This is a genomic window from Thermodesulfobium sp. 4217-1 (assembly GCF_039822205.1).
Lineage (GTDB): Bacteria > Thermodesulfobiota > Thermodesulfobiia > Thermodesulfobiales > Thermodesulfobiaceae > Thermodesulfobium.
In genome coordinates, this window is the sequence record NZ_JBAGBW010000012.1 from 1 (window position 1) to 57,671 (window position 57,671).

Sequence of the window (57,671 nt, forward strand, 5' to 3'; positions counted from 1 at the left end):
TTGCCTCCTTTCTAAGATATTATAAATTTTGATAAAGAACTAATTAGCAACTTCTCCCTTTCTAAATACTATTAATGGACAATTTTTACAAACATCTGAACCAGGAAATTCATCTCCGGGCTTTACTATAGAAAGGCTCCCATACTTTTCAACTCTTTCCTTGAACCAGGAAACCAAATCTGCTATATCCTCGCCAGGAATTACTACGTTAGTCTCGCCTCTCTCAGTCTTACCAGAGTTATAACTACCACTGCAAGCGGGATGTGTTGAAGCAAGTTTCGTATTATAAACATAAACATTACCAGCACAAGCTGCAGAGTTCATCGTAACATTCGGTTTCATTGGATGAATATCTCTTAGTGCCATCCAACCCACGCTAAGTTGATAAGCTTGCATATTATCACAATAGAAATGAACGACATCTGGGTCAAAATAGGTTTTTCCAAGAGGAGAAACTACAATCGCCTTTAATTTTCCTTCTTCTAATCGTGGCTTAGAAAGAAGAAATTTTTCAGCCTGTTTCATATCTCTTACATACTTTAAATGACTCTTTACCTCTGCCTCATCAAAACCCTTCCACCCAAATACATACGCTGCATTAGAACAACCCAAAGCTTCTTTTTCCTGCAGAACTGTAATCCCTTTCATTCTTGGCCCAATTTCTGCCTGACAAAAGGTAAGAGGCTTATTTGGCACGTAATAATCCTTTACATTTTTCTTGAAATCTTGTAATTCTTCATCTTTAAAAATAAATTTTACTGCAATTGGCAGGTGCATAAATCTAAACTCTTTCATTAGAAAATCCTGAATCTCAGAATAATTTTGCATAATTCCTCCTTATTTATTAATATATTTGATATATAAATTATTATTTCTTATAAGCACTTTGTCAGTCATATCTGTTACTAAAAAATGTCAGCTATGTTACACTATACTTATTAAATAAAATATATTTATAAAATTATTAAGAGGTGGATTTGGATAGCATCTTGCTTTTAGATAAAAAGCTTAAAGAATTTACAGAAGAAGAATGGTCTAAACTTTTTGAAAAGGCAGTTAAGATGAAACTGCCAAAGGGATCTACCGTATTTTCTGCAGCAGAGAGCTCACAGGGGGTATTCATTATCGAATCTGGGTGGGTAAAAATATCAAGAATTTCCAATGAAGGAAGAGAATCTGTGGTTGGCTGCATAAGAAATCCAAAAGAGATTATAGGATTAGCTGAGGTTCTTTTAGATAAAAACAGAACCTGCAATGCAGTTGCTATAACCGATATAGAAATAGGCTTTTTAAGGCGAGAAGACTTTTATAATCTGATAAAAGAAGACTTTAATATTTCTCTAAAAATAATGAGGCTCTTGGCTGAACGCATGAGAGAAGCAGAAGAAAACGTACACAATCTAAGCTCCAAATATGTTTCAAAGAGGCTTGCATCTTTCTTGTACAAAGCTTCTTTTAAATGGGGGATAGACGATTTTGATGGCATAAAAATTCCTTTAAATTTAACGCATGAAGAGATAGCTCAGGTAGTAGGAACAAGCAGACAGACAACTACAAAAGCGCTAAATATGTTACAACAAAGGGGAATTATAAAATTAGAAAAAAAGCAAATAAAGATTCTGGATATAAAAAAGCTTATAAGTAGCTACAAATGAAAAGACCCGGGTTTCCCCGGATCTTTATAAAGAAAGTTTAAGCTTTTTTCGGCTCTAAACCCTTTTTAATTTTAAACATAAAAAATAGGTAATCAATGCCGAATTTTAAAAGCTCTTCATCGCTTTCCTTCATAGTACTAATTCTCTCATCGCTCAAATCAAAATAGTCTAAAAGCTTCGTATCAAAAACAAATTTTCTAAATTTATCCAAATCATAAAGGGCCATAAAGTATAAAGAGGCTTCCTTTTCGTTAAATGGCTCAACTCCCATTACATTTCTTCTAAGGATAAGTTCAAGCCAATCCTTGTTCTTTTCAATTAAGTCATCAGCCCCTTGATCCTTCAGCCATTCCCCCACAGTAAATTCTTGGTTCTGTGAAAATCCTTTGCAAAATTTCTCCCTTATAAAAAAGAAAAATTCGTCTTCTGGATTTGCCTCACCTTTTTTCCTGAGTGCAGCCATCCCAATAGGATAGGTTCTGCAAAGGAGAGGCCTATTTTTATACATGCCGCAACCTTCATCCGAACTAAAGACACATAATCGCTCATCAGGTTTGAGCATAATTTGAACCATTGGAATGGCAGTTTTTGGATCAATAATAACTTTGGTATTTTTTTCTAAAAACTCCCCTGAGGACTGCCCAAGCGCAGTCCTCATTTCTAAAACATCGTACGGGGTCAAAAGTATATCTACGTCTCTGCAGCAAAGGTTCCAACAACTTATACCTTTATTACAGCTAAATCTAAATTTAGAACTTCTATCAAGAGCAACTTTATCAACAGCATCCATATTAGGCATTGAAAAACCTCATTCCTAGACTATCCCTTAAGGGCATTAGGCTCTCCGCGATTAGCTAAGTTGGTATAAGCCAGAGCAAGGGTTCTGTAGGCAAGGTGTGCAATCTTGAAAAAAGGTGCATATATAAACAAAAACATTACAAATGTAAGATGTATAAAATATGTCCAGTATGCAACGCTTGCAAGATTCATGAGTCTAAATATCTCTGCACCCATTCCTGTAAGACCAAGACCAGCTATAATAATTAGAAGAAGCCAATCAAAACCAGAGTTCGCCCCAACCTTTAGGGTAGATCTTGTATTTATCATCCAAATCGATCCTATAACCAGCGCTATACCTGAAACGTTACCAAGTATTTTTACAGGATCGTACAAAGGATATGGAGAAGGGTATCTTAAAACCCACTCGTATACCGAAGCAGTAGCAGTTGTAAGAGCTAATCCGACAAAAGACCAAAAAACAAGCAAGTGAGTGGTAGACCTGACACTCATTGTGTTACAAAGCTTAAATCTTACAGAAGTAAGTGCCTCCCAAATAACTCCAACAAACAAACCTATAATACTGCCTTTAAACGTAACTGGATAAGATCTTTCTGAATTCAAAGCCTTCCAGTAACTCGACAAGCCTATCCAAAAACAAACCACAGCAAATATTGCCGCCGTCATAAAGAAAATATCTATACCAGTGACAGTAGGAAACAATTTTGCAAAAACAATCTTTCCTGCACTTTCAGGCTCACCATTAATAGACATGTTAACCAAAGCCTGAGGATCTGCAAGGTATTGTAACTTGCCATTGAACATTAAGTCTATCAAGAGTATAACAACTGGCAAGAGAAAAGCGAACGGCCACATTGCAGGTTTGCTTACAAGTTTAGCCAAAAACTTTACAGGAGCATATTCTTCTATTGTAATTTTTCTCAGTGCGCCCAAAACGTCACCCGGTTTTGCACCCCTTGGGCAATAAGCAGTACAATCTGCACATTGGTGACAAAGCCAAATATCAGCATCTTTTAGCAGCGCATCCTTCATCCCCCACTGTGCCATCATCATCTCTTTACGCGGAAACGGTGAATTATCAGGAGAAAGATTACAGACAACTGAACATGTAGCACATTGATAGCATTTGTTTACGCTATCTCCGCCATTAGCCATAATTTCCTTAATAAAATCTAAATCTGCTTTAACAATCCTTTTCGCCATATTCATCCTCCCCTAAAAACCCTTGAATGGGTTAGGACCAATTTCCTTAACCCTATCGGCATAGTCTTTAAGAGTATCAGCTATATTTACATAGTCGGAGATTTGAACCTGCATCATCTCTACTCTTTCTGATTCCAAACCTAGCCTATCAAGCGTTTCGCCAATTTTACCGAACCTATAGTTGCAAAGCTCTGAACCCTTAATATAGTGGCATTGATAATTTTCACCAAACTTACAACCTAAGACCAAGGCTCCATCAAGGCCATTGCCAAGTCCATCAGCAATCCATACCAGGTTCATATTTCCTGCACATCTAAGAGAAATAAATCTAATACCTGGCGGGAATCTGTGTTTTAAGAACGCAGCAGCATCAAGAGCAGGATAGGCATCATTTTCGCAAATAAAAGCCAGATAACGAAGCTTCTCATCGTCATCTTCTGGAACTTCTATTTCCTTTATCATAGAGTTAACCATATCAATTGAGAAATCATGGAAAGAGATAATCCTTTCAGGACATGCTCCCATACACGTACCACATCTTCTACAACGGTTGAACTTATAAAATGGCGTTCCCTTCTCGTCTTCGTCTATCGCGCCAAAAGGACACTCTTCAGTACAACGCTTGCAAGAAGTACATCTTTGCATAAACACCTGAGGATAAGATTTCTCCCATCCTCTTGGATGAACAGCCATTCCTCTTTCGTAGTGCCACATACACTGAATCGCCTTTAAGGCAGCTCCTATAGAGTCCTGTATGCTCCCGTATGTCTCCATCGGAGCCCTTATGGTCCCACATGGATATATTCCAGTTCTTCTGCTCTCATAAGGGAAACAAACATAGTTGGAATCAGGATAATAACCAGTATCGAGCAATGGAAGTTCAAGCCCTTGTCTGTATTGCAGATTTAAAATATCAGGCTTTTCTTGGTTTGCGTTTGATACCATGCCGACCACAAGAACAACCAAATCTGCTTCGATAGCTAACTCATCGCCAAGTAACGTGTCAGTTACGTCAACGTTTAAGGAAGAATCTTCACCTAAAGAGACTTCTTTAATCTCGCACTTTGTTAAGAGAATTCCAGGGTCGTTTTGAAGCTCTTTATAAAACAGTTCAAATTGAGAAGGCGTTCTCATATCCTTATAAAGCACATAAGCAACTCCATCGTTGATATCTCTGACGTATTTCGCCTGCTTCAATGAAGCAGCACAACAATATCCAGAACAATATGGAAGATGCTCTGGGTCCCTTGAACCAGCACACAGCACGAAGGCAACTCTTTTAGCAGTCTTACCATCAGATGGCCTCGTTATCTTTCCAGTTTCTCTTACCATTCTCTCAAAATCTACATTAGAAATTACGTCAGGCGAAACACCAAAACCCAATTTATCAAGTTTTGACGCATCATAAGGAGTAAAGCCAGCAGCAGCTATTATAGTCCCAAATCTTTTTACCTGTTCTTGGCCTGATACGTTCAATGTTATATCGAAAAGACCAGGCATACCCTCAGTTTTAACAATAGTAGTATTCAATAAAACTGTAATATTGGGATCTGCTTCGACGGTCTTCATCATTTGGAACACGGCAGGTTCTTCTACTGCAGTAAAGGGATATTTTGTAGGAGTAGTCTTATACCACTTTGCAGCCCAACCTCCAAGCTTGTCCTCTTTTTCAATGACGGTTACTTTAAAACCTGCTTTTGATGATTCGATTGCAGAAGAGAGTCCAGAGGTGCCGCCACCTATGACCAGGATTTCTTCTGATAGGTCTTCACCAATCCATGGCTCGGGCAGATTGGTCTTCTCCGCTTTAACAATGCCCATTCGCAGGTAGTCTTGTGCAGCAAGCTGAGCATCGTCACTTTTTGGCTCCATAACCCAGGCAACAAATTCTCGGATGTTTACACGCTCTACTATGCAGCCAGGGAAGTTAAATACATCAGTCTTCACTCTTGGGCTGCAAGCAGCGATTACAACAGTATTTACGCCTTCATTTGCAATATCACTCTTTATTTCCTCTACAAAGGCAGGACTGCAAACGCTTGCACTTGTTTTAACTAAAGATACGCCTTTTTCCTTAGCAATTTCTACCAGCTTATCAAGGTCAACTGCGTCTCCAATTTCACATCCAGAACAAATATAAACACCAATTTTTTTATCCATTATTAATTCCCCCTTCCTGATATGCTTTGAAGGGCTTTAAGCACCGAACCTGTTGCCGAGTGCAAAGAGCGTATTACGTCAAAAGGCATAACCGCAGAACCTGCAAGATGAATGCCATCTGGCAAACTATCAGGATCTATAAATCCTTCAGGAGTCTTTTTGGCGCTAAATGGCAAATCCCAGTTGACACTAGTTGGTTGCATGCCGGTAGCCAAAACCACCATATCAAACCTTTCTTTACTCTTCGAACCAGCCAATATATCCTCTGCTTCAACCCACACATCGCCAGAAGAATCCGCTTCAATGTTCGCAACCTTCCCTTTTACGAAGGATATATTTGGATTTTCCTTGACATTCCAGTAAAATTGCTCATACCTGCCAGGAGTTCTAATATCTATATAAAATACTGTAGCTTTTACTTCTGGATCTTGATCTGCCAAATAGGTACACTGTTTTAGAGATGCCATACAGCATATATAGGAGCAGTATGGAAGATGGTTCTCGTCCCTTGAGCCTGCACACTGGACAAAAGCGACGTTTTTAACAGGTTTGCCATCAGATGGCCTTAAGATCTTTCCACCTGTAGGTCCTGTTGATGATGCAAGTCTCTCCATCATCATATTTGTAATAACATTTGGGACTATTCCAAATTTCAGATTGTCAATCTTTTCAGCATCGTAAGGCTGCCATCCAGTAGTTACTATAATTGAGCCAACTGTTATGTCTACAATCTCTTCCTTCATGTTTAAATCAATTGCGCTGTATTTGCAAACATCAAGACATTTTGAACACTTTTCACCCAAACAAACGCTTGGATCGATAACAGCATAAGGGGGATTGGCAAATTCAAATACGCTGTATATAGCTTTTGACTTATTCATATTAAAATTAAAGTCATTATCTCTCTCTACCGGACACACGTTAAAGCATTCTCCACAAAGAGTACAATTCTCATTAACAAAGCGAGGCTTCTTCTTAAGAGTAACTTTAAAGTTGCCTTTTGAGCCCTCAACTTTTAGAACCTCGGTCTGCGTCATAACTTCAACACCCTTGTTTTCCCTCATACGCCTGAAATTAAGCTCCAGACCACATGTTGGAGGACAAAGTTTTGGAAAATATTTGGTTAATTGAGCTACCCTACCACCCAAATAAGGATTTTTATCGACAAGGTAAACTTCAACACCTGTTTCAGCGGCCTCTATAGCTGCAGTAATACCACTAATACCGCCGCCGATAACCAGTACCTTTCCTTGAAATTCTATCATCTACCCTACCTCCAAAGAATTTAAAAAATAAGTGCTGTGAGGTTTTTACCCCCACAGCACTTAAATATTAATTTATTTATCTATTAATCAATTAGTCTGGAATGAGCTGGACGTAATTTCTCTTGAACTCTTTGATCTCACCAGTTTTTGGATCCATCTTAGAGTTGACAAAACATCTCCAGTTAGCATCATCAATCAGATTAAAGTCTTCACGATAGTAGTACCCAGGATAACGTGTTTCTTGACGGAACATAATATGCCTAAGGTGCATACGAGCAGTCAAGAATCTATGATAGTTTTCCCAAACTCTCATAAGCTGGTGAAGATCCCATGCTGCCATCCTGTAGCTATCCTCTTCAAGCATTTCCATATAATAGAGTCCCTTTGTGAGAAGAGTCTCGGATGTGGAATACCAGCCAATGGTTCCAGCAACGTATTCGTCCATAATCTTGTTCAAACGGAAAAGAAACTGCTTAGGGGTAATATACTGTGGGTTGATTGAATATGGAGTAGTTGAAACTGTCTTATATTTTTCAAAGAGTTCCATTGGAGCATATATCTCTGCTGCCAATTCCTCTGCAGTCCTATCAACTGATGGTGTATAGTCTTTGTTGTTAAGAATAAATCTTACTGCCTGTTTTCCAACTATACGTCCCTCTGTGTGTGACCCAGAAGAGAATTTGTGGCCAGAAGCTCCAACGCCGTCTGCACATGTAAACAAGCCGTTTACAGTCGTCATACGGTTGTAAGATTTGCCCTTATATTCCCAAATGTAGCCTGCTTCTCTTGTTGCATCGTTCTGTAGATCCTCTGGTCCACATGCCCAAAGTCCGCAGCAACCAGCGTGTGATCCGAGAAGATATGGTTCAGCTGGCATAATTTCGGATGGGATCTTGTCAGGTTCAATGTTGTTTCCAAGCCATACGCCAACCTGACCAACAGTCATGTCAAGGAAGTCTTCCCATGCCTCTGACTCAAGCTCTTTTGCGTGCTTTGCGTCAATTGTCTTTGCAAGTTCAGCAAGAGCTTTGTCGGTATTCATATACATAGGGCCAAGACCTTTTTTGTAGTCTTCGATCATCATATGGTTTCTGATGCAAGTACCAAGGTTTTTGTTATATGGAGCATATTTTTCGATATATTCTGTCTTTGCGCAATAGTCTTCGCCTCTTGCGTTTGTAGCAGTAGCTTTGAAGAGCAAGAACCATGTGCCGACAGGTCCGTAACCATCTTTAAATCTGGCAGGCACGAATCTGTTCTCCATCATTGTCGCCTCTGCGCCAACCTGGAAAGGCATTGCATAAGTAGAGCCAGCATTCCATACTGGATACCATGCACGTCCGTAACCCTCCAAGACTGAACGTGGACGATATATGTGGACCGCTCCACCACAAGCTATGATAATTGCCTTTGCTTTTATGAAATAAACTTTGTTCTCACGAACGCTGAAGCCTGCTGCTGCTGCAATTCTGTTCTCTTCTTTAGAGTCTAACAAAAGTTTAACAATAAATACTCTTTCAACATATTCTGCTTTGTCATAAGATGCCATAGCTGACTTTGCGGCCTCTGCAACGATACACTTGTATGACTCGCCAGATATTGCAACCTGCCAACGACCTGTCCTACGTGGCTTGGCGCCCTGCTCTAAGGTCTTACCCTTATCTTCTCCAAAGGCTTTCCAAATTGGAAGTCCCCATTTCTCGAAAAGGTGAACAGAGTCATCAACAAGACGACCAAGATCGTATACTAAATCTTCACGAATGATGCCCATAAGGTCGGTACGAACCATTCTGACATAGTCAGCTGGATCGTTATCAGTTCCAATGTAGGTGTTAATTGCAGAAAGGCCCTGAGCTACAGCGCCAGATCTCTCAAGTGCTGCTTTATCTGCTAAAAATATAGACAAGCCATTTGGTTTTGCCCATTTTACAGCTTCGTATGCTGCGCCGCATGCACCCATTCCACCGCCAATGATTAGAAGATCTACGTTCTTCTCTTCAATGACTGGTTTATCACAATATGAGAATGTACAAGCTTCTCTTTCCATTATTTAACCTCCGCTAAAATTTTTAAATTACTAAAACTTTCTGAGAGAATCTCCACGCATATTGTGCGTAAAGAAACCTGGTTTTTCGAGATCGGCCATATCTGGATCGGCCTCAAAGCCTTCATATGGCTTAATCGAACCTTCTGCAACCGTGCGGATTGGGAACTTAAATCTTTTTACTTTTCCGTTACGATACTTACAGGTCCACATAATGTTGTCAGAGCCACGTAGTGGGATTGCGTTTCCACCAAGTGGTACGAAGTCTGCATATCCTCTTACCTCAATTGCCTGCTGTGGACAAATTTTTACACAGCTATAGCACTCCCAACAATACTCTGGCTCCTGGTTATAAGCCTTCATAATCTCTCTGTTCAGTGCCATAAGATCGTTTGGACAAATATACTGGCAAGCTGTCTTATCTTGCGCCTTACAACCATCACATTTTTCGGGATTTACCCAACTTGGCATACTCTTTTCCTCCTTGTTAAATTTCTTAAATTATTGAAAATTTTTGTTGCAAAAAAACGCTTGAGGCTTCCCACCTCCTCAAATCAGTCTAAAAAGTATTTCGATAGATTACTTTCCTAAAGACTTAAGTAAATCTGGTATTACTGCTACATTCTTTTTCTCAATTACCATAGCGAATATCTTGTCAAGACACTCTTTTGGAAGTAGTTCTACTGTTTGAGTAGAAGAAGTATCTATCTTTGCAGCTGGATAAACTTCTTTAAGATTCTGAGCCTGTTCATAAGAGATAGGCACTCTTAATCTCTTTAGACCAGCAAATGCCTCTTGAAGTTCGGGAATTTCAAGCATATTGGCCTTTTTTAAAGCTTCTTCTCTTTCTGGACCAACCCAAAGCGATATTGTAAGTTTTACATCACCGTTACTCATTGTGATTACACCTCCATTGGGGGAATCGTGAATACAGGATTACGATTCTCAAGATAATTGTCATTTACGAAAGGTGAACCAAAACCATATTTCTCAGCACACATCATAACGGTGTCAAATACCTCTGGCCTAAATATAAGTCTTGTTGGTTTAACGCCTTGTTGAATGATGGAACGAATTACTGTGCCAGAAAACTTTTGCTTTTGCTTTTTGTGACCGTCAAACCCTTCATAAACAATTCCTGCGCACACAGGACAATAATACCATTCCTTTGTCAAAACTGACTTGATACCAAGATTTGGAAGTCCATCAAATATCTCATGAGCACCATAAGTTGGATAATAGTCACCAACACCTGCGTGATCGCGACCAAACATGTGGTGAGTACATCCAAGGTTTTTACGAACTATTGCGTGGAATACTGCCTCTCTTGGACCAGCATATCTCATATCCCAGAGTATCATTGAAGTCATATGAACATCTTCTCTGAAATACCCATTTTCTCTGAGTGCAGCCTGACCGAGAACTATACACTCATCAATATAATCGCCTTTTCTCTTTTCGCCGACAACACAAGAAACCAGAACTGCATCTGCATTGGCAGCAAACCATGCGCCCTTCATAAGCCATTCATGGCCTGTGTGAGGTACGTTTCTGGTTTGATGAGCAACTACTTTAGTCCAGCCATTCTTCATAAATTGCATTCTTGACTCTGCTGGTGGAAACCAGAAGCGATCAAAAGGTTCATTAAATACTGGTGGATTTATAAGTGTAATCTTGCCACCTAAAAACTTAGCTTTGTAATCGTAGGTACGCTTTACGCCAGGATGCTTTTCATCATCTGTGCCATATACGTTCTTGGCCATAGTAATCTTGTCATAAACAAACATCTCTTCAATGTCAAAGACTGCCAATGGCTGATCTTTGTAGGTAAAAAGAACGCTATCACCGTTAGCTATGCCATATTTTTCGATCTCATCTTCTGACATATCGAAGACGATTGGTATAGACCAAACGTATCCATTTGCTAATGTCATATTGTGAACTACACTGTCCACGTCCTTTGCACCCATAAAGCCTTCAAGAGGAGAGAAAAATCCATAAGCTAAGCTTATACACTCTCTCGCGATCTGCCCACGAACTGGGATTCTTACCTTAGTCTTCTTTACAAGTTCCTTCGCTTTTTCCTTATCTTCGACAACCCTATATACGAGTTTGCCGCCATGAGGAGAAAGCGTGTTATCCACTGCTACATGTTGACTCAATGCCTTTTACCCCCTTTAGAGTAATTTATATAAATTTTTAAACAGCTGGATTAAGTTGAACAAGAATTTTCCTATAGATTGCATCAATATCGCCAGTACCCTGAACAACCTTTAATATGCCCTTGTTCTTGTAATAGTCAATCAATGGTTCGGTTGAGCTCTGATACACATCAAGCCTTTTCTTTATAGTCTCTTCGTTGTCATCTGCACGCTGATATAGCTCCCCGCCACAAACATCACACTTGCCCTCAACTTTGGGTGGAGAAAAATACACGTTATACATCTGACCGCATGCTTTACACGTTCGTCTTCCTGTCAAACGCTTCATAAGATCGTCAAGCGGAACATCTAATACGAGAGCCACGTCAAGAGGCTTGCCTAAATCGCCAAGAAGAGAGTCCAATTCCTTTGCCTGAGAAACGTTCCTCGGGAAACCGTCTAAGATAAAACCGTTTTCTGTGTCTCCCTCTTGAATTCTTTCCTTGATAAGTCCAATTACTACGCTGTCTGGAACGAGCTCACCCTTATCCATATAGCTTTTTGCTTCCTTGCCGAGCGAAGTGCCATCTGATACTGCTTTTCTCAACATATCTCCTGTAGAAATCTGAGGTATCTTAAGCTGATCTACCAATCTCTTTGCCTGTGTTCCTTTTCCTGCCCCTGGTGCACCTAAAAATACCAATCTCATTAAAAGACCCCACTCCTTTCGAGTATTGTAAACCCAAGATTTTTGTTAAACTCTATCTTGTTACCTATAGATTTTTCTAATAGATTCATACACATCATTTATATCTTACTTTATAAAATTATTTTTTACAATACCATTAATTATTTTTTTATATAAGTTTTATTTATATAATCATAAGTAAAATTTATATCAATTGTACTTTTTTCAACTCCCACCTTCATTTCCTCACAAATAAATTATATATTCAAAATAGTGAAAAAGTTCAAAATTATCAGATAACTCTTTAAAAATATTAAATCAGACTATTTTATTTATTTAAATAAATTGTAAAGTTATAAAAAAAATTTATATGTTTTATGCACTATACATTATGAGTCATTAAGCCTCATTTCTGAAGTCAAAGACCCTTTTTGTCTTTTTTTCGCTTCTTGGAAGGCCCCCAATTGCCAATAATTCAACTTCGAACGTAGCCCCAACCCTATCTTTGATCCTTCTTGATATTCTTTTTGACAGGTCTATATTATCCGGCTCTTTTGACTCAACCTTCAAAACTGCTCTATCTTTGCCATTGATCCTATCTAATACTATCTGGTATTCAGAAAATAACTCATTATATTCTTTTAAAACTCTATCTACCTGAGCGGGGAAACAATTTACCCCCTTGATCTTAAACATATCGTCAGACCTGCCCATAAGTCTCTCTATTCTGGGGTATTGTAAACCACACTCACATATTTTATGGTTTATAGAAGTAATATCCCTTGTTCTAAACCTTAGAAGGGGAGCGCCTTCTTTTTTAAAGGTGGTAATTACCAGCTCTCCTCTCACTCCATCTGGCAAAACCTCTAAGGTATCGGGATCTACTATCTCGAAGTACATAAAATCATCAAAAAGATGTATTCCATTGTGATATTTACAATCAAGCCCGATACCAGGACCATAAATCTCGGTAAGACCATATATGTCAAAGGCTTCAATATTCAATAGATCTTCGATTCTCTTTCTCATACGGTCTCCCCATCTCTCAGAACCAATTATTCCAATCTTAAGAGATATATCATTTTGCAATCCCCTTTTCTCAATCTCCTCACCAAGTAGCAGAGCATAAGATGATGTAGATGTGAGAACGGTAGACTTTAAGTTCAGCAGCATTTCTATCTGTCTATCGGTATTTCCTGGCCCTGTGGGAATTGTCATAGCACCCAACAACTCTGCACCAAGCTGGAATCCAATACCAGCAGTCCAAAGACCATATCCAGGTGTAATCTGGACTCTATCAGAAGGCTTTATTCCTGCAATTTCATAACATCTTTTCATCATAAATTTCCAATCGTCAATGTCTTTCTGAGTATATGGCATTATGACAGGCTTTCCAGTAGTGCCAGATGAAGAATGTATTCTGACTACATTTTCCTCTGGACAAGCAAGCATGCCCATTGGATATGAATCCCTAAGATCGTCTTTGGTAGTAAATGGCAGTTTAGAAAAGTCATCCATCGACCTAAAGTCATTTATATCAAAATCCAATTCCCTAAATCTTTTTCTGTAAAAAGGGCTATTCTTAGAAATGTTCTGCAGAAAACCTCTAATACGCAGATAGTTTACGTCTTCAATACTCTTCTCTTTTTCTTCTGTCCTCATGTTGCCTCCTCTTTCTAATCTAAGGTTAATGATAGAATTTAAAGATATTTATAAAGATATGTCAATAGAATAAAATCTCAAGGAGGTAACAGGTTTGAAGAATAAAACAATTGAAATACTGGAAAGAAACAAGATTGATAAAGAATTTAAATGGTCTATCGAAGACCTTTATCATTCAAGTGAAGCGCTTGACTTAGATTTTGAAATAGCAAAAAAACAAATTCAAGAATTTAGAAGTTTTCAGGGAGCTCTAAAGGATAAAGAAACAATCTTACAGTGCCTAAAACTCAGAGATAAAACCTCTAAGATTATAGATAGAATATATACCTATTCACATATGAAATTCGATGAAGACTCGTCCTTAGAGGAATCTCAAATATTAATCTCTAATGCCCAATGGCTCTTTCAAAGCTTTGATGAATCAATTTCTTTTATTGATCCAGAATTAGTATCTCTTGGCAAAGAATTTTTAAATGAGATTTCCTTAGATCCAAAATTTGAAGATTATAGCTTTGAAATAAATGATTTAATTAGACAATTCCCCCACATTTTAACTCAGGACGAAGAAAGATTGATTTCCAAAACGTCCCTTCTCTCATTTTCCCCTTCAAATATCTATCATCACTTGACTATCAGCGATTTCGAATTTCCTGACGCCCTTGATTCAAAAAGCAGATCCCATCCTGTCACCCAAAGCACATATTCAATCTATGCTCACAACAAAGACAGAATATTAAGAGAAAATGCATATAAATCTCTTTTTGGAACATATAAAAAGCATCAAAATATGCTCTCTTCCAACCTTGATATGGCTTTTAAATTTATCAATTTCTACTCTTCTGTGAGAAAGTACTCTTCATCGATAGAGTACTCTCTCTTTTCTGACAATGTAAGCAAAGATTTTTATAAAAACCTAATAAACACAGTAAAATCAGATTTAAATCCGCTCCACTCTTATATAAAATTTAAGTCAAAAATTCTTGATCAAAAGAGCATAAAACTATTCGACCTAAATGCCCCATTGTTTAACTCAGAAAAAGAAATTAGTTACCAGGATTCAAAAGACATTGTCTTAAAATCTCTTTCGCCGCTTGGTGAAAAATATATAAGTCTTGTTCTAAAAGCCTTTGATGAAAGATGGATAGACGTCTATGAAAACAAAAATAAAACCTCAGGGGCATATTCTACCTCATGTTACGATGTACACCCATATATACTCCTCAATTATCAGGGAAGGCTGGAAGATGTGTTCACTCTTGCCCATGAAATGGGTCACGCAATTCACAGCGCACTATCAAATAGTGCTCAACCATACCCAAAGTCATCATATAGCATTATTTCTGCAGAGATAGCATCCATCACTAATGAGATGTTGCTTTTAGAATATCTATTAAAAAATGCTGTAGATACTGTTGACAAAAACTCTCTGATAAATAAATTCCTGGAGAACGCAAGAACGACTCTATACAGGCAAATACAGTTTGCAGAATTTGAAATGAAGTTATCTGAAATTATAGATAACTTTCAGCCCCTAACGTCACAAAACCTTAACAATATCTATGACAATCTAAATAAAGAGTACTATGGAGAATATTTTGAAACTGATGAATATTCTGGAGTTGAGTGGGCAAGGATACCGCATTTTTATAGCCCATTTTATGTGTATAAATATTCGACAGGTTTTTCTTGTGCAAACTACTTTGCGCAGAGAATATTAAGTGGAGATACAGAAAGTTACATAAAATTTTTGAAATCTGGAGGGGCAAATTTCCCATTTTATCTCTTGAGAACTGCAGGTTTAAATTTAGAAAACTTAGAGCCAGTACAACTTACAATAAAGAAATTTTCAGAAAAGCTAAAAGAAATAGATAAAACTAAAGATTGAGTGAGCTAGCATATTTATAAAAAAAAGAAAGTAGTTAGATAGATATCTCTTCCCAATAATATAAATGGCGGCTACATCGCCGCCATTTATATTTAGCTTAAATATACGTTTGAACTCTCTACGCAATCCTATATTTCTTTATACCCTCTTCATAGAGATTGTTGCCAAAGGTATCTATTACTACAATAGCTGGAAAATTCTTAACCTCAAGCCTTCTTATAGCCTCAGGGCCTAATTCCTCAAATGCTATAACCTCTGACTTTACGATACACTTCGAGATAAGGGCTCCGACGCCACCCGTCGCAGCAAAGTATACCGCTTTATTCTTTACAATAGAATTTATAACATCATCAGATCTATTTCCCTTGCCTATCATCCCCTTAAGCCCTAAATCCAATAATCTTGGAGCATATTTGTCCATCCTATAGCTTGTAGTTGGACCAGCAGACCCTATGACTTTTCCTGGTCTGGCAGGGGTAGGACCGACATAATATATGACGCTTCCAGCAATCTCAAAGGGCATATCCCTGCCCTCATCAAGAGCATCTATCAATCTCTTATGAGCTGAGTCTCTTGCCGTATAGATGACGCCGTTTAAATAAACTCTATCGCCAATATTTAATTTCTCCAAAGAGTTGTCTTTTATTGGGGCATTTAAATTAAATTCCATATTAATGAGCCTTATCTTTCAAAAATGCTCCAGCTTTTTTATCAATCTTCATTATATGATTCACCAGCCATTCGACAAGGTTTTTGCTTAATTTCATAGTAAGTGAAATGGAGGGTCCATTTTTATCAAATTCGTTCTTCAATTCTCCCACATAACCAACAAAGTATTTATGCTGTTCAATTTGTTCATTTAAACCTGGATAATTATACTGCTTCATATATTTTTCTTCAGAGTTAAAGTGTTCTACGACGTAATCAGCCAAGAAATTTAAGGTATCCCCAATTTCTTGTCTTCCCTTACCAGAATTACATGCGTCCAAAAGTTTGTTAACTCTGTTTATAAGCTCTTTGTGTTGATCGTCAATCTCTTTAAACCCAGAGCTTAGATCCTCACTCCACTGAACTGCTGACATACTATCACCCCTAAGATAAAAAAATAATAATCAATCTATTATACACCTTTTCTAAAGCTAAGATCAAACAAAAAAATAGAGCTTATGATGTAAAACATTCACAAGCTCTAAGTCATAAAAACTAATAAATTTACTAAATTTATCCCATACCAAACTGATTCGGATTTTCCATCTTTGTAAGCTTGCCATCTAAAAATAAATTTAAAGCTAATTTTACGTCTTTTTCATCGGTAGAATAAGTTTTTACATTTTGCGATATCAAGAGAGTAAATGCCTTGGGTCCTATATTTTTTGAAATGAGCACGTCTACGTTGGCATTTATGACTGTTTGGGCTGCCTGCAAGCCTGCGCCTTGAGAAGCCTTAATGTTTTGGGAGTTTTCATATTGCTCCCATTTGTCCTTCTCGGTGTCATAGACCAGAAATAGCTTGGCTCTCCCAAAGCTCTCATCTATAATCATCTTTTCTTTATCAAGAACAGTAAATGCTATTCTCATTATCGGCTAATGTTTACAAACGTGATCGCTGCCATGTTCGTGATCACATGAATTATTGCCGGTGACTAATTCATTTTTTAAATAGGCGTTAATTACACTACTTAAACTTCCACCAGAAACGCCAGTAATTACCTCGATGCCATTCTGCCTCATCAAATTTTGAGCCATTGGGCCCATTCCGCCAGTAAGAACAACATTTACCTTTTGCTCAGCAAGCCAGTTTGGTATTACACCTGGAGCATGAGGTGGAGGCGTGAGAAATTCTTCTTTTACGACTTTTCCACCCTCTACGTCTACTACTCCAAAAACCTCGCAGTGACCGAAATGTGAGCAAAGCTCTCCTTGTGCCATAGGAACTGCAATCTTCATAATTTTTATTTCCTCCTTATTTATACTCAGTTTGTTAACAATCTTATCGACTATTTCGTTTATAATGTCTTTTATCTCTCCATCGTACTTGTCTAACAAGTTACCATCATCGCTTTCTTCTACTATCTTTGGATCAATAGGAATCTTGCCAAGGAAGTCAATCTGGTACTGCTTCGCAAGCTCACTTCCTCCGCCAGATTTAAATATATTGTGAACAGCACCACAATTAGGGCATACAAAACCACTCATGTTTTCAATAATGCCAAGAACATCAATGTTTACCTCTTTACAAAATGTAAGAGATTTTCTCACATCTGCAAGAGATACGCCCTGAGGAGTGGTTACAATCAAGGCCTTGCAATCTGGTATAGTTTGGGCAATAGTCAAAGGTTCATCGCCAGTGCCAGGAGGGCTATCGATTATCAAAAAGTCTAATTCTCCCCAATCTACATCAGACAAAAATTGCTTTATTATTCCCATTTTTACAGGACCTCTCCATATAATCGCATCATCTGGATTTTCAAGTAAGAATTGAACAGATACTATCTTAAGGTTTCTGCTCCAAAGAACTGGTTTTAGCATCTCTCCTGAGGGATAAATTTTTTGCCAGACTATGCCCATTATTGTACCTATACTTGGTCCATGTACGTCCACATCCAGAAGTCCAACCTTGTAACCCCTATTGGAGAGGAAAACTGCCAAATTAGCAGCTACTGTACTCTTTCCTACTCCACCTTTTCCACTCATTACCATAATTTTATAGGGAACCTTTTTTAAAAAGTCCTCCATTCTCTCAAGTTTTTCATCATTTTTGTCTTTATCTGCCAAAGCTCAATCATCCCTTTCATTGTTTTTATGCTTAATGCAGTTTTTGATTTCTTTTTTCCAACACATCTTGCATCTTTTTTCACAAACTTCTCCTGGATCAGCTGTTTTATAATTACCGCCAGATATAACGAATGGCTTGCCAAACCATATAGATTGGGAGATCTTAAATCTCGCAGACTTCAATATCCTGCAAAAAGTGGACGCTGATATCTGCATGCTTTCAGAAGCTTCTTGAAAATCGCAATTTTCTAAGTCTACCAATCTCAGAGCTTCTATCTCTTCAAAACTTAATACATTCGCACCCTCAACACAAGATAAAACGCAATCTACAGGCTTGAAACATTTTATGGCAGGCAAACAAAATAGCCTTCTCTCTTTCAATGGTCTTGCTATTTTTGCTCCTCCTATTATTATGAAATATATTTCATAATAATACAAAAAAAAATTATGTCAAGTATTTAGAAAAGAAGAATCGATATAGGATTGTTACAGGGTCATGAGTTGAGATGACCAGTTAACAGCCTCCAAATACGCTTTGATAACGTCATCAAATTTTAAATTCAATTTTTCCAACAATTTATAGAACTTATCAACTTCTGTCTTTTCATAAGAGACAATAAATTCACAAACGTCAAAATAAATATTTTCTATCCCCAAAAGCGCATCTTTAACATAAGAATTTATAGGCAATTCACTAATTGCTTCTTCCCTGGGCCTATCAAGGAGCGCATCAATAGAAGAAAAAAGACCTGTCAAGAAAAAATTAGACAAATCTTCCTGTTTCTTGCCTAAAATTTGACCAATATTTTCGCACATCTTCGCTCTGAGAATCGACAAGGTAACCAACTCTTCAGGCTTATCGTCAGCAAGCTCTCCCAAGGCTATCAAACTTAGCCATTTTAGAAATTCGTTTTTTCCAAGTAAGACTATAGCTTGCTTTATAGAATTTATCTTATTTCTAAAACCAAAATATACGCTATTCATAAATTTCAAAAGTCTTAGAGACAGAGAAAGGTCTTTTTTTATCATATCTTCTAATACAGCTGGTCTCCAATCTTCTTTGTAAGCTTCATCCAATAGATTGAGAATAAACTGCTTTCTAATAGAGAAGCTCTTTCTTGACACAGAAGAGGGCTTGCTAAAAAAATAGCCCTGAAAGAGTGAATATCCGCTTTCTTTTGCAAGCAAAAAGTCATCATTTGTCTCAACCTTCTCTGCCAAATAAATTAAATTGCTTTTTATAGAGCTAATTATCTTCGGATATTCTCTTTTTTCATCATCGTTTAGCTGAAGGAAATCAACCTTTATATAATCAGCGCTTTCAATTAGATTGTCATATTCGGTTTTGTATAAAAAGTCATCAAGGGCAATTTTATATCCTTTTTTCTTCAAGTCTTTAACTATATCTGATATACCCTCATCATCATAGGAAGTCTCAAGCACTTCTATTACAACCTTATCTGGAGGCAATAAGTTAGGGACTTCATCTCTCAAAAGTTTTCCCGTAAAATTTATAAATGCAGGCAAATGGTTTGTCAGGATATCTAAGCCTATTACAGAGAGGCTTGACTTTAAAAGCTCAATTGTTGAGCTCTCGCCATCAAATGCATCGTATGAAGTCGAGTTCATGCTCCTTCTAAAAAGGAGCTCGTATGCCTTAACTTTTTCAGACCTATTGAATATTGGCTGCCTTGCTACAACTACATCCATTTTTCCCTCTCCTATTGGATTGCATTTTATACATTATATACCTTAAAAAGTATGATAATTATTTTGAAATTTTAACTTTAAAAAGGTGGTATTAATATAGGTGGAAAAAGCCAAACAAAAGAAAGGAGCCAAAAATAGCAGCTAAAATAAGCAAAACAATATTTACCTTTTTGTGTAATCCTACAAGGAAAACCAATAGAAAGAGAAACGAAAGTGGATCTTTGACTGCCATTGGAAAATAGTTAACTGACATGGATGCCAAAAGTCCAGTAAGTGCTACTAAGAGACCAAATATCCCACCTCTAATCCACGAGAGATGAGATATCCTATCATAGAAGGGCGACACCACAATTGTAAATACTATTGAAGGCATAAACGTAAACAAAAAAGAAAACATTGCAGCAACAAATGAGCCAATAAAAAAGCCAATAAATGATGTAACACACAGTATTGGGCCAGGAGTCACCTGACTCAGAACTATCGCGTCCAAAAAGTTTTCCTGGCTAATTATCTTCATAGAATCAACAAAAGCGTGTTGGTAGAGAGGCAGGGCAACTTGAGCGCCGCCAAAAGCAAGGAAGCTTATCTGCGTAATCTTGAAATAAAAAGAAGTAAGGTTTGGTGTAATAAAATATGCAGAAGCTATAAGTATAGAAACAGCAACAAAGCCTATGATAAATTCAACTTTCGGGATATAGAGTTTTTTTTCAGAAATAGCATCGCTAAGAACGCTTCTCTTTGGAAGGAAACCTTTACAAAATATAGAAATAAAAAAAGAAAGCAAGAAAACTAAAAAGATATTTATGCCAATCATATAGCACACAAAGCATAACAGCAACAATATCCTTCCAAAATTAACATTTATATACCTTTTATAAAAATTTAAAAAAGCTGAAATAAAAAATGCTACGACAAACGGCTTCAACCCATGGAATAAGACGTCTATAGTAGCGATATTAATTGATTTATAAAAGTAAGCAAGAATAGATATAAGGATTGTTGAGGGAAAAACAAGGGCAAGAGCACCTATTAAACCTGTCAAAAACCCAAACCTTCTATACCCAACATAACCTACCAAATTTATCATAATAGGACCTGGCAAAAGCTGTGTTAATGCAATTCCTTTAAGGAAATCATCTTCAGTAGTATAACCTTTTTTCGATACAAATTCTTCTTTTAAATAGGAAATCATAGCAAGACCGCCAAATACCGTCGAGCCAATAATAAGGCAACGAAAAATAAAATCAAGATTAAAAGAGAGATTTTTTGACAGATTAGACATTAAAAAGCAATTTTTTATTGCGCCAGTTGTTCAGAAGCGTCAAGAAAATCTATAACTTTTGGGTAAAGATATTGAACTTGTTCCAGAGTAGGCTCAGGCACCAATTCACAGCTTGAGTCGTCATCGCACTTGTGCCTAAAGGTCTTGGCAAATTTTAGGGCATCAAAAAGTTCTTCTGGAAACTTCTTCTTCTTTACAAGCTTTTCATCAAAGAGCTCAAAAATCTTATCATGCGTGTAGCCCGAAAAGTCATCTATGTCTAAAACTGCCAATACCGAATTAAACATAGAGTAATAGAGAGCATTCATTATATAATGACTCTCTGCGCCAAAGGAAATCAGCTCCTTTGCTTCTTTTGCATAGTCTTGTGAGGCTTTCAATCTCTCATGTTTGTTCATAAGTAATTATTTTATCATAATTCAAAATATCTAACATAAAAATATAAAACTCAATTAAGTGCATATTCCAATTTTATTTAAATAAAAAAGCTTTGATATAATAAACTAAAATAAACTTTTTAGGAGGAAAATATGTTTGAACTCGATTGCAGGGGAATGGTGTGCCCAAAACCAGTAGTACTAACAAGACAGGCATTAAAAGATCATCAAGAAATAATTGTAATAGTTGATAATAAAACTTCAAGAGATAATCTTAACAACCTTGCTAAAGACAAAAATATGTATTTTGAAGTAGAAGAAAAAGATAATTTATATTACTGCAAAATCAACAAGAGAGAAACTGAGAATATAGCCGAGACAAAATTAGAATATCTTCCCGAAAATGCCCCCTGGAGCATCTTTGTAAAGACAAACACATTAGGACACGGGAGTGATGAGCTTGGTAAGAATCTTATGAATGCCTTTTTTGACGCGCTCTTATACTTTGAGAATCACCCAAAAACCATTGCATTCATGAATGCTGGCGTTTACTTAACTTTGGAAGATTCTGAATGCCTCAAAGAAATTAAAATGCTAAATGAAAAAGGTTCCGAAGTGCTAGTATGCGGAACCTGCCTGAATTATTTCAACGTAATAGAGAAGCTTGCAGTAGGCAAGGTCTCAAATATGTTTTCTATATTAGAGTCCCTAAAAGGGTCCTTTATAATAGAACCCTAATTAAGAGGTCTCTTCTTGATATTTTATCTGTCTAATTTCGTGCATATTTTTGTCTATCATCTCCATTATCTTTTTTGATGACCTTGAAGAGTCTTCTGCAAGCTTTCTAACCTCTTTGGCGACCACTGCAAAAGTTCTGCCAGCCTCACCTGCTCGAGCCGCTTCAATGCTAGCGTTCAAAGAAAGTATGTTTGTTCTGCCAGCAATACTTTCTACAACCTTTACGGCCTCTCCAACCTGCTCTTGGGTTTTAATTATGTGTTCAAGCTGCTCAGCAAAGTAATTATCAATAATTAACTGGATGTCAAGTATTATTCTCTTAACAAATGCGCTAAAAGATTTTACGAATTCAGCCTCATCTTTCTCTACTTCATGAACAATAGATGAAATCTCCTCAAAATAAAGCCTGTAAGCTCCCAGATACCATGAGGGATAAAGACCTATAAGCTGGTGCCTCTTGCCTACGAAAAGCCTTCTTTGAAAATACTCTTCGTCTATTGTAGGACTTGTAAGAGATACAAAATAGTCCCTCATAGTCTTGCCAAGCCTTTCTACTGTAGAGTTTTTATCAATTATTTCCTTTAAATTTGAAAAATTAGCTATGTGATCGTAGAATTTCTTGACGAAACCATCCGCCCTTTTTTCAAAATAGGGTCTAAACTTTGCCATTCTCTGTAAATCTTCAACAGAGAGCCCTAAATAACGAAATCTTTGCTGATATTTAGAATCATTAGTTAAATTTTCTTCCATCCTACACCACCTTCAATTTTTTATTTCTATAATTATATATCAATATTAGTTAATTTTTAATATCCATTTTTTGTGTTAGAATTTTAAAGTTAAGTTGAAGATAAATTTTGTCACTAACAATTTAACAGGCTATCTCTTTACAATAGGGGCCGCATCGCTTTGGGGTTTTGGCGGTTGTGTAGCAAAGTTTGCATTTAATAGTGCTATCGACCCCCTGTTATTCGTAAAAATAAGGCTTGCAATGTCTTTTATTTTGCTTTTTGTATATCTCTCTATATTTAATAAAAAACATATATTTATAGCCAAAACTGACATACTTTATTTTTCAATCTTAGGCATATTTGGTATGACCACAATGCAACTATTTTATCTGTTTGCCATAAAATATACAAACGTATCAACCGCTGTGTTTTTACAATACACGTCGCCTATCTTAATGGCTTTGTATTTATATTTTTTTGAAAGCGCTCCCATTTCAGTATCGAAGATGCTCGCAATAGCTCTCTCTCTAATCGGGGGCTCATGCTTTGTAATTAGTATGGCAGAAACGTCTTTAAACTTTCAAGGTCTTTTTTATGGAATTTTTGCTGCATTAGGAATGGCATTTATAAGCGTATACGGTAGAAAATCCCTGAAAAGCTATAGCCCATTAACTCTTATACTTTATTCTACAGGGTTTGCAGCAATATTTATTAATATCGTTACACCTTTGAATTTGGCAATTTTTTCTTTGCCAACCTCGACATGGCTTATTTTACTTTATTTTTCTATATTTTCCACATTAATACCGTATTTTTTATACTTTAAGGGGGTCTCAATAATATCGCCTACAAATGCAGGCATTACAGCCTGTTTAGAGCCATTTATAGCCTCTATCGTCGCTTTTTTCTGGCTTAGAGAAGGCCTTTCTATTCTTCAAATTGTTGGAGGAATATTAATCGTATCGGGCGTCGTAATTTTACAAAAATTTGATAATTTAGTATGAACTTAATATTCGGCCCAGCCGGCAATGAAGAGCTTTTCTACAATTCCGGGTTTAAATCAACTGTTGACTCTGCAAAGTATATTACTAAAATGGGACTATTTGCGTTCGAATATCCATTTACACATGGGATAAGATTAAGCGATGAAACTGCGATGAAAATAGGTGAATCCTTTTCGAAAGAGAGGGTTAGGCTCAGCATTCATGCACCATATTATATAAATATAACAAGCCCTAATCCAGAAATATTGGAAAGATCTGAAAAATATCTCATAAGAAGCCTACAAATGGGGAAGTTGATGAATGCTGACAGGATAATATTCCATCCTGGAAGTTCAAAAAAAGAAGATAGAAAAGTATTATTAGATAGATCTATAGCTTTCTTAGAAAATTTTATCTATAACAACATAAATATAATAAACGGCATTAAGCTCTGTCCAGAAACTCACGGCAAAAAAGTCAGCATAGGAGACATTGATGAAATATTAAAGATGTGCAAAGTGTACCCAGATATCTTCCTACCGACTATAGATTTCGCACATATATATGCTGTAAATGGGGGACAGTTAAATAATGAAGACGATTTTACCAGAATTTTTGAAAAATTGCCTCATGAAAAATTGCACATTCATTTTAGTCAGATTGAGTTCAGCGATATGGGGGAGATAAGACACAGATCTCTAAACTCTGGCTTTGGACCTCCAATTGATGCCTTTTTATCGAGTCTTATCACAAATCATATAAAAGCAAGGGTGATAGTAGAAACGCCTGGCACTCAATCAAAAGATGCTAAAATACTGTTAGATAGATATTTAGAGCTGGAGGGAAAAAATGGTAAATCCTTATGATAAGGCACACGAGCTTGCAAAATCAATTAAAGACTCAGATGAGTATATCGATCTAATAAAATCAACTGAGCTAGTAAAAAAAGATGACGGTTTATACAAAATGGTAAAGAATCTATTTACGCTAAGAACTCAGATAGAAATAGATGCGCTCTCAGGCAAAGAAGAAAATAAAGACAAAAAAGCAGATCTCAAGAGACTCCACGATCTGGTGTCAGCAATTCCAGAAGGAAGAAGACTCATAGAATCACACTATAGGTTTCAGGTATTAATGGGCGACATATATAAGATAATCGGAGAAGGTATAAATGAAGGAATGGAATTTTTCAACTTTCTCCAAGAAAAAGATTAGTCCCAGATCTTTAACCCAAAGGGATTATATCTAACCCCATAATCAAAAATATCAATTCCTTCTGATCTTTTGATTAGATTTACGATCTTGTATGTAATTGGAGTAGCGAATATCTCATAGGTAACTTTTATAACATATTCGACAAAAATCATGCCAAGAATTGCTTCAAATGGGATGATATTAAGAAAGGCTATTATCATAAATAAGAATGTATCTATAAACTGCCCTGTCATTGTAGAGCCTATAGTCCTAATCCAAAGGTACCTTCCACCCGTAATCTTTTTCATTGCAGATAAGGAAACAGAATTGACAAACTCACCTACAAAATAGGCTACCATTGAAGCAAGAACCAACCTAGGAGTCATTCCAAGAACAATTTCATAAGAAGCCTGATCTTTGAAAAAATCAGGATGCGGTAATTTTACAACAAGAGAAAAAAAAGATATCATCAAAAAATTGCAAAAAAAACCCATCCATATAATTAGTCTTGAACCCTTGAATCCATAAACCTCAGTCAAAATATCGCTAAAAACATAAGTTAAGGGAAACAACAAGATTGCAGCAGTAAAATTCAGACCGCAAAAACTAACAATCTTGCCAGCGCTAATGTTCGATATCATCAAAGAGGCCACAAACAAACACCCAATAATAACGTAAATTTGACTAAGCCCTCTCACTGGCCCTCCAAATATTTATAATCTATAAAAAGCTTTATTAAAAGAGCTTGTCAAACGGCCTTCTTTCGGGTACAGTCACCCTCTTATCTGGATTCTGATTCCACTCGTGACTTACGTACAGACCACAGTAGCAAGATCCATATTCCTCTACATCTTTGTCCTTATAAGCACAAGGGCATATTATATCTCTATCTTTTTGTTTATCGCCTGAATTCAACCTACAAGGGCAGCCTCTATAACCATTTCTTTGTTCGTTTTCAAGTATGCCCTTAATTATTGACATGGTGTGATCGAGATCGTTGTTTAATTCCTGACCTCTTGAATGAGCAAATTTTGTCAATATTTCAAAAAGTTTTTCAGGGGTTGGTGGAGTCATATCGTCACCTTCTTAAATTTTAAATTATTTAAAACCGGAAAAAAAGTTAGATGGTTGAGGCATAAAAGCTAATTTTTTTATTCTTGTTTCATTAAAACCGATTATAATGTCTTTGTTTTTTAATATTACAGGAAAAACTGGATTAACTTTTGGTTTGCATTTGTCAGCAAGCTGTCCTACAGTTTCAAGAATTGTATTCTGTTCATCCTTTGGCAAAAGGTCTACGTCTACGGCCTCAAAAGTTACACCAAATTCCCTTAGAAGGGATTTAGCCTTTTTGCAATACGGGCAGGTACTTAAAGCATAGACCTTTATATCTGCCATTATATCCTCCTGTGACAACCAAGCTCATTATAAATAGCAAATGAATAACAATTAATTAATTAATTGAAAACACCATATTTAAATTTAAACTTTAAACTTATAAACGTTAAATTCTTAAAGGTTGGTAAGGTGTGGAATAAACACCATCTCTCTTATCTTTGATTCGTTAAAGCCTACAATAATATGATCGTCTTTTACAATAGTAGGAAATCCTGGGTTAACCTTAGGCTTACATTTGTCAGCAAGCTGTTTGACAGTTTCAAGAATTGTATTCTGTTCATCCTTTGGCAAAAGGTCTACGTCTACGGCCTCAAAATCGGCGCCAAGATCCTTCAGAAGAGCTTTAGCCTTTTTACAATATGGACAGGTACTTAAAGCATAGACCTTTATATTAGCCATTGTAACCTCCTAATTTAAGCTGAATTTTTTTCTATTTCTCTTAGAAGTTTATATATAACTTTAAAAGTTAGAGCCCTTGATGTTCTTGCAATAGCATGAGATAGATCTTCTGCTGAATACACATCACAATCTTGTAGGTATGACGAATCACCTACACTAAAGTTGTTCTCTTCCATAAAAATTTTTGGGTCAAATGCCAACATTCCATCCTGTTCCCCGTAGTAAATTTTCAAAAGAGAAGAAAGCAGTTCAGTAGCAGAAATATAACTTCCTATTTGACTCGATGAATCTACAGTCTGATAAAACACTACGGTTCACCTCCTTAAATTTTAAAACTCATGCATATTCCATAATTATAACAAAAATTATAATTAAATTACTCAAGAACTAAATTAATCTGATAATTCCTCTTCGTTTTCTCCGAAGATTGACAGATAGAGCTTTACAATGTCTTTATCGATCTCAAGTTCTAGTGCTGAAAGCTCCTCGTCTAACTTTGCAAGCTCTTTTTTTGCATCATCCTTCAAGATATCTATCTTATCGTCGTAATTCATTTATATTTACAAACCTCGGTTCAGAATACTTTATAAGCATTATATTATATTTTCGTTATTTGTGGTATATAATAAATTATAAGGAATAACAAAAATTCTTCAGGAGGGGCAAGATGAGAATTCTTGTTTGCGTTGATGGCTCAAAAGACTCTCAAGAGGCCTTTGCATGGTCTAAAAGACTCTCTCAATGCTCTGCAGAAAATGAGATTTTACTTTTATATGTTTTTCACATGCCCAGCTCTATGGAAGTGGTACCGCTAAGCGATATCGAATTGGCCTCGATAGCGAATAATAGTGCTGAATCAATATTTTCTGAGCTCTTAACTCAAGAGGTTCCAAATACCAAAATCGTTAAAATCATTAAAATAGGCGATCCTGCCCAGACAATTCTCGATATAGCAGACGAACACAGTGTAGATTTTATATGCATGGGCTCAAGGGGATTGTCTGGCATAAAAAAATTGCTGATCGGTTCAGTCTCAGATAAAGTTTTGACATATTCGTCAAGACCAGTATTTTTGACAAAGCTCCCAAGAAAGACAAATATTTTAGAAGAGGTGGTAGAGCTTCCATGAAAACAATCTATGTTGAAAATTTTGGAGGTCCTGAGGTATTAACTATAAAAGACTTAGATCTGCCAAAGATAAAAGACGACGAAATACTTATAAAAACTATGGCCATTGGAGTAAACCCTGTCGACACCTACATCAGATCTGGTTGGTATTCAGGCTCAAAAATTCCTTATGTCCCAGGCTTTGACGCCTCAGGAATAGTCGTTGAAAAAGGCTCTAAGATAAACGATTTTGAAATAGAGGATCGAGTATACTGCTTCAAAAGCGTTTCGGGAGCCTACGCAGAAAAGATCATAGTTAAACAGGGGCAGCTATACAAACTTCCAGACAACCTTAGTTTCGAAGAGGGAGCAGCTATTGGCACGCCATATGGAGCAGCATATAGAGCCCTTTTTCATAAGGGGCATGCAAAAAACGGTCAAAGAGTGCTAATACATGGAGGAAGCGGCAACGTTGGCCTTGCTGCAATAAAGCTTGCAAAATCATTAAATATGTCTGTAGTTGCAACTGCAGGCTCTGAAGAGGGAGGAAGACTTTGTAAAGAAGCCGGCGCCGATCTTGTAGTCGGTCATAATATAGAAGATTTTAAGGAAGAAGTGCTTAAACTTGCAAGGGATGGATTCGACATAATAATAGAAATGTCAGCTCACAACAACCTAAAAACTGATCTTGAATTTATGGCTATGTATTCTGCAATAGTCGTTGTCGGAAGCAAAGGAGAAGTACAAATAAATCCAAGAAATCTAATGTCAAAAGATGCAAGAATAATGGGCTTCGTATTGTTTAATGCGAAAAGCGATGAGCTATTAGATATACACAGCAATCTCTTCAAGCTATTTTCCTCAAAAAAGGTGCTACCTCCAGTAATAGGTAAAACGTTCAACTTAAGAGATGCAAAGGAGGCACATGCCTTAGTCGAGAGGGGATCGTACGGAAAAGTAATACTAAAACCAGATAGTTAAAAGATAGACTATCTTTTTTTGTCAAATTCATTATAAAATATATCAAATGGAATTAGATTTTTATTATGAAAAAGATAAAAAAGAAAGAGAAAATTTTGTAGTCTATCATCTACGCGATCGACTTCTTTACGGTCGCAAGATTTTGTTTGAAAGAACAATATCAGGTCTTATTGATCCTCTTCAGGTAGAAAACTATCTAAACAGGTTGTACAGAGAGGTTTGTTCTGACATTCTAAAGATTTGCATAATCGAGTCCAAAGAAGAAGATTTTACTGAAGAGGATATATGCATAGCTGCTGTTGGTGGATTTGGCAGGTGTGAAATGGCACCCTATTCAGATATAGATCTGGTTTTCTTATCCCAGAATGAAGAGGGCCCATTTTTAGACAACGTTTTGAAAAGAGGCTATAGGCTTTTATCAGACATTTTTTTTGGCATAGCTTTAGAAGTTGGATACAGTTTTAGAACTACAGAGATAAGACACATCGACCACATCACTAGAACAAGCTTTCTTGATTCGAACATCATATCGGGCGATAACAACACGTTTCAGGAATTTAAAAGAAATTTTTGGAACAGGCTGAATCTTACCGAGTTTATATTTGCAAAATTATCAGAAAGGGAAATAGCCTCCTATAAATTTGGCGACAACCCATATCTTCTAAGCCCCAACTTAAAAGAATGCAAAGGAGGCCTTAGGGATTATCATACGTTTAAGTGGATTTTTCAGAGCAGATTCGCTCTGTCTCACTGTTCTATAGCAAAAGATATCGAAAATACTTCTATTTTAGATAAAAATGACATAAACGAACTTGAATCAAGTTATCGCTTTCTTCGGAAAATAAGGATTTTATTGCACATAGTAGCAAGGAAGAGGCAGGATTACCTTTCAAAAAATTATCAGCCAAGAATAGCAGAATTTTTAGGGTATGAAAACTCGGTTGAGTTTATGAAAGAACTTATACATTGCCTACAAAATATATCTGAAATATCCACAAGGGGGATAAAAAAGATACTCCAGGAAGGATTTCAAATTACAAGTTGTTTTTCAATAAAGGGAAATTATATTACATATCAGTACAATGCGCCTATTCAGATTTTTAAATTTGATTTTCTAAGAGCTTTTGAATACAAATCGCTTTATGACCTTGAGCTATCAATAGATCTCGAAGAGGAAATTATCAAACAGCGCCATAGGTTAAAACCAAACAACGAAACTATGAATCTATTTCTCAAAATTCTTAAAAATGGCAGAAATAAAGCATCTATATTAAGGAAAATGCAATCTTTAGGATTATTTGAAATATTAATACCAGAATCAAAAGAGATTTTTTTCACACTACCAAAAGACCCTATGCATGAATTTACAATTGGCGAACACACAATGGTAATGATCGAAACCCTTGAGATGTTCGAAAGAGGAGATTTTGGTCAGGAAATATCTGAAATATTTAACTCTCTATCGGATCCACTCGCCCTGTATCTTGCTGCCCTATTTCATGATATAGCCAAATTGAAGGCATCCGAAAATCACGACGTTGAAGGGGCAAAAATATTTTCTAATTGGGCTAAGAAGACGAGATTAGATAAAAATATTATTAGCAATATTAACTTTATTATTGCCAATCATCTTCAGATGGTTAGAATTTCAAGATTAAGAGATCTCCATAGACAAGAAACTATAGACGAGTTCACACAACTTGTATCAGACAGCGAAAGACTAAAAAATTTATATCTTATTTCTTGTGCCGATTTGTACTCATTGTCGAAAAAGAAACCGAGCCCGATATCTATTTATCAATTAAATGAGCTATTTAAAAAGAGCCAAGCAAGTCTGCTCAAACCGACATCAAATGAAAATTTTGGGGATTTGTTTAAGAAAAATATAAGAAAGAACCTGTTAAACAAAGAAGAGATCAATCTCTTCATTGACAATATACCAGCCACATATCTAATGAACTTGCCTCAGGAGACTATAGCATTCCACCTGGATCTAATTTCCAAGTTAAAAGAGGCTACCCCCCAGGTATATTTTGAAGAATCTTTAAACAAGGATTTTTCTAAAGTTACGATTGCTGCGCACGAAATAGACGGGCTTCTCTGGAAAATTGCAGCAGTATTTTATGCGCACAATCTCGATATTCACACAGCCGAGCTATACAGGTTTACGACAAACCCCCCTGTGATTATTAACGAAATATGGACGACTTTTAAAAGCCGACCAGTGCCAGAATACCTTGCACAAACAATACAAAAAGATTTAAAGGATACGCTTAGTTTAAAAAAAGAAATTTTCGAACTTCTCAAACAGAAAAATAAAGATATAGAATTTCCAGTAAAATTATTTAACGTTAATTGTCTAAACAACATATCTCCAAAGTCGACTGTCATAGAAATAGTTGCCGAAGACAGACATGGGCTTCTATATAGGATCACACAAACTTTGACTTCTTTAGGGCTCTATATCCAAACAGCAAAAATCTCCACATGGGAAGGAAGAGCAGAAGATGCATTTTATATTACGAAAGAAAACAATCTAAGACTTAGCGAGCAAGAATGTCAGGAATATATAAAGAAGATAACACACCACATATAGCTTTTCACTGCTTAAAGCCGACAGAGCCATACACTGTGAGGAGGAAAATACAATAGAGATAAAGAAAATGATTGAAGATTTTTCAGAAATTAGTTTAAAAAAAGATGAAATTTTTCGTTCTGGATATTCAGAAGAAGAGGATCTCGCTATAAGATTTGTTTCAAATTTGCTTCCAAAGGAATTTGAGATTAAAACCGACAACATAGGTAACCTAATAGCAATATACAATCAAGATCCATTGACCCCAAAGGTTCTTTTAGGAATACACCTTGATACCATGCCATTTAGCGGCAAATATTCATCATCGCTACCAACAATTATTGCAATTGAATCAATAAATAAATTATTTGAAGAGGATTTTCACCCAAAAAGGCCACTTGGATTAATAATCTTCAGAGGAACATCTCCAATCAGGTTCTCGCGCGGATGCATTGGCTCAAGAGGAGCTGTGGGCGAATTAAACGAAAAAGATTTATATCTTTCTGACAAGGATGGAGTCTTATTGCAGGATGAAATCCTAAAAAGAAGTTTGGGCCTTTCAAGCAGTTTCCCCACTTTTTTCAAGGACGATATACATACATTTTTAGAACTTGAGAGCGACTTCTCAGGCATATTAGAAGAAAAAGGTACTCCTATCTGCACGGTAAAAAATCAACAAGGTCCTGTAATTTTAAAATTATCTATTATTGGAGGAGTGCAATATACATGCTGCACCCCATTTGGCTTAATTAAGGGCCCCTTAAACGCCTTTACAAAAATTTTAGACTTCCTTTACAAGACACTTAAAGAAAATAATTTGTTTGGAGGGATGTACGATATCAATATGGAACCAAAAGTTATGGGCGTATTTCCGACGAGAATAAATTTTACACTCGATCTTAGATCTCCAGATCTAAAGCTAAGAAGCGAACTTCTCAACAAGGTAAAATCTGAGATTAACAGGATCTCAGAAGATGAAAACTGTCAAATCGATATCTTAAGTCAAAATTCAAATTCACCGCATATATTTTCAGATAGTTTTATTGATATTTCAAATAAAATATTTTTAAAAAACGATATTAAACCAATAATGATTGACACGGGGATACTTTCAAATGCAAGGTGGATGAGCCTTGTAAGTCAACAAACAGGGATGTTGTTATTAAAGTACAAAAGAGGAAATTCGCCGAAAAAAGAGGAAGTAGATGAAAATGATATAATCCTAAGTATCGATATAGTTAGTGAAATTCTAAAGGAGTTGATTTGCTTATGAACGTTGGACCATGGTTGATAATACTGACTGGTCTTTCAGGAGCTGGCAAATCTCAGGCATTGCATGCGCTCGAAGACTTAGGCTTCTTTTGTATAGACAATTTGCCACCTTTTTTGCTGCCCGAACTTACAAGATTTTCTTTTTCACCAAAGTTCCCAATTTCTCGTATGGCAGTTGTTATTGATATCAGAGGAAAGACTCTTTTCCCTGACTTACAAAATATCTTAAATAAAATAAAAGAACAACCGATAAATATCACCACTCTTTTTTTAGAAGCTAGTGATGAAGTACTCATCAGAAGATTTTCAGAAACAAGAAGGCGCCATCCACTATCACAAGAGGGAGGTTATCTCTCGGCTGGAATAATAAAAGAGAGAGAGATGCTCTCTCCTATTAGAGAGATGTCTGACATAGTAATAGACACTTCTTATATGAGAGTAAATCAACTGAAAGAAAGGCTAAGAACATACTTTACATCTGAGGAAGAGCAGATTTTCAATACAACCCTTCTTTCATTCGGCTTTAAATACGGTATACCAATGGATGCGGATATGATTATTGATGTAAGATTTTTACCAAATCCATTTTATGAAGAACATCTTAAAAATTTGACAGGCATGGACGCATCTGTCGAAGACTTTATATTATCAAAGGATGTCACAAAAAATTTCCTAAAGGTGCTAGACCCATACCTTCTCTTTTTCCTTCCAAAGTGCATGGAAGAAGGCAAAAGTAACGTAACTATCGCAATAGGCTGTACGGGCGGCGAACACAGATCTGTTACAATAGTCCGTGAAATAGCAAGAAAATACAGGAATTTGGGTTTCAAGATCTTTGAATGGCACAGAGATTTGAAAATTGGGGGAAACAACTAAAAATATGAGTTTTAGACCATTAAAATGGCTCAGGTGGCTAACCCCTGGCCTAAAAATTAAAAGATGGATTTTTCTTGGCTCGTTCTCATTATTATTAATTGTTACAAGCCTTATACTCTCACTTGAATCCATTCCAATAACGAGAACATTTGTAAAGAGTTTGTCATACTTTATCCATGACATATCTTCAAAGATACCAATTCAAATAATCGCATTATTGCTATTCTTAATAGGTTTCGTGGCCTTAATATATTCTATTAGAGGGCTTGTAAAACAAATTGTTAAACCTATGCAGATTGGAGCAAGAAGGGATGTAGTAGATCTCCTTTGGCTCGAGAGGCAGGTAAAAAAGAGGCCGCATGTGGTTGTAGTTGGAGGAGGGACGGGCCAATCCACAGTTCTTAGAGGCCTAAAATATTATCCGATAAATTTAACTGCCATAGTTACACCGTTTGATGATGGTGGCTCTTCTGGGTTTATCAGAAGAGAGTTGGGGTTTCTCCCTCCAGGAGATATAAGAAATTGTTTGGCAGCGTTGTCACTTCAAGAAGACCTGCTTGGCGCTGTTCTGCAATACAGGTTCAAAGGGATACCAGGTCTGGAAGGGCACCCAGTAGGTAACATCTTATTGGCTGCTGCAACTGAAATAACTGGAGATTTTCTGAAGGCCATTAATATGGTTGAAAAAATAATCTCAGCAAGAGGGCATGTTATACCGTCAACATTCTTTAATACAAAACTTTGTGCAAAATTAAAGAATGGCTCAATCGTAGAAGGGGAATCAAACATCTCAAAAAGCATTTATCCAATTGAAAATGTATTCCTTGATCCTGAACCTCCAAGCGCTTATCCTGAGGCAATAAAGAAAATCAATGAAGCCGACGCAATAGTAATTGGGCCAGGAAGCCTTTTTACGAGTATATTGCCGAACTTACTCATGAAAGACCTTTTAGATGCCATAAGAAATTCAAAAGCGATAAAAATTTATGTTTGCAACATAATGACACAGCCAGGAGAAACGGGAGCATTTAAAGCATCAGACCATATAAAAGCATTTATAAACAATCTGGGCTTTCTGCCATTCGACATTGCCCTGTTAAACAACAAAAAGCCAGAAAGATTGGTCGAGTATTATGAACAAAAAGGTTCCGAAATAGTCATAAATGACACTGTTGAACTCGAAAAATTTAAAATCAAAGCTGTTTACGAAGATCTTTTATATGAAGAAAACCATATAAGGCACGACCACAAGAAATTAGCAAAGATTTTATTTGATAACATTTTCAAGAATACCAAAGGAAATTAATTTGAAAAACAAAACGCATATCAAAGCTAATTTAATACAAAAATTGTGATATCATAAAGATATATATCATTTCTAATAACTTGTTTAAGTATATGTATAATTTTATTTTTAATTTAGGTTTTAGTTTCACTAATGAATATTTGGACGGGTGGACAAAATGATGAAAGTGAAAAATGATGAAAGTGGAATAATCAGAGGTGAAATAGCTTCAATACCAATTGAAAACAAGAGGCTGTCAAGATATGAGCTAAAGGGAATAATGGTTTCCCACTCAAAAGTTATTGAAAAAAACGTTTTTATAAAATGTAAAGACTTAAAGGTAGCAAAAAGAATAATTATGTTAGCTCACTTTTTAGACATAAAAACACAATTGCACCAAAAACAAAGACTTAATAAAGAATTCGATGATACAAAAATATTACAAGAAAATCAGAAAACTACGATAGTTAGCCTGCAAAAACTTGTACTGCCAAGCCCGCCAGAGACTTTTCCCTCCCAGAAATCTATCCAAAGTTTTTTGAGAGGATTATTTCTTAACTCTGGGTACTTAAGTACAAAAAACGGTTACCATCTTGAAATTATCACAAACAATGAAATATTTGGATTCTTATCGACACTCTTAGAAGAAATAGGTTTTAATTTCAAGGTAAGGAAAACGAATAGCTACAGCCTCTTCCTAAAAAGTTTTAGAGAAATTGCCTCTTTTCTGGCATATATACAAGTGTATAATTTTTGTGCACGCCTGGAGGCAGAGGCAATAAAAAAGGAGGCAAACAGAGATATCACAAGGGAAGTAAATTACGAAACTGCCAACATAAAAAGACAGATAAAGGCATCTCTTGAAATACTAGAATCAATAGATATATTGGAATCATCTGAAAATTTTTATAAACTGCCATTTCGTTGGAGAAAGATGATTATCTTGAAAAAGAGCCAGCCTATGCTTTCTATGAGAGAGATCGGTGAATGCCTTGGGATGTCAAAAAATCAAGTTTCTTCAATTTTTAGACAGATAAGAAAGTTAGCAATTTAAACTAATTTTTTAGGAGGAAAAACATGAGAGTTGCAATTAATGGTTTTGGAAGAATTGGACGTTTGTTTGTTAGGCTTGCATTCTCACTACCAGACGTTGAAATAGTTGCAATTAATAGCTCAAGAAAGATTCCGCAATTAGCTCATCTTCTTCAATACGACTCTACTTATAGGACCTGGGACAAAGAAGTAAGCTTTGATGATGACAACTTGATAGTCGAAGGCAAAAAGATAAGAATCCTTGAAGAAAGAAAGGACACAACGAAACTTCCTTGGAAAGACTTAGCAATTGATTTGGTAATAGAATCAACAGGAGAACTCACAAAAAGAGAGTTGGCAGAAAATCACATAACAGCAGGCGCTAAAAAAGTGCTGATTACTGCTCCAGGCAAAGACGTAGACGCCTTTATAGTTATGGGAGTAAACGATCAAATACTGGATTTACAGAAGCACAATATAATTTCTGCTGCGTCGTGCACAACTAACTGTCTTGCACCCGCTGTAAAAGTTTTATTTGATAGATTTGGAATTGTATCAGGATTTATGACTACTGTTCACGCCTATACTATGGATCAAAGGCTCTTAGATGGCACACACAAAAAAGATTTTAGAAGAGCACGTTCTGCTGCGATAAATATTGTCCCCACATCCACTGGAGCAGCAAAATCAATTGGGAAGGTTATACCAGAGCTAAATGGCAAGATGGACGGCGTAGCGCTTAGGGTTCCAGTCCAGACAGGCTCTATGGTAGATCTTAGCGTAATCCTGGAAAAACAGCCTTCAATCGATGATATAAAGTCAGCCTATAAAGAAGCTCAGTCAGGTGGACCCCTTAAGGGAATCTTAAAATATACAGAAGTCCCATTGGTGTCATCAGACTACATTGGAACTTTTTATTCATCAATTATTGATGGGCTAATGTTAAATAAAACAGGAGACATATACAAAATATTCGCATGGTATGACAACGAACACGGGTATGCTTCAAGAGTCGTAGATCTGGCCAAAAAACTTATACCTGCCTTTAAATAAAATTATAAAAACTATTTTGACTTAATCAAGAATTAATTTAACTTATAAAGATTCGCGATCATCCACATTTAGGAGGAGTGTATGGAATTTAACAAGAAATTGCTTATTGATTTTCCTGTCTATCAACTGGAGGGAAAAAGAGTTTTCGTAAGAGCAGATCTAAATGATCCTGCAGACTCAGAAGGAAATCTTACAGGTGATATGAGAATAAGGGCGGTATTGCCTACCATTGGGTATTTAGTAAATGCCAGGGCAAAAGTAATACTTGCTTCCCATTTTGGGCGTCCGAAAAATAGAGAAAAAGAATTTTCTCTAAGGGGCGTGAAAAAGAGATTTGAAGAATTATCAAGCTTTAGAATTCATCTGGCTCCTGACTGTCAAGGTGAAGATGTCGTAAAGATGTCAAAAGAATTAAAAAATGGTGAAGTTTTGCTACTTGAAAATCTAAGATTCTGCCCAGGAGAAACAAAAAACGATCCAGAATATGCAAGGTTCTTAGCTTCACTTGGAGATATATATGTAGCAGAAGCATTTGGCGCATGTCATAGAGAGCATGCATCGATCGCCTCAGTACCAAAAATAATACCATCTATGGCAGGATTTCTATTAGCAAAAGAGATAAACACCTTAAATAAACTTTTACACAATCCAGAACAGCCACTGGTAGTAGTCGCAGGAGGCAAAAAGGTCTCTGATAAGATAAAGGTCATAGGCAACCTAATAGATAAGGTAGACAGCATATGTGTAGGCGGAGGAATGAGCTTCGCATTCCTCAAAGCAAAGGGATATGAAATAGGAAAATCTTATGTAGAAGACAATATGGACAATGTGGCAAAAGATATACTTGGCAACAATGGTAAAAAAATATTATTACCAGTAGATGTAATGGTAGCGAAAGAATTAAAATCTGCATCCGAATCAAAAGTGGTAAATGTAGACGAGATACCCCCAGATTGGTATGGAGTTGATATAGGGCCAAAAACTATAGAAATGTTTAAAGCTCAAATCTCAAAAGCAAAAACCATATTCTGGAATGGACCTCTTGGGATATTTGAGATACCAGATTTTTCATACGGCACTAGAATAGTGGGCTTGTATATTGCTCTTTCATCTGCAATTACCGTTTCAGGCGGAGGCGACACGGCCGAGGCAGTAAGGATGATGAACCTTGATCAACATTTTACTCACGTGTCAACTGGAGGAGGCGCTGCGTTAAAATTCCTTGAAGGCGATGATCTGCCAGGCATTTCTGCTCTTCCTGAAAGGAGCTAAAATGAACTACGCTGTCGCAAACTTTAAGATGAACAAAACCTCGAATGAAGTAAATGAATATATATGTGAAATAAGACAATGCCTGCAGAATAATGTAAAAACTATAATTTGCCCAACCTTTGTTTCTCTTGAAAGATCTGTACAATCATCTTTTGGGTCTCTAATTGACATCGGAGCGCAAAACCTATTCTTTGAAGAAAAGGGGGCATTCACAGGAGAAATATCTGTAAAAATACTCGTAGATATCGGGGTGAAATATGCGATAATAGGTCACTCTGAGAGAAGACATTACTTCAAAGAATCGGATGATTTGTTGTTAAAAAAAGTTGAAGCTGCCTCCAGCAGGTTAAAAGTAATATATTGCTTTGGAGAAACAGAGGAAGAAAGAAATTCTGGCAAATCGGTTGACGTTACTTTTGACCAGTTAAATTTGGTAAAAAAATTTTTTGGCAATATAATTTTAGCCTATGAGCCAGTGTGGGCAATTGGAACGGGCAAAACCGCCGATGCTGAAGAATCCTTCAGTCTTATTAAGGTATTGGAATCAAAATTGGGAGAACTCCCAGAGTGCCTTTATGGAGGTTCGGTAAATCACAAAAACGCGAAATCCTTTATGGACTCAGGGTTCAAAGGCGTGCTCGTTGGTTCTGCAAGTCTTGATGTAAAAGAATTTTCAAAAATTATTAAAGAGTTGGGCTAAAAAAACAGATGCTTAGAAGCTTCTGATATAGGAGGAAAAAGTGAATAAAACTTTGCTCATAATTTTGGATGGGTTTGGATTTAGAGAAGAAACTTATGGCAATGCAGTTGCAGCATCCCATATGCCAAATTTTAGAAGAATTATGAGCACATACCCCAATACCCTCCTCACAGCATCAGGCGAAAAGGTTGGCCTTCCAGATGGGCAGATGGGAAATTCTGAAGTAGGACACCTAAATCTTGGTTCAGGCAGAATTATATATCAGGAGCTCACAAGAATAAACAAAGATATCAAAGAAGGAGAGTTTTTCAACAACAGAGAAATTAAAGATGTTATGAACGTGGCAAGGAATGGTGTTCTTCATCTAATTGGTCTTCTTTCTGACGGTGGGGTACACAGCCACATTGAACATCTAAAAGCCCTGATTACAATGGCAAAAAATGAGGGGCTAAGAAGGGTTTATATTCATGCAATAACTGATGGCAGAGATACACAGCCAGGAACAGCAATTAACTTTCTAAAGGATGTAGAAAATCACATAGAGCAAGTTGGCGTAGGGGAGATAGTTTCTGTTTCGGGCAGATATTATGCAATGGATAGGGACAATAGATGGGATAGGGTAAAAAAGGCATACGATGTCTTCACGGGAAGAGATAAAACAAATTTTGCAACATACGAAGAGGGAATAGTTTATTTGTCTGGCAAGGGCGAGACAGATGAATTCTTTACTCCATTCTCGGTAGGGATAGATTCAAAAGACACAAGGATAAAAGAGAAAGATTCGATTATATTTTTCAACTTTAGGGCAGACAGGATGAGGCAGATTACCAGAGCCATTTTAGACCCAGAATTCAAAGAGTTTGAAACCATAAAGCTAAAGCTCTCTTCTCTAACTTTTACAGAATACGATAAGGAATTTCCTTTAAAAGTGGCGTTTAAAAATACGGTACCAAAAAACGTCTTAGCAGAGGTGATTTCAAATCAAGGTCTGTCTCAACTTCATACAGCTGAAACAGAAAAATATGCACATGTAACCTTCTTCTTCAACGGAGGAAGAGAAGAACCATTTGAGGGAGAAGACAGAATATTAGTTCATTCTCCAAAAGTAGCCACATATGATTTAAAGCCTGAAATGAGCGCTTTTGAGCTTACAGAGAATCTCTTAAAATCTTTGTTCGATAAAAATTATAGTTTTACAGTAATAAACTTTGCAAATCCCGATATGGTTGGACACACCGGCAATTTTGAGGCAGTTAAAAAAGCTCTAAATACAGTAGATATTTGTTTAGGAAAAATATTTGACTTATTTGAAAACAAATTTCCCATTTTGATAACAGCAGATCATGGAAATTGTGAAGAAATGCTTGATAAAGACACTGGAGAGCCTATGACATCCCATACGGCCAATCCGGTTCCATTTATAATAGTTGGGAATAAAAAGTCTTTAAGAGATGATGGTATCTTAGCAGACGTAGCACCAACCATACTTGACCTTATGAAAATACCCAAGCCAGAAGAGATGACAGGAAAATCTATTTTAATTTAGAAAATTTGAGAACAAAATTGATATTGATAGAAAACAGCAAAAAAACAGATAACTATGTCTTAAAAAAAGTCTAAAATGAACTCGAAAGTTTTTAAAAGCCTTTTAAGCATAATAATATCTATATTACTAATTTATTTATTAGTAATTAACATTAACTTAAAAAAAGTCTTAGATATAATTTTAAGCTTTAATAGGGAATTTATAGCAATTTTTTTTCTTCTATTTTTTATTGTATTAAATCTTAGAGCTTTCATATGGAAAACCTTATTGGCCAACATATCAAATGAATTGCACTTTAGACATCTAATCGCTGGCGAAGGATTAGGATTTGCAATTAATTCTTTTTTGCCACTAAGATCAGGAGATCTGCTTAGATGTCTCTACATATCCAGAATATCTAACTTGCCTTTCCCGTCAGTTTTGGTTAGCATAGCTACCGAACAGCTTTTAGATTTTTTTACTGTTTTAACTCTTGGCCTTTTTTGTTTGTGTGTGGGAGTTAAGATTGCTATAAACATTCTCCTTTTGCCGATAGCAATGACTATTGTCTTTCTAACGTTATTTTTTGTATCGGTATTTATAAGAAAGAGATTCGAACACCTTAAAATTAAATTTCCGAAATTTTGGCTATTAATTCATCCTTTTCTAAGCTTAACAAGAAGTGGCGTATTTAAGAAAGTTTTTACGGCGAATATTCTATGCTTGCTGCTAGTTTCATTGGGGATACTTCTTCTTTACTTTAACTTGTTAGGCAAAATTTTAGTTATAGAGTCTTTAATCTCAACCTTCTTTATCAACATAGGTCTTTTAAGTTTCGGAATATGGATCGCATCAAAACAATATGGAATTGATTTTGATGACGCAACAGGAATATTTTTTATATATCAAATAACAATAATATTGGTTAGCCTATCGACTTTTCTTCTCGTGACCTTGTATGACATCTTTGCAACAATAAAAGCAAAAATAACTTCAAATTTTTCTAATAAAAAGTAACAATAACTTCCAAAAGATAGAATAAAAATAATACTATTTAAATTTATATAATGGTTTTAGGCCTTGAAGATATTTAGGGGGGAATTCCCCCCTAAATTATATTATTTCTCAAAGACTATCCTTGAGTCTATGTCCAATATATTTTTGCATCCTGTAAGAATCATTGCAACATACAATTCTTGAGTGTATTTTTCAATCATAAACTTTACCCCGTCAGACATTGCTCCAAATGCTCCAGTTATCAAAGGTCTTCCTATAAGCACTCCCTTTGCGCCAAGTGCCATTAACTTTAAAGCATCAGTACCAGACCTAATACCTCCATCGGCAAGAACTATGGCATCTTTTCCAACCGCTTTTATTATTCCAGGAAGCACTTCAGCTACGCCAGGAGTAAAGTCAAGAACTCTCCCGCCATGATTGGAAACTACAATTGCGCTAGCTCCAGCATCAAAACAAGCAACAGCCTCATCTGGAGTCATAATTCCCTTTACTATAAAGGGTACATTTACAGAATTAATTAATTCTCTAATTTTATTTACGCTTTTCGGTCCCACAGCCTGTCCCTTAAGCTTCATGGTAACAAGCCCTGCTCCATCGATATCAATGCCCACAGCTATTGCGCCTGCCTGAATAGCATCTTCAAACCTTTTTGTAATTTCTTTTTGATCTACCCTTGGCTTAATAATAGCGACTCCTCTTCCAGCCAGCTTAATAGATTCCAAACCATCAGCAAACATACTTGGAACTGCAGGATCTCCTATCCACCCCAAGCTCCCCGCATCGTGACAGCCCTTTACAAGTGAAGAAACTAACTCAAATTCAGTAATTCCACCGCCACAATTAAGCGTCGCATTTGTTATAGGGGCACCCATTATTGGAGTCAAAAGGTCTATCCCAAAAAGTTTTGTCGAGGTATCAGGATCTAACACATCGTGCACCACTCTGAGATTGAGCCTCATATCGGATAGGGCTCTGACGTTTTGTTTAAAAGATTCACCCGTCCCTGTCCCTCCCATACCAGGAACTTCTCCTGCACAAGCCCTCCCATCGCAAACAGGGCAAACTCTACAAAAATTGTTAAATTTCTTTCGCGCTTCATCTCTAATTGTCTTGAGATCCATTTTTTACCCTCCTATAAAGGCATAATAATTTCATAATATTAAATTATATATTGTTTACCTAAAAAATATCATAACGATGAATATTGGTATTTTTCTGACAATTTAATTTTAATACAATTTAAGTATTATGACTATTTTTGAAGTTTTGAAATAATTATTATAACCATAAAGGATGCCGTCATTGAGATCAGAGTTGAATCAACAAATGGATAGATTGGCGTACTATAATGAAAAACATCCACCCATACAGTTGGACCAAGTATTGTGAAAATTATAGACAAAGCTGCGCCTATTAAACTTCCAAATATAACTGCAACCTTAGAAATATTATTCAAATATATTGAACAGAAAAGTGCAGGAAAGTTAGCGCTTGCAGCAAGCGAATAAGACAGTCCAACCATAAAAGCAACGTTTTGTCCCTTGAATGCCATAGCCAACAAAAAAGCAAGAATTCCAATTGTAATAACAGAAAAAGCCCAAATATAAGATTTTTTGCTGTTAATAACGTCTTCTTTTAGAGTCGTAGCCCCTGCTACAAAAAGCCCGCTCACAACAGCAAAGATCGTAATAAAAGTTATTATTGCAGTTACATAAAATAATAAATCTTGCCCCAGGTACCTTGTAAGATGAAGTAAGACCATATTAGCGCCATCGCTTAGCGCCTTCTTGTCAAGAATAAATCTGGATTCAACACCAAAGAAGAAAACAATTAGATAGAATATACTAATTAGCACGGTAGCAAAAAAAACTGATACCCTTGCCGATCTCCTATCTGGCACGGTAAAAAATCTTATTAAAATATTGGGAAGCCCTGCTGTTCCAAAAAGAAGAGCGAAAGATAAGGAAAAGTAATCGAAAGGAGAGCGAAAGATAGTTTGAGGCAAAAATAGATTAGTTGACACACCATTTGTCAAAAAAACGTTGTTCGAGTTCATTTTATAAAAAATTAGAAATAATATTATCAAAGCAAGAGAGAATAATATCACAGTCTTATAAATTTGAAACCATGTAGTTGCAAACATTCCACCCAATAAGACAAAGAAAACAGAAATCAACGTAACTATAAAGATAGACAAGTTATAACCGATTCCGGTAACTAAAGAGAGCAACAAAGCAGCACCAATTAACTCTGCAACCAGGAAAATAAGTATACACAATAACCCTGTTAAGCTAAGAACAACTTTGATGTCTTTACCACTAAATCTGAGAGCAATCAAGTCTATATATGTTGATACCCCCCTTCTTGACATTGGTTCTGCAACCAAAAAAAGCATTATGGGCCAACCAACTATCCAGCCAACAGCATAAAAAAGACCATCAAAACCCTTAGTAGCCGTCAGACCAACAATCCCAAGAAAAGATGCCGCACCGATATAATCACCAAAAAGTGCTAAGGCATTTTGAAAAGCATTAAACTTATTTTGCATACAAGATATTATAAATTAATCAATCGACATTATTCGATCTTTTTAATCTTACTTAGCTCTTTTTCGTAAAAGCTGTTGTTCCACCAAACATAGATCCCTGTGATAGATAGACACAAAATTATAACGATAAAACTACAAAATAGACCGTTATTTAAGTTAAACAGAGAATTATTTGAGAGGAAACCTATATCAAATGCAACCAGATAAATAAAACTAAAATAGATAAAAAAAACAATAATAGAAAATAAAAAAGATATTTTTTTATGAAGACTATTAAGTTTTTTTAAATCTTCATTCATTTATATTTCTCAAGATATTTGTACTCCTCACAGTTTCAAGTTACAAAATGAATTCACCCTGTAATTAGATTTTACACGAAAAACTTAGAAAGAGTAAATTACTTTGCAAAATGTTTAAATAAAATTTATGAGTTTATTTGGATAAATTGTCTAAGGCATTTTGAACGTATTGCATATACATTAGTGCTGGGCCTCCACCCATCAAAACAGCTACCCATGCAGCCTCCATAACCTCCTCTTTGGTTGCCCCATTGTCCAGGGCAGAATTCACATGAGAATTGATACACCATTCACATCTTAGAGCAACCGAAAGGCTCACAGCAATAAGCTCCTTGGTTTTTGTAGACAGCGCACCCTCTGCCTTTATAGATTTTGATAAATTAAAAAAGGCAGATGATTGCTTTCCCCATTCTTTTGAAAAGCGAGCTAAATTTTTATTTATTAAATCTAATTGTTCATTTGGATTGTCCACAATTTGCCTCCTTATAAAATCTTTTGAATTTTCTAAAAGTTATTTTTATAATTCGATATACTTTTTCTATATTCCATTTATCAGCGACCTCTTCATTATAAAATCAACCTTTAAAAATATAATAAATAAATTATATAACATAAAATAATTTTGTTCAACTATGCAAATTGTTTCAGTAATAAGAAAAATTCTTTTTAGATTATTATTTAGGAGTCAAAAATAAGAGAGATGCCCATTAACAGAGCATCTCTCTATTCGCAAGTCATTTATTTATTTATCGCTAAATTGACCTTTAATTATCTCAAACATACCATACCAGGCTGAAATTGCAGTAACAATCCCTTCATATCCTGCAAACACCCTAATTGCAGTGCTTTCAGTATAGTGCGCGATAACCAACAATATGAATAACAGAGAAAGGAGGACGAAGATTGTTTGTACAGTCCTATTCTTGGTCATAAAAGATAGATATGTCATAATAACAGTAAAGATTGTCCATGCGATTAATGTCACCCCAAGAGCAGCACCTAAGGCCTCTTTTGGCATCCAACCCCATGCAGGCGAATAGACAAGGGCCGCCAGGGCCATCCAAAAAGATCCATATCCAGTAAAAGCAACCATGCCAAATGTATTGCCCGTTTTGAACTCTAACATGCCCGCCACAAACTGTGCGAGCCCACCATAAAACAGACCAAGCGGCAGGGCAGCAAGAAGCGCTGCAGGTACGAGCCCCGCATTTGCAACGTTTAGAACAAAAGTAGTTAAAGCAAAACCAGCCAGACCTACAGCCCCAGGATTTGCCATTTTTAATTCTGAATTAGACATTGTAGCCTCCTTTTAAATAAGTTTTTTATCAGTTTTTTATTCCCCTCTTACAGTATTGCGAACCTCTTCTACAATAGTTGGATTAACAAGGGTTGTAATATCACCATAGTCTTCACGATTGTTTGAAATTGCTGCAAGTATTCTTCTCATGATCTTTCCAGACCTTGTCTTTGGCATATCAGAAACAATGTAAATATTTGCTGGTCTAGCAATAGGTCCAATTATTAAAGAAATAGATTGTTTTATCTTGTCTTCCAGGTGTTTGCTTTGTTCAAAACCAGATTTTAAAGAGACGTATAGATCGGGCACGTGACCTCTCAATTCATCACTTTTTGGCACCACTGCTGCTTCTGCAACCTCTTCACAAGTTAGTGCTGCTGATTCAATTTCTTTTGTCCCCAATCTATGGCCTGCAACGTTTATAACGTCATCAACTCTGCCCAAAACCCTGACATAGCCATCTTTTGCCATCATTGCAGCATCCCCTGAAAAGTATGGCCAATCGCGCCAATCTTTGCTTTCTTTATCTTTACAGTATTTTTCATAATACTGTTTCACAAGCCTTTCGTGATCTCCCCAAATTGTGAGCATTCTCCCAGGCCAGGGGTTTCTTATACATAAATTGCCAGCCTTGCCCGAACCAACAGGTAGTTCGTTGCCAAGCTCATCATATATAACGGGATATATACCTAAAGCCCCAGGGCCTGCACTTCCAGGCTTCATTGGCATGATACTAGGGATAGTAGTGCACAGCCAACCTCCAGTTTCTGTTTGCCACCAGGTATCCAGAACAACGGCATTCTTTTTTCCTACTACCTTGTAATACCATCTCCACACCTCAGGCTCTATAGGCTCTCCAACGGTAACCAACAATCTAAATTTACAACTATATTGTGTAGGATTTGAACCTGCTCTCATTAACATTCGAATTGCTGTAGGAGCCGTGTGTAATATAGTTACGCCCAATCTTTCAGCTATACGCCAGATTCTATTTATATTCGGATAAAGAGGCACTCCTTCATACATTACAGAGGTCGCAGCGTTAGCCAGAGGCCCATAAACAATATAGCTATGCCCCGTTATCCAGCCAATATCAGCCATACACCAGTAAACATCTTCAGGATGAATGTCATGGATAAACTTGCTCGTCCCAGCCACATAGGACAAGTATCCACCTGTACTATGTGCGCATCCTTTAGGCTTTCCAGTAGAACCGCTGGTATACATCAAAAATAATACTGCTTCTGAAGGCATTGGTAGATAGTCAACCCTCTTGCCCCTGTGTTGTTTCATCAGATCATCTAAAACCAAATCCCTTCCCTCTATCAAGGGCGTTTTGGAAGAGTAAGTTCCAGGGTGTCTCGTCCAAATAAGAACTTTGTCAACCTTTTGACCAAGTTTATCCGCAGTAGCAACTGCAATATCAGCATTTATTTTATGATCTATAAACTTGCCATTTCTATAATATCCATCTATAGTTACAAGAATTTTGCTCTTAGAATCGGCGATCCTCTCACCGCATGCCTGACCGCTAAATCCTCCAAAAACCTCAGAATGAATTATGCCCAGCCTTGCACAAGCCAGGATTGAAATAGGCAATTCGGGCACCATTGGTAAATGAAAAGTTACGGTATCTCCAGCTTTCAATCCCATCTCAAGAAGCAAGGACGCAAATTCGTTAACTTTCACATACAATTCTTGATAAGTTAGGACCCTATCGGGCTCATCTACCGATTCTGAAACCCAGATTATAGCAGCCTTGTTTTTGTAATTTTCAAGATGTCTGTCGACGCAATTGTAGCAAGCATTTAATCTGCCTCCGACAAACCACTTCCAAAAAGGAGGGTTTGAACTATCAAGAGTAGTAGTCCAATATCTATCCCAGCTAAGCAAATTCGCATATTCGTGAAAACATTCAGGAAAATTTTCTTCTTTAAATTTATTTATAAATGGCTGGTTTTGAATATAAGCCTTTCTTACAAATTCCTCAGTAGGATAAATATAGTCTTCTTCAAGCCAATAAGCCCCTATCTCGGCCTCCGAAACTCCTGTCCCATTGATTTGGGTTGTCTCTTTCACACTCTTCCTCCTTCTTAGCCAAATTTAAAAACAAATATCTTTGAAAACTAGATCTTATCTATTCCCTCCTTACATCTGAAATTACAAAACAATTTTAAAATGAATTATCAGAATTGTCAATATTATCAGACAATTAATTTTACAATATTATTTATAAATTGTTTATATGAGTTTTTAAATTGTTAGACAATTATTGGCAGGATTTTAAAGCCTGTCATTTGGATAAAATATAATCTTGTGCAGAAATTTTAAACAAGCAGAAATAAAACTAAACAATTAGGATTTCAATTGAAAAGTCAGGCTTTACTTTTAAGAATTTAGTAGGTAATCTTTTTTATGATGCCCTCTTCGATGACAAAATCATCCTCAATTCTTATACCGCCCCAACCAGGATAATACAGTCCAGGTTCAACAGTAAAAACATCCCCCTCAGAAAAATGCTTTGAACGGTTCGCTTCGCCAACAGAAGTTAAGATAGGCTTTTCATGAATCTCAAGACCCAACCCATGTCCAAGGCTATGAATAAAATATTTTTCTTCTTCTCCAAGATGTTCCCTAACAATTTTCTCAGGCAAGGATAGCTCAACTCCTTCTGATATAGATCTTATAGCTTTTTCTCTCGCATCAGAAAGGAGCTGATATCTTTCAGAAAATAAATTGTCTTCTCCGTTGAAGATAAAGGTTCTTGTTATGTCGCCACAATATCCCATAAACCTTATCCCCATATCAATTAGTACTATATCTTTTTCTTTTAGTTTGACGTCTTGCGGCTTATAGTGAGGCAAGGACGAATTGGCACCAAATGCTACTATAGAGTCAAACGACACTCCATCGCCTACTTTAGAAGCCTCTAAATTAATAAATGCTGCTATTTCCTTTTCTGTAACGCCAATCTTAAGCAAATCTTTAACTTTATAAAATACTTCACAGGAGAGCTCTCCTGCTTTTTTTAAAATAGATATCTCTTCTTTAGATTTAGTCCTTCTTATTACTTGAGACATCAAGTCATTTCCATCGATAAGCCTAAAAGGTGAATGTCTCCTGATATATTCAGCATCCCTAAATGAAAAATCCTTGCCGCAAAGAATAGATATCGGTCTATCAATCAGCATACAAAAAGTCTTGATATAACCATCGCCTGGCTTAATCTGAACTAATTTTATGTCTTTTAATCTCATAGCCTCTTCAACATATCTTCCATCGGTAATGATATAAGGCTTCTCGTCTGGCAAATAAAAGACGAGCCCCTCTCCTGAAAAACCAGCAAGGTATATCATATCTATCCCTGAACTGCTAAGAAAGGCGTCTGCCTCTCTTTTTTTTATCTCATCAGATAGCCTTACCTGTCTATCCTTATAATGAGAAGTCGTTGCCAAGAAATTCCTTTCTTACGTCCATATGTTCGGTCATCTCTCTGGGGCTTCCCGAAAACAATATGCTTCCTTTAGAAATAATATATGCTCTATCTATAATCTTTAGCGAATCGCGAACATTGTGGTCTGTCAGGAGAACTCCGATGCCTATCTTCTTTAAATTAAAAATCATCTCTATCATCTCTGAAACAGATTTGGGGTCTATACCAGAAAACGGTTCATCAAGGAGCAAAAAATCAGGATCCAAGATAACACTTCTCGCAATCTCGACCTTTCTTGCCTCTCCACCAGACAATAGCTCACATCGCTTTCTTGCAATATTAGATATGCCAAACTCATCTAGCATTTTCCTTATCTTATTTTTATCAACCTTTTTACCAGATACGCTTAATATTAAAGCCAGGTTTTCGTATACGTTAAGCTTCCTAAAAACTGAGGGCTCTTGTGCAAGATAACCAATCCCCAAACTTGCTCTTTTGTGAATAGGAAATCTTGTAATATTTATATCGTCTTTATAAATTGAACCAGAAGTAGGTTTGGTCAAGCCCACTATCATGTAAAAAGTTGTGGTCTTGCCTGCACCATTGGGACCAAGGAGCCCAACAACTTCGCCCTTTTCTATCTTTAAGCTAATATCATTAACGGCAAGCAGCTTATTATATTTTTTTACAAGATTTTCTGCCTTAATCAAGTGTCCCTCCTAATAGATCTTAATTCTTTTAATGCCTCTTTGGCAGCCTCTGACTGAGCTTGTTTTTTTGAATTTCCTGTAGCAGTATAGAAAAATTTATTATTTATCGATAATTGGATCTCAAAAATAGGAGAATGTGAAGGGCCTCTAACTCCTAAAACCTTGTACTCAGGCAAAACCCCAAATAGGCTTTGGGTAAGTTCTTGTAATACAGTTTTTGAGTCCTCTTCATATTCTTCCGTTTTTATAATCATCAGTTTATTAATTATTTTATAACAGTCCTTAAGTTCTCCATCCATAAAAACTGCTCCCAATATAGCCTCAAAAGAAGCTGACAAAATGGAATCTTTAATTGCGTGTTCACTTGAGCCTATTAAAAGATAATCTTGAAGGCTTATCTTTCTGGCAATCTTCGTCAAATGCCTATCAGAAATCAAATAAGCTCTTAGTTTTGACATATCGCCCTCATTCATATTGGGATACAAAACGAAAAGCTCATGGCTTACCACAAGTTTTAAAACAGCATCTCCCAAAAATTCAAGCCTTTCAAAATCATTTGCCTCCGGATGATTATATGAATAAGAAGAGTGTGTAAGAGATGTGATAAGCCACTTTTTATCTACAAAAACATATCCCAAATCTTCTTCTAACCTTGCAAGAGTAACCTTTGTCTTCATTTCTCATCCTCAGCTTTTATTAAATTTTATAACATACAAATTAAAACTAACGCTTAATTAAAAAATTAAAATTTTCTGTACAAAGACTGAAATGGGCAAGATTATACTTTTTCGACAGTTCGATATAGTCCTTTATAAAGCCCGTGTTTATTTCAATTATCGACTTTGCCAGTAAGCTTAATATATTATAATATTCTTTGATTGCATCTTCTACGCTTATCAATTTAAAGGTTATTAATTGATTTGGTTTTAACTGGGCAACCTTTATAAGATCGGCTTTAATTACAGTTGCAATCTTTGGATAACCCCCTACTGTTCCTCGATCTTGTAAAAGAATTATAGGGCTGCCATCAGTCGTAATCTGAACTGCGCCAAGAGGACTTGGATCTGAGAGTATGTTAAACCCTTTAATAGGTCTTGTTTCTTTTTCAGAGCAAGAGAGCCTGATTCCTATTCTATTGCTATTAGAAAGAACCCTGTATGAATTTTGAAAAAAGACTTCTATGTCATCCTTTGAAAATTCATCATACTGCGATCCCCTTGTGACCCTCAGACAAACTGCTCTATCATTATCAAGATTCAACAATGGCAATAAAATTTTATTTCCTGGCTGAGTATTATTTATAATCTCGAATACGTCTCCCTTTAATAAACGTCTGCCAAATATCCCTCCTAAATTTGAAGTCTCAAGAGTAGATGTGCTTGAAAGCACTGAAGGAACTTTGATCCCACCACTGAATGCACACCAACATCTAAAACCATTGTTGGAACCATTGAACTTAACTCTATCCCCATCTCGAAGTTCAATCGAGGTTCCGACTGATATTTTTTTAAAATCCTCTCCTCTACAAAGAACGGCATTTAAATCGGCTCCCGATATAGCAATATAAGTATCTCCATGAGACATAAATTCAAGAGAGCCCTGGGTAATCTCCAACAGTGGATCAAAGGGTTTGTTCTCCAACAATAAATTTGCAAGAGTCGAGGTGAATGGATCTACAGGACCACTCTCTGGCACGCCAAATGATTTGAAACCTATTCTCTGATTCCCTTGTATGATTGAATGAAAGCCAGCGTTCAAAACTTCTATATTAGCTGTCAACTCTAATAAACCTCGCATAATCTGATGGCTTTAGGAAAAATGGATCTTCGTTCTCAGGAGAAAACATTGCCTGCTCTGTTCTACCGATGATCTGCCAACCACCAGGCGATCTGGTGGGATATATTCCTGTTTGATTGCCAGCAATACCCACAGAACCTGCTTCTACGGACAATCTTGGAGTTGACAGCCTGGGCGTAGCAATGCGATCAGACAATATTCCCATATAGGCAAAGCCAGGAGTAAACCCTAACATAAAAACTTTATAGATCTTTGATGTAAATTCTCTTATTACCTCTTCTTCTGATATATTGTGAAACCCTGCTACATATTTAAGATCTGGCCCATATTGTCCGCCAAACTTCACAAATACATCTCGAATAATTGTGTCCTCTTCTCTTTTTGAGAAGGTTGACATTACAACATCAAAAATATTTTTCACATCTAATAAAAATTCGTCTAAGTTATATTTAAGAGGATCAAAATCGATCAATAAGCTACCATAGGAAACAGTAATGTCTAAAATATCGAGCTTTTTTAATGCTAAAGAAAGAGATTGTACCCTATCAGATACCTCATAATCTAAAATATTTCCAATCTCAATAAGCAAAGAGCCCTCAGAAACAAAAGAAAATCTTGAGCTTATGCCCAATCTCTTACGCTCTTGATAGAAATATTGTTATCTGAAAATTCTTTTAACAATCTTTTTACAAAATTTTGAGCGCCAGGGGTATCTGAATGAACACAGAATGTCTGAAAATCAACATTTATCAATTTGTTATCAAATGTTTCCAGAGATTTATTCAAGATCATTTTTACAGCTCTTTTTACTATAAAATCTTCATCTTTTAAGACTGAACCTGGAATGCTTCTTGATACAAGGCTTCCATCAGAATTGTATGCCCTATCTAAAAATCCCTCTCTTACAACCTTTAAACCAATTTCTAATGCAACCTCCTCAGACTTTGAGCCAGGAGGCAGAAAGACAAACAAGTCTTTTGAGAAGTCTCTCACTGCAGAGAGGAATGCATAAGCCTCATCCTTATCTTTGGCTATCTTGTTATAAAGAGAGCCATGTGGTTTTACGTGCTGCATATCCAGATTCTTTGAACGCAAAAAAGAGTAAAGAGATCCAATCTGATATAGAGTATAGGCGTATAACTCATCCTTTGACATGTGAAAATCTCTTCTTCCAAAACCAATTAAATCAGGATAGCCAGGATGTGCTCCTATTGCTACATTGTTCTCTTTTGCCATCTCAACAGTCCTTAGCATCACCATTGGATCTCCCGCGTGCATGCCACATGCAATATTAACAGAGCTGACGAAATTTATAACATCAGAGCTACCATACTTGTATACCCCAAAACTCTCGCCAACATCGCTGTTCAAGTCTAAAAACATGTCGTCAGTCCAATCCTTTCAGTCCCAACGTATGGGATAAGAACATCCGGGACATTCAGGTAGCCTTCTTCATCCTGATAATATTCGTAAATTGCCGCTAAAGTCCTGCCAATTGCAAGACCAGAACCGTTTAAGGTATGAACGTATCTGCTTTTGCTATCTTTTGGTTTGTAGCGTATATTAGCCCTTCTCGCTTGAAAATCAGTAAAGTTGCTGCAAGAAGATATTTCTCTATAATTTTTCGAAGACGCCATGTACACCTCTATATCATACGTCTTTGCAGAACTAAATCCTAAATCGCCACTGCAAAGCTCAATCACTCTATATGGCAGCTTTAACTTTTTCAAAACCTTTTGCGCCTGCTCAGTTATAAACTGAAGTTCATTTAAAGACTCTTCTGGCCTACAAAAAACAACCATTTCCACCTTGTCGAACTGGTGTTGTCTTATTATCCCCCTAACGTCTTTGCCATAAGAACCAGCTTCCCTCCTAAAACATGCCGAATATGCGCAAAATCTTACAGGCAAAGAAGTATCCATCAACACTTCGTCTCTAAAAAAGTTAGTTACTGGAACCTCTGCGGTGGGTATAAGAAAATATGGATCATCTGCACACTTAAACAACTCGTCTCTAAACTTCGGTAGTTGCCCTGTCCCATACATTGAGGCCTCGTTAACCAAATAAGGGGGCCATAGCTCAACAAACCCATCAGTTCTGTGCATATCCATCATAAAGTTCAATAAAGCTCTTACCAGCCTTGCACCAAAGCCAATATGGAAAGAAAATCTGGATCCCGTAACCTTACCAGCTCTCTCAATGTCAAGTAGGCCAATTTTCTTACCAAGATCCCAATGAGGCATTACCTCAAAACCAAAATCCTTAGGTTCTCCACAATAGTTAACCGCAACGTTTTGAGATTCGTCAGTGCCAAATGGAACATCAGGCAATAAAATGTTCGGCAATTGATACCACAAGGTTTTGAATTGAGAGTCCAAACCTCTCTCGTTTTCTGCCAATCTTGAAATTTCATCGCCAATATTTCTCGATTTTTCGACAAGCTCAGTCGCATCTTTTTTGTCCTTTTTTAAAACAGAAATTTCCTTAGACAATTTATTCTGGTTTTCTCTAAGATTGGATATCTCAGTTCTCAGATTTTTTAGTTTTTGATCGAGATCTTTAAGATCCTGTAAACTAAAATTTAATTTTGTTCCCCTGTTCTTCAAAGAATCTTCTAAAATTTCAAAATCTTCTCTCAAACATTTAATATCAAGCATTCTTATCTCCTTGAGTAATTTTTTCATTGAACGCAGGATAGCTACCAAAAATCTTTATAAAAGAGGTCTTGTCAACGAGCGCTGCAAGGGCTTCTTTTATGTGTGCGTCTTCCCTGTGACCTATCATATCAATAAAAAATATGTAGTCTCCAAGAACCCTTTTACTAGGCCTTGATTCGATTTTCGTAAGATTTATCTTCCTAAATGCAAATTCAGAAAGTATTGAAAATAGTGCTCCAGGCCTATCCCTGTAAGTAGAGCAGGCGATACTGGTTTTATCATGCCCAGTTTTTGAAGGGTTAGTGCTACCCAACAAAAAAAATCTTGTAAAGTTATATTCTTCGTCTGAGACACTGTTTAAGATAATCTCAAGTTTGTATAGATCTGCGTTTTTTGGTGAACCTATTGCAGCAGATTTGGGATCAAGCGATGCCATTTTTGCTGCCTGAGCCGTTGATGGACAGCTAATTAATTTTGCGTATGGCAACAGCCTTGCTATCATATTCTTGCACTGCAAAAGGGGTTGTGGGTGAGAAAGAACCCTTTCAATAGAATTAAGCCTAACTTCAGGAAGGGCCATAAGTGAATTTTGAATTTGCAGCACCGTTTCTTCTTGAACAACAAAGTCATGCTTTAGCATAAGCTCAAGAACTATTCCAACAGGACCCTCGATAGAGTTTTCCACAGGGACAATTGCACAGTCGAGCTTCTTCTTTTGGAGCGAATCGAATATAGAAGCAAAATCAGACATCTCGACAGCCTCAAAATCAATTGACAGGTTAAGCTTAAACAAAGCCTCGCCTGAATAAGAACCTTTTGGACCTAAATATCCTACTTTCATTGTCCGTTACATCCCGAAAAGATTAGCAAAAATATCTCCCCTTGATTGATTTTTTACACTGATTTATTTTAGCACAATAATACATTAAACTATAAAAAATATATTTTTTTATAAGCCTAAACCAATAAATTAAGTTGCTAAAATTATAATACAAGTTTTTTTAATAAAAAGTTGCTAAAATATACTTAGTAAAATAATTTCTGGAGTTGATAAAAAATTGATTATCATTTTTGCAATATCTTTTAAAAAACGTCTTAATTTTAAAACTTTTTTAAATAAATTTTCTGTTTAAATTTTCATGAAAGAGATGAATTTTTCGAATCTAATACCAAATCCCCTAAAACAGCTTAATTTTAGCTTATATTTTTGGGGACAAGGAATATCTTTAATCGGCAGTTGGGTTCAAAGCGCTGCCCTATCCTGGTTGGTTTATAAAATAACTTCATCAACATCAGCCCTTGGTCTCTTGACCTTCTCTGCCCAGATCCCAATGGCAATATTTACACTTTTTGGTGGAGATATTGCCGATAATTTCCCAAAAAAGAGAATATTATACATAACCCAAACAGCCTTTACATTTGTAGCCCTCTTTATGTTTGCGGCTACCATTGAAAATGCTAACTTTTGGATTTTTATTGCACTTACAAGCGTATCAGGCTTCATAGCAGCCTTTGACATGCCCACCAGACAGGCTTTTGTTATAGACCTTGTAAACGACAAAAGAGATCTCCCTCAAGCCATAGCGCTAAACTCTGGAATATTTAACGCTGCAAGGGTAATAGGACCAACGGTAGCAGGCTTTTTGGTTGCGTTTTTTGGAGAGGCAATTTGCTTTTTGATAAATGCTATATCTTTTCTGGCAGTACTTGCATCGCTCTTTTTTATAAAAACAGAAAAGACTTTAGATTTATCTACTAAGAAGAGAGCAAGATTCAAAGAAGCGTATGATTTTACAATTAGTAGCAAAGAAATACTCATAGCGATCATCATGCTCTCTATGGGAGGATTTCTTGGAATATCCTATATGGTGCTGCTGCCTGCTATTGCGAAATTAATATTACACACCGACGTTAAGGGTTATGGCTTGCTAATGGCTTCTTCTGGCATAGGCTCTCTTATAGCAGCATTCTTCCTTGGAACAAGAAAAGAGTCCTCTAACCTGGTAAATATAATAAAGCGATCTTCAATACTTCTATCGGTCAGCCTGATAGGCATAGCGATATTTCAAAACTTTATCGTTTGTATGATATTTCTTTTTTTGTCAGGATTTGGATTGATATCTTTAGCTGTTACTACAAATACATTGATTCAAGTAAAAACGCCAAACAATATACGTGGAAAGATGATGAGCATTTATGCGCTTTCTTTTATCGGGCTTTCTCCCTTTGGGGCACTTTTAATTGGTTTTCTCTCAAACCTAATCGGAATAGAACCTACACTAATAATCTGTGGATCAGTTCTCTTTTTAGCTAATATCTTTGTTATGAAGATGTAGGCAGGGCTCTCAACACCAAACCTCTTTTTTTTATTTTATTTAGTGTCATTATTGACACTTTATGATATAATGTATAGTGTAATAAATGATACTAAAATTTTTATTGAAAGGAAGATAAACTTGAAGATTGCGTTATCTATATATAAAGAAATCATTGCTCCAGTTTTCGATTCATCAAACGATATAGAAATTGTCGAGATAACTGAAGGCGAAATAACTGGTAGGAAAGTTTATAAAGTCGATTTGTTAAATATCTTTGATTTCTTTCTTAAAAACAGCGTTGACCTGGTTATCTGTGGTGCAGTTAGCAGACAGCTTGAATCTCAGATATCTGCATATACTAAAGTAAATTCTTTTATTTCTGGAAATAAAGAAGATGTTCTTTTAGCATTTATAAAGGGGCACAACCTAAACAGCCTTCTAATGCCAGGCTGCAAACAAAACAGGTTTAGAAAGGGCTGTCTTGCAAAAAATATTATCTTAAAAGGAGTGATACAAATGCCAAGAGGCGATGGAACAGGACCGATGGGATCTGGTCAAGCAGGTCAGGGTATGAGAAAAGGTCGCATGGGAGGACAGGGCTTTGGCCCTGGAGGTGAATGTCTGTGCCCAAATTGCGGTACAAGGATTCCTCACAAACCAGGAGTGCCTTGCGTCCAGGAAAAATGTCCAAAATGCCAAACGATGATGATTAGAGGTTAAGAGTCTGCGGATATCATAAGGAGTAGAAAATTATGAGAGGTATTAGAAGATGTAATCCTCGCTGGGTTGGAGGACAAAGGAGTTTTTATGGCAGCGCTATTACAAGCAG

At 36.4% G+C, this 57,671-nt stretch carries 61 protein-coding genes (1 of these 61 running past the window's edge); 21 read left to right on the top strand and 40 right to left on the bottom strand.

The features are described from left to right. Window positions 1-39: 39 nt before the first annotated feature. Window positions 40-828, bottom strand: a complete 789-nt coding sequence (locus V4762_RS05715; RefSeq protein ID WP_347314821.1) for a DUF169 domain-containing protein — start codon at window positions 826-828, stop codon at window positions 40-42. 149 nt (window positions 829-977) lie between these two features. Between V4762_RS05715 and V4762_RS05720 the strand changes: the two genes are divergently transcribed. Beyond that, window positions 978-1,655: a Crp/Fnr family transcriptional regulator gene (locus tag V4762_RS05720; protein WP_347314822.1), complete on the top strand. Its 678-nt coding sequence runs from the start codon at window positions 978-980 to the stop codon at window positions 1,653-1,655. Between the two features lie 37 nt (window positions 1,656-1,692). Here the strand turns inward: V4762_RS05720 and V4762_RS05725 are convergent, their stop codons facing one another. The 10 genes from V4762_RS05725 to V4762_RS05770 form a co-directional block, all read right to left on the bottom strand. Then, window positions 1,693-2,454: a YkgJ family cysteine cluster protein gene (locus tag V4762_RS05725; protein ID WP_347314823.1), complete on the bottom strand. Its 762-nt coding sequence runs from the start codon at window positions 2,452-2,454 to the stop codon at window positions 1,693-1,695. A 20-nt stretch (window positions 2,455-2,474) separates the two neighbouring features. Further along, window positions 2,475-3,656 (bottom strand): quinone-interacting membrane-bound oxidoreductase complex subunit QmoC, encoded by a 1,182-nt coding sequence (gene qmoC, locus V4762_RS05730; RefSeq protein WP_347314824.1) that lies wholly within the window; start codon window positions 3,654-3,656, stop codon window positions 2,475-2,477. Between the two features lie 12 nt (window positions 3,657-3,668). Beyond that, window positions 3,669-5,816, bottom strand: coding sequence for an FAD-dependent oxidoreductase (locus V4762_RS05735; protein WP_347314825.1), 2,148 nt, complete (start codon window positions 5,814-5,816; stop codon window positions 3,669-3,671). A gap of 2 nt (window positions 5,817-5,818) precedes the next feature. Next, window positions 5,819-7,081 carry a CoB--CoM heterodisulfide reductase iron-sulfur subunit A family protein gene (locus V4762_RS05740; RefSeq protein WP_347314826.1) on the bottom strand — a complete coding sequence of 421 codons (1,263 nt, stop codon included), beginning with the start codon at window positions 7,079-7,081 and terminating at the stop codon, window positions 5,819-5,821. Window positions 7,082-7,172: 91 nt separating this feature from the next. Continuing rightward, window positions 7,173-9,128: an adenylyl-sulfate reductase subunit alpha gene (gene aprA, locus V4762_RS05745; protein ID WP_347314827.1), complete on the bottom strand. Its 1,956-nt coding sequence runs from the start codon at window positions 9,126-9,128 to the stop codon at window positions 7,173-7,175. A 30-nt stretch (window positions 9,129-9,158) separates the two neighbouring features. Further along, the gene (gene aprB / locus V4762_RS05750; protein ID WP_347314828.1) at window positions 9,159-9,596 is read right to left on the bottom strand and encodes an adenylyl-sulfate reductase subunit beta; all 438 of its coding nucleotides are present in this window, start codon (window positions 9,594-9,596) and stop codon (window positions 9,159-9,161) included. 108 nt (window positions 9,597-9,704) lie between these two features. Continuing rightward, window positions 9,705-10,022 carry a DUF6955 family protein gene (locus tag V4762_RS05755; RefSeq protein ID WP_347314829.1) on the bottom strand — a complete coding sequence of 106 codons (318 nt, stop codon included), beginning with the start codon at window positions 10,020-10,022 and terminating at the stop codon, window positions 9,705-9,707. A 5-nt stretch (window positions 10,023-10,027) separates the two neighbouring features. After that, window positions 10,028-11,287: a sulfate adenylyltransferase gene (gene sat / locus V4762_RS05760; RefSeq protein ID WP_347314830.1), complete on the bottom strand. Its 1,260-nt coding sequence runs from the start codon at window positions 11,285-11,287 to the stop codon at window positions 10,028-10,030. Window positions 11,288-11,324: 37 nt separating this feature from the next. Then, window positions 11,325-11,975 carry an adenylate kinase gene (locus V4762_RS05765; protein ID WP_347314831.1) on the bottom strand — a complete coding sequence of 217 codons (651 nt, stop codon included), beginning with the start codon at window positions 11,973-11,975 and terminating at the stop codon, window positions 11,325-11,327. Between the two features lie 378 nt (window positions 11,976-12,353). Then, entirely contained in the window at window positions 12,354-13,616 is a 1,263-nt protein-coding gene (locus tag V4762_RS05770) for a phenylacetate--CoA ligase family protein (RefSeq protein ID WP_347314832.1), read from the bottom strand. A gap of 94 nt (window positions 13,617-13,710) precedes the next feature. Here V4762_RS05770 and pepF point away from each other — a divergent pair, with 94 nt between their 5' ends. Beyond that, window positions 13,711-15,501 (top strand): oligoendopeptidase F, encoded by a 1,791-nt coding sequence (gene pepF, locus V4762_RS05775; RefSeq protein ID WP_347314833.1) that lies wholly within the window; start codon window positions 13,711-13,713, stop codon window positions 15,499-15,501. A gap of 118 nt (window positions 15,502-15,619) precedes the next feature. On the opposite strand, the gene V4762_RS05780 is transcribed toward pepF, so the two are convergent. The 8 genes from V4762_RS05780 to V4762_RS05815 form a co-directional block, all read right to left on the bottom strand. After that, window positions 15,620-16,171: a Fe-S-containing hydro-lyase gene (locus V4762_RS05780; protein WP_347314834.1), complete on the bottom strand. Its 552-nt coding sequence runs from the start codon at window positions 16,169-16,171 to the stop codon at window positions 15,620-15,622. A 1-nt stretch (window position 16,172) separates the two neighbouring features. Next, window positions 16,173-16,583 (bottom strand): bacteriohemerythrin, encoded by a 411-nt coding sequence (locus tag V4762_RS05785; RefSeq protein WP_347314835.1) that lies wholly within the window; start codon window positions 16,581-16,583, stop codon window positions 16,173-16,175. A 139-nt stretch (window positions 16,584-16,722) separates the two neighbouring features. Beyond that, window positions 16,723-17,079 carry a NifB/NifX family molybdenum-iron cluster-binding protein gene (locus V4762_RS05790; RefSeq protein ID WP_347314836.1) on the bottom strand — a complete coding sequence of 119 codons (357 nt, stop codon included), beginning with the start codon at window positions 17,077-17,079 and terminating at the stop codon, window positions 16,723-16,725. 6 nt (window positions 17,080-17,085) lie between these two features. Continuing rightward, window positions 17,086-18,276 (bottom strand): iron-sulfur cluster carrier protein MrpORP, encoded by a 1,191-nt coding sequence (locus tag V4762_RS05795; RefSeq protein WP_347314837.1) that lies wholly within the window; start codon window positions 18,274-18,276, stop codon window positions 17,086-17,088. Window positions 18,277-18,279: 3 nt separating this feature from the next. After that, window positions 18,280-18,714 (bottom strand): DUF134 domain-containing protein, encoded by a 435-nt coding sequence (locus V4762_RS05800; RefSeq protein WP_347314838.1) that lies wholly within the window; start codon window positions 18,712-18,714, stop codon window positions 18,280-18,282. 48 nt (window positions 18,715-18,762) lie between these two features. Beyond that, window positions 18,763-19,986, bottom strand: coding sequence for an EAL and HDOD domain-containing protein (locus tag V4762_RS05805; protein ID WP_347314839.1), 1,224 nt, complete (start codon window positions 19,984-19,986; stop codon window positions 18,763-18,765). 91 nt (window positions 19,987-20,077) lie between these two features. Further along, window positions 20,078-21,268 (bottom strand): chromate efflux transporter, encoded by a 1,191-nt coding sequence (chrA, locus tag V4762_RS05810; protein ID WP_347314840.1) that lies wholly within the window; start codon window positions 21,266-21,268, stop codon window positions 20,078-20,080. A 14-nt stretch (window positions 21,269-21,282) separates the two neighbouring features. After that, on the bottom strand, window positions 21,283-21,666 hold the full coding sequence (locus V4762_RS05815; protein ID WP_347314841.1) for a hypothetical protein: 384 nt from the start codon (window positions 21,664-21,666) through the stop codon (window positions 21,283-21,285). 132 nt (window positions 21,667-21,798) lie between these two features. Here V4762_RS05815 and yedF point away from each other — a divergent pair, with 132 nt between their 5' ends. Beyond that, the gene (gene yedF, locus V4762_RS05820) at window positions 21,799-22,383 is read left to right on the top strand and encodes a sulfurtransferase-like selenium metabolism protein YedF (protein WP_347314842.1); all 585 of its coding nucleotides are present in this window, start codon (window positions 21,799-21,801) and stop codon (window positions 22,381-22,383) included. Here the strand turns inward: yedF and V4762_RS05825 are convergent, their stop codons facing one another. Then, window positions 22,384-23,133, bottom strand: coding sequence for a globin-coupled sensor protein (locus V4762_RS05825; RefSeq protein WP_347314843.1), 750 nt, complete (start codon window positions 23,131-23,133; stop codon window positions 22,384-22,386). A 94-nt stretch (window positions 23,134-23,227) separates the two neighbouring features. Between V4762_RS05825 and V4762_RS05830 the strand changes: the two genes are divergently transcribed. Genes V4762_RS05830 through V4762_RS05840 form a run of 3 tightly spaced genes read left to right on the top strand, consistent with a single transcriptional unit; the run spans window position 23,228 to window position 25,312 of the window. Continuing rightward, the gene (locus tag V4762_RS05830; RefSeq protein ID WP_347314844.1) at window positions 23,228-24,118 is read left to right on the top strand and encodes a DMT family transporter; all 891 of its coding nucleotides are present in this window, start codon (window positions 23,228-23,230) and stop codon (window positions 24,116-24,118) included. Further along, window positions 24,115-24,963: a TIM barrel protein gene (locus V4762_RS05835; RefSeq protein WP_347314845.1), complete on the top strand. Its 849-nt coding sequence runs from the start codon at window positions 24,115-24,117 to the stop codon at window positions 24,961-24,963. Before V4762_RS05830 ends, V4762_RS05835 begins: the two co-directional genes overlap by 4 nt. Continuing rightward, window positions 24,947-25,312, top strand: a complete 366-nt coding sequence (locus V4762_RS05840; protein ID WP_347314846.1) for a YlbF family regulator — start codon at window positions 24,947-24,949, stop codon at window positions 25,310-25,312. Before V4762_RS05835 ends, V4762_RS05840 begins: the two co-directional genes overlap by 17 nt. On the opposite strand, the gene V4762_RS05845 is transcribed toward V4762_RS05840, so the two are convergent. The 6 genes from V4762_RS05845 to V4762_RS05870 all read right to left on the bottom strand — a co-directional run bounded on the left by V4762_RS05845 (window position 25,309) and on the right by V4762_RS05870 (window position 27,642). Beyond that, window positions 25,309-25,989 carry a queuosine precursor transporter gene (locus tag V4762_RS05845; RefSeq protein ID WP_347314847.1) on the bottom strand — a complete coding sequence of 227 codons (681 nt, stop codon included), beginning with the start codon at window positions 25,987-25,989 and terminating at the stop codon, window positions 25,309-25,311. The genes V4762_RS05840 and V4762_RS05845 overlap by 4 nt on opposite strands. Window positions 25,990-26,026: 37 nt before the next feature. Continuing rightward, window positions 26,027-26,365: a ferredoxin-thioredoxin reductase catalytic domain-containing protein gene (locus tag V4762_RS05850; protein ID WP_347314848.1), complete on the bottom strand. Its 339-nt coding sequence runs from the start codon at window positions 26,363-26,365 to the stop codon at window positions 26,027-26,029. A gap of 24 nt (window positions 26,366-26,389) precedes the next feature. Further along, window positions 26,390-26,689 carry a glutaredoxin family protein gene (locus tag V4762_RS05855; protein ID WP_347314849.1) on the bottom strand — a complete coding sequence of 100 codons (300 nt, stop codon included), beginning with the start codon at window positions 26,687-26,689 and terminating at the stop codon, window positions 26,390-26,392. Between the two features lie 114 nt (window positions 26,690-26,803). Beyond that, on the bottom strand, window positions 26,804-27,088 hold the full coding sequence (locus V4762_RS05860) for a glutaredoxin family protein (protein WP_347314850.1): 285 nt from the start codon (window positions 27,086-27,088) through the stop codon (window positions 26,804-26,806). Between the two features lie 14 nt (window positions 27,089-27,102). Further along, window positions 27,103-27,396: a hypothetical protein gene (locus V4762_RS05865; protein WP_347314851.1), complete on the bottom strand. Its 294-nt coding sequence runs from the start codon at window positions 27,394-27,396 to the stop codon at window positions 27,103-27,105. An 84-nt stretch (window positions 27,397-27,480) separates the two neighbouring features. After that, window positions 27,481-27,642 carry a hypothetical protein gene (locus V4762_RS05870; protein WP_347314852.1) on the bottom strand — a complete coding sequence of 54 codons (162 nt, stop codon included), beginning with the start codon at window positions 27,640-27,642 and terminating at the stop codon, window positions 27,481-27,483. 113 nt (window positions 27,643-27,755) lie between these two features. Between V4762_RS05870 and V4762_RS05875 the strand changes: the two genes are divergently transcribed. The 12 genes from V4762_RS05875 to V4762_RS05930 all read left to right on the top strand — a co-directional run bounded on the left by V4762_RS05875 (window position 27,756) and on the right by V4762_RS05930 (window position 41,783). Then, entirely contained in the window at window positions 27,756-28,217 is a 462-nt protein-coding gene (locus V4762_RS05875) for a universal stress protein (protein WP_347314853.1), read from the top strand. Further along, window positions 28,214-29,176 (top strand): NADPH:quinone reductase, encoded by a 963-nt coding sequence (locus V4762_RS05880; protein WP_347314854.1) that lies wholly within the window; start codon window positions 28,214-28,216, stop codon window positions 29,174-29,176. The genes V4762_RS05875 and V4762_RS05880 overlap by 4 nt, the downstream gene beginning before the upstream one ends. A gap of 46 nt (window positions 29,177-29,222) precedes the next feature. After that, window positions 29,223-31,772, top strand: coding sequence for a [protein-PII] uridylyltransferase family protein (locus V4762_RS05885; protein ID WP_347314855.1), 2,550 nt, complete (start codon window positions 29,223-29,225; stop codon window positions 31,770-31,772). A gap of 67 nt (window positions 31,773-31,839) precedes the next feature. After that, window positions 31,840-33,024, top strand: a complete 1,185-nt coding sequence (locus V4762_RS05890; RefSeq protein WP_347314856.1) for a zinc-binding metallopeptidase family protein — start codon at window positions 31,840-31,842, stop codon at window positions 33,022-33,024. Then, a complete protein-coding gene (rapZ, locus tag V4762_RS05895; RefSeq protein WP_347314857.1) occupies window positions 33,021-33,899 on the top strand; it encodes an RNase adapter RapZ in 879 nt (292 codons plus the stop codon). The genes V4762_RS05890 and rapZ overlap by 4 nt, the downstream gene beginning before the upstream one ends. 4 nt (window positions 33,900-33,903) lie before the next feature. Continuing rightward, window positions 33,904-35,205 carry a gluconeogenesis factor YvcK family protein gene (locus V4762_RS05900; protein WP_347314858.1) on the top strand — a complete coding sequence of 434 codons (1,302 nt, stop codon included), beginning with the start codon at window positions 33,904-33,906 and terminating at the stop codon, window positions 35,203-35,205. 157 nt (window positions 35,206-35,362) lie between these two features. Beyond that, window positions 35,363-36,238, top strand: a complete 876-nt coding sequence (gene whiA, locus V4762_RS05905; RefSeq protein WP_347314859.1) for a DNA-binding protein WhiA — start codon at window positions 35,363-35,365, stop codon at window positions 36,236-36,238. 23 nt (window positions 36,239-36,261) lie between these two features. After that, the gene (gene gap / locus V4762_RS05910) at window positions 36,262-37,269 is read left to right on the top strand and encodes a type I glyceraldehyde-3-phosphate dehydrogenase (protein ID WP_347314860.1); all 1,008 of its coding nucleotides are present in this window, start codon (window positions 36,262-36,264) and stop codon (window positions 37,267-37,269) included. 81 nt (window positions 37,270-37,350) lie between these two features. Further along, a complete protein-coding gene (locus V4762_RS05915; protein WP_347314861.1) occupies window positions 37,351-38,541 on the top strand; it encodes a phosphoglycerate kinase in 1,191 nt (396 codons plus the stop codon). A 1-nt stretch (window position 38,542) separates the two neighbouring features. Further along, window positions 38,543-39,241, top strand: coding sequence for a triose-phosphate isomerase (gene tpiA / locus V4762_RS05920; RefSeq protein ID WP_347314862.1), 699 nt, complete (start codon window positions 38,543-38,545; stop codon window positions 39,239-39,241). Between the two features lie 40 nt (window positions 39,242-39,281). Continuing rightward, the gene (gene gpmI, locus V4762_RS05925) at window positions 39,282-40,787 is read left to right on the top strand and encodes a 2,3-bisphosphoglycerate-independent phosphoglycerate mutase (protein ID WP_347314863.1); all 1,506 of its coding nucleotides are present in this window, start codon (window positions 39,282-39,284) and stop codon (window positions 40,785-40,787) included. A 75-nt stretch (window positions 40,788-40,862) separates the two neighbouring features. Then, window positions 40,863-41,783 carry a flippase-like domain-containing protein gene (locus V4762_RS05930; protein WP_347314864.1) on the top strand — a complete coding sequence of 307 codons (921 nt, stop codon included), beginning with the start codon at window positions 40,863-40,865 and terminating at the stop codon, window positions 41,781-41,783. Window positions 41,784-41,884: 101 nt separating this feature from the next. On the opposite strand, the gene V4762_RS05935 is transcribed toward V4762_RS05930, so the two are convergent. The 14 genes from V4762_RS05935 to pheA form a co-directional block, all read right to left on the bottom strand. Continuing rightward, window positions 41,885-42,904: an alpha-hydroxy-acid oxidizing protein gene (locus V4762_RS05935; protein WP_347314865.1), complete on the bottom strand. Its 1,020-nt coding sequence runs from the start codon at window positions 42,902-42,904 to the stop codon at window positions 41,885-41,887. Between the two features lie 131 nt (window positions 42,905-43,035). Continuing rightward, the gene (locus V4762_RS05940; protein ID WP_347314866.1) at window positions 43,036-44,331 is read right to left on the bottom strand and encodes a solute symporter family protein; all 1,296 of its coding nucleotides are present in this window, start codon (window positions 44,329-44,331) and stop codon (window positions 43,036-43,038) included. 29 nt (window positions 44,332-44,360) lie between these two features. Next, window positions 44,361-44,630: a DUF485 domain-containing protein gene (locus V4762_RS10050; protein ID WP_458646944.1), complete on the bottom strand. Its 270-nt coding sequence runs from the start codon at window positions 44,628-44,630 to the stop codon at window positions 44,361-44,363. 133 nt (window positions 44,631-44,763) lie between these two features. Further along, a complete protein-coding gene (locus V4762_RS05945; RefSeq protein ID WP_347314867.1) occupies window positions 44,764-45,102 on the bottom strand; it encodes a carboxymuconolactone decarboxylase family protein in 339 nt (112 codons plus the stop codon). 270 nt (window positions 45,103-45,372) lie between these two features. Next, complete coding sequence (locus V4762_RS05950; protein ID WP_347314868.1) at window positions 45,373-45,927, bottom strand: acetate uptake transporter; 555 nt, start codon at window positions 45,925-45,927, stop codon at window positions 45,373-45,375. A 36-nt stretch (window positions 45,928-45,963) separates the two neighbouring features. Then, the gene (acs, locus tag V4762_RS05955) at window positions 45,964-48,006 is read right to left on the bottom strand and encodes an acetate--CoA ligase (RefSeq protein ID WP_347314869.1); all 2,043 of its coding nucleotides are present in this window, start codon (window positions 48,004-48,006) and stop codon (window positions 45,964-45,966) included. A gap of 317 nt (window positions 48,007-48,323) precedes the next feature. Further along, entirely contained in the window at window positions 48,324-49,382 is a 1,059-nt protein-coding gene (locus V4762_RS05960) for a M24 family metallopeptidase (protein WP_347314870.1), read from the bottom strand. Beyond that, window positions 49,360-50,070, bottom strand: a complete 711-nt coding sequence (gene lptB / locus V4762_RS05965) for an LPS export ABC transporter ATP-binding protein (protein ID WP_347314871.1) — start codon at window positions 50,068-50,070, stop codon at window positions 49,360-49,362. The genes V4762_RS05960 and lptB overlap by 23 nt, the downstream gene beginning before the upstream one ends. Further along, a complete protein-coding gene (gene rnc, locus V4762_RS05970) occupies window positions 50,067-50,747 on the bottom strand; it encodes a ribonuclease III (protein ID WP_347314872.1) in 681 nt (226 codons plus the stop codon). Before rnc ends, lptB begins: the two co-directional genes overlap by 4 nt. A 46-nt stretch (window positions 50,748-50,793) precedes the next feature. Further along, on the bottom strand, window positions 50,794-51,849 hold the full coding sequence (locus V4762_RS05975) for a 5-oxoprolinase subunit C family protein (protein ID WP_347314873.1): 1,056 nt from the start codon (window positions 51,847-51,849) through the stop codon (window positions 50,794-50,796). Next, window positions 51,839-52,498 carry a 5-oxoprolinase subunit PxpB gene (pxpB, locus tag V4762_RS05980; RefSeq protein ID WP_347314874.1) on the bottom strand — a complete coding sequence of 220 codons (660 nt, stop codon included), beginning with the start codon at window positions 52,496-52,498 and terminating at the stop codon, window positions 51,839-51,841. Before pxpB ends, V4762_RS05975 begins: the two co-directional genes overlap by 11 nt. Then, window positions 52,489-53,250 carry a LamB/YcsF family protein gene (locus tag V4762_RS05985; protein ID WP_347314875.1) on the bottom strand — a complete coding sequence of 254 codons (762 nt, stop codon included), beginning with the start codon at window positions 53,248-53,250 and terminating at the stop codon, window positions 52,489-52,491. Before V4762_RS05985 ends, pxpB begins: the two co-directional genes overlap by 10 nt. Continuing rightward, entirely contained in the window at window positions 53,241-54,524 is a 1,284-nt protein-coding gene (gene serS / locus V4762_RS05990; RefSeq protein ID WP_347314876.1) for a serine--tRNA ligase, read from the bottom strand. Before serS ends, V4762_RS05985 begins: the two co-directional genes overlap by 10 nt. Then, the gene (gene pheA, locus V4762_RS05995) at window positions 54,517-55,365 is read right to left on the bottom strand and encodes a prephenate dehydratase (RefSeq protein ID WP_347314877.1); all 849 of its coding nucleotides are present in this window, start codon (window positions 55,363-55,365) and stop codon (window positions 54,517-54,519) included. Before pheA ends, serS begins: the two co-directional genes overlap by 8 nt. Window positions 55,366-55,672: 307 nt before the next feature. Here pheA and V4762_RS06000 point away from each other — a divergent pair, with 307 nt between their 5' ends. The 3 genes from V4762_RS06000 to V4762_RS06010 all read left to right on the top strand — a co-directional run. Further along, entirely contained in the window at window positions 55,673-56,860 is a 1,188-nt protein-coding gene (locus V4762_RS06000; protein ID WP_347314878.1) for an MFS transporter, read from the top strand. Window positions 56,861-56,980: 120 nt separating this feature from the next. Beyond that, on the top strand, window positions 56,981-57,562 hold the full coding sequence (locus V4762_RS06005; protein WP_347314879.1) for a DUF5320 domain-containing protein: 582 nt from the start codon (window positions 56,981-56,983) through the stop codon (window positions 57,560-57,562). Window positions 57,563-57,594: 32 nt separating this feature from the next. Further along, a protein-coding gene (locus V4762_RS06010; protein WP_347314880.1) for a hypothetical protein crosses the window boundary here: on the top strand, window positions 57,595-57,671 show its start. Its footprint extends 133 nt past the window's final position; only the first 77 of its 210 coding nucleotides appear in the window; the start codon lies at window positions 57,595-57,597; its stop codon lies off the right edge, out of view.

Coding starts and splice junctions, on each gene's coding strand:
- V4762_RS05715 (WP_347314821.1), bottom strand. CDS start 828: ATGCAAAATTATTCTGAGATTCAGGATTTTCTAATGAAAGAGTTTAGA.
- V4762_RS05725 (WP_347314823.1), bottom strand. CDS start 2,454: ATGCCTAATATGGATGCTGTTGATAAAGTTGCTCTTGATAGAAGTTCT.
- qmoC (WP_347314824.1), bottom strand. CDS start 3,656: ATGGCGAAAAGGATTGTTAAAGCAGATTTAGATTTTATTAAGGAAATT.
- V4762_RS05735 (WP_347314825.1), bottom strand. CDS start 5,816: ATGGATAAAAAAATTGGTGTTTATATTTGTTCTGGATGTGAAATTGGA.
- V4762_RS05740 (WP_347314826.1), bottom strand. CDS start 7,081: ATGATAGAATTTCAAGGAAAGGTACTGGTTATCGGCGGCGGTATTAGT.
- aprA (WP_347314827.1), bottom strand. CDS start 9,128: ATGGAAAGAGAAGCTTGTACATTCTCATATTGTGATAAACCAGTCATT.
- aprB (WP_347314828.1), bottom strand. CDS start 9,596: ATGCCAAGTTGGGTAAATCCCGAAAAATGTGATGGTTGTAAGGCGCAA.
- V4762_RS05755 (WP_347314829.1), bottom strand. CDS start 10,022: ATGAGTAACGGTGATGTAAAACTTACAATATCGCTTTGGGTTGGTCCA.
- V4762_RS05765 (WP_347314831.1), bottom strand. CDS start 11,975: ATGAGATTGGTATTTTTAGGTGCACCAGGGGCAGGAAAAGGAACACAG.
- V4762_RS05770 (WP_347314832.1), bottom strand. CDS start 13,616: ATGAGGACAGAAGAAAAAGAGAAGAGTATTGAAGACGTAAACTATCTG.
- V4762_RS05780 (WP_347314834.1), bottom strand. CDS start 16,171: ATGGAATTTAATTTAAATGCCCCAATAAAAGACAACTCTTTGGAGAAA.
- V4762_RS05785 (WP_347314835.1), bottom strand. CDS start 16,583: ATGTCAGCAGTTCAGTGGAGTGAGGATCTAAGCTCTGGGTTTAAAGAG.
- V4762_RS05790 (WP_347314836.1), bottom strand. CDS start 17,079: ATGAGAATAGCATTTACTGTTCTTGATAAAGAAAAGATGATTATAGAT.
- V4762_RS05805 (WP_347314839.1), bottom strand. CDS start 19,986: ATGGATGTAGTTGTAGCAAGGCAGCCAATATTCAATAGGTCTGAAAAA.
- chrA (WP_347314840.1), bottom strand. CDS start 21,268: ATGTCTAATCTGTCAAAAAATCTCTCTTTTAATCTTGATTTTATTTTT.
- V4762_RS05815 (WP_347314841.1), bottom strand. CDS start 21,666: ATGAACAAACATGAGAGATTGAAAGCCTCACAAGACTATGCAAAAGAA.
- yedF (WP_347314842.1), top strand. CDS start 21,799: ATGTTTGAACTCGATTGCAGGGGAATGGTGTGCCCAAAACCAGTAGTA.
- V4762_RS05825 (WP_347314843.1), bottom strand. CDS start 23,133: ATGGAAGAAAATTTAACTAATGATTCTAAATATCAGCAAAGATTTCGT.
- V4762_RS05835 (WP_347314845.1), top strand. CDS start 24,115: ATGAACTTAATATTCGGCCCAGCCGGCAATGAAGAGCTTTTCTACAAT.
- V4762_RS05840 (WP_347314846.1), top strand. CDS start 24,947: ATGGTAAATCCTTATGATAAGGCACACGAGCTTGCAAAATCAATTAAA.
- V4762_RS05850 (WP_347314848.1), bottom strand. CDS start 26,365: ATGACTCCACCAACCCCTGAAAAACTTTTTGAAATATTGACAAAATTT.
- V4762_RS05855 (WP_347314849.1), bottom strand. CDS start 26,689: ATGGCAGATATAAAGGTCTATGCTTTAAGTACCTGCCCGTATTGCAAA.
- V4762_RS05860 (WP_347314850.1), bottom strand. CDS start 27,088: ATGGCTAATATAAAGGTCTATGCTTTAAGTACCTGTCCATATTGTAAA.
- V4762_RS05870 (WP_347314852.1), bottom strand. CDS start 27,642: ATGAATTACGACGATAAGATAGATATCTTGAAGGATGATGCAAAAAAA.
- V4762_RS05875 (WP_347314853.1), top strand. CDS start 27,756: ATGAGAATTCTTGTTTGCGTTGATGGCTCAAAAGACTCTCAAGAGGCC.
- V4762_RS05880 (WP_347314854.1), top strand. CDS start 28,214: ATGAAAACAATCTATGTTGAAAATTTTGGAGGTCCTGAGGTATTAACT.
- V4762_RS05885 (WP_347314855.1), top strand. CDS start 29,223: ATGGAATTAGATTTTTATTATGAAAAAGATAAAAAAGAAAGAGAAAAT.
- V4762_RS05890 (WP_347314856.1), top strand. CDS start 31,840: ATGATTGAAGATTTTTCAGAAATTAGTTTAAAAAAAGATGAAATTTTT.
- rapZ (WP_347314857.1), top strand. CDS start 33,021: ATGAACGTTGGACCATGGTTGATAATACTGACTGGTCTTTCAGGAGCT.
- V4762_RS05900 (WP_347314858.1), top strand. CDS start 33,904: ATGAGTTTTAGACCATTAAAATGGCTCAGGTGGCTAACCCCTGGCCTA.
- whiA (WP_347314859.1), top strand. CDS start 35,363: ATGATGAAAGTGAAAAATGATGAAAGTGGAATAATCAGAGGTGAAATA.
- gap (WP_347314860.1), top strand. CDS start 36,262: ATGAGAGTTGCAATTAATGGTTTTGGAAGAATTGGACGTTTGTTTGTT.
- V4762_RS05915 (WP_347314861.1), top strand. CDS start 37,351: ATGGAATTTAACAAGAAATTGCTTATTGATTTTCCTGTCTATCAACTG.
- tpiA (WP_347314862.1), top strand. CDS start 38,543: ATGAACTACGCTGTCGCAAACTTTAAGATGAACAAAACCTCGAATGAA.
- V4762_RS05930 (WP_347314864.1), top strand. CDS start 40,863: ATGAACTCGAAAGTTTTTAAAAGCCTTTTAAGCATAATAATATCTATA.
- V4762_RS05935 (WP_347314865.1), bottom strand. CDS start 42,904: ATGGATCTCAAGACAATTAGAGATGAAGCGCGAAAGAAATTTAACAAT.
- V4762_RS05940 (WP_347314866.1), bottom strand. CDS start 44,331: ATGCAAAATAAGTTTAATGCTTTTCAAAATGCCTTAGCACTTTTTGGT.
- V4762_RS10050 (WP_458646944.1), bottom strand. CDS start 44,630: ATGAATGAAGATTTAAAAAAACTTAATAGTCTTCATAAAAAAATATCT.
- V4762_RS05950 (WP_347314868.1), bottom strand. CDS start 45,927: ATGTCTAATTCAGAATTAAAAATGGCAAATCCTGGGGCTGTAGGTCTG.
- rnc (WP_347314872.1), bottom strand. CDS start 50,747: ATGAAGACAAAGGTTACTCTTGCAAGGTTAGAAGAAGATTTGGGATAT.
- V4762_RS05985 (WP_347314875.1), bottom strand. CDS start 53,250: ATGTTTTTAGACTTGAACAGCGATGTTGGCGAGAGTTTTGGGGTATAC.
- serS (WP_347314876.1), bottom strand. CDS start 54,524: ATGCTTGATATTAAATGTTTGAGAGAAGATTTTGAAATTTTAGAAGAT.
- pheA (WP_347314877.1), bottom strand. CDS start 55,365: ATGAAAGTAGGATATTTAGGTCCAAAAGGTTCTTATTCAGGCGAGGCT.
- V4762_RS06000 (WP_347314878.1), top strand. CDS start 55,673: ATGAATTTTTCGAATCTAATACCAAATCCCCTAAAACAGCTTAATTTT.